Genomic DNA, 53,801 nt, shown 5'->3' on the forward strand with positions numbered 1-53,801 from the left:
TGTCCAGGCTGGACAGTCGCGGTCGAGGGCGAAAGGCTGACCGAGAAGTCGTTGCCCGCCGGCGGGTTGCCGGTGCAGGTGGCCTCACCGGAGACCGCGCCGACCGAAACCGCGTCCCACGCCGCCTTGGTGGCGTTGAACTCGGTGCAGCTGCCCGGGAACAGGTCGACCGCCGCCTGCAGGGTGGCCTTGCGGGCCGCCTTGTGGTTCCAGGACGAGGTCTTGTGCAGCAGGCCGTTGTAGAAGATCTTGCCGGCCTTCTGAATGCCGATGCCGGTGAGGCTGCTGTTGTTGCAGGTCGGGCTCGTCGGCTGGCCGTCCGTCGGCGAGGTGCCTTCGGAGAGCAGGTAGAACCAGTGGTTCTGCGGGCCCGCGGCGGCGTGCACCTCGGTGTTCGGGATCGACGACGAGTAGCAGTTCGGGTCGCCGACCCGGCTCGGGTCGTACATGTAGCGGATCGGGCCGTTGCCGACCAGGTTCACGCCCTCGCCGACGGTGAAGTCCGGGGTGTCGACCGGGTTGTTCGCGTAGAACTCGGTCAGCGCGCCGAAAATGTCGCCGGTGGACTCGTTGAGCCCGCCGTTCTCGTTGCCCGAACCCGCGCCGCCCGGCGTGTTCTGGAAGATGCCGTGGCCGAACTCGTGGCCGGCCACGTCCATCGTCGTCGCCTGGCGCTGGTTGTCCTGCGAGTGCCCGAAGTGGGTGGACGAACCGTCCCAGTAGGCGTTGACGTCGTTCAGGCCGACCGACGCCGGGAAACCGTTGCCGTTGCCGTCGATTCCGCTGCGGCCCAGCCAGTCCTTGAGCATGTTCCACTCGGTCTGCACCGTGTAGAGCACGTCGACGCAGCCGGTTTCGAGGTCCGTGCCGGACCCGTTGCCCCAGCTGTTGGTCGACTTGGTGAACACCGAGCCGCCCTCGCGGCCGCAGCTGATGCCGGGGCGGGTCGTGTCGCGCATGGAGTACGAGCTGCCGGAGCCGCTCGTGTCGATGCTGACCTTGCCGGCGTAGTAGCTGTTTCCGGTGCCCGCGACCATCGGCGCGGCGGCGTTCGAGCCGGTCTTCGCCGGGCTCTCGGCCTTAACGTCGTCGCGCTGGTCGAGGACCTTGCCGGTGGCGGCGTCGACGAAGACGTGCAGGTTGCTCGGGGCCTTCGCGGTGCGGCCCTTGACGACGACCTCGTAGGCCAGCTTCGGCTGTGCGCCGCCGAGAACGACCAGATCAGGCTTGCTCACCGTGCTCACGGTCGGCAGCTGACCGCGGGCGACCGAAGCCGCGCGCGCCGCGTCGACAGTGGGCGTGGTGCCCACGGTGATCGCCGCGCCGTCCGCGGAGTCGGTGCCGCGCACGCGACCCGCTCCGTCGGCGACGATCACCGCATCCCCGCCGACGACCCGCAGGCCGTCGTAGGTGCGCTCGTAGGAGTTGTAATACAGCCCGGCGTCGCCCAGGGTGGTGCTGACGCGGTGCAGGCTTTCGGACGAGCTCTTGCGGAGCCCGACCGCGCCTGCGGCGGCGGCCCGGTCGGCGGCCGCGATCGCGGTCGCCTGCGGGTCAGCGGTGGGGTGGGCGGGGGCCGCGGATGCCGGGATCACCGGCAGCGCGAGCAGGGAAAGGGCGAGACCGGCGACACTTGCGATGCCGGTAGCGAGCCCTCTTCTGGACGTCATCGACAGTCCTTTCGGGGTACACGATGGGGAAAAGCGCAACGCGTTGAGCTGGGCTGATCAGGCCGCGGACACCGTGAGTAAAAAAGCGCTCACGGGGGCGGTCAATGCGCTGAACGGACCAGCGGGACCCCTCGGGCGATCAGGACGATTCCCCTCAGGTGGCCTCGTAGCAGGGAAAACGCCGATTCGGGACGGGCCGGGCGACTTTCGTCGGTAGTTGCCGACAACCGGCCGTTGGTAGGAGGACCGGAACCCGCTGGTGGTCCGCTTTCCGGCGTTCAGCCGCGGGCAACCGACCCGTCACGCTCCGGTGCCTACGCGGGCGCCCGCCGCGCCCGATCGGCCCGTAGGCTTGGCTGGTGAGCGAACAGTCTGAATTTCCCGACGGCCAGTACCCCGAACGTCCGGTGGAGCGGCACAAGGGCCCGGTGGTGCTCCGGCGCGATCGGCGCGATCAGGGCAGCACCACCGACCAGCGGCTGCTCGATTCGCGGGGGCCGAGCGACTGGGTGCACACCGACCCGTGGCGCGTGCTGCGCATCCAGGCCGAGTTCGTCGAGGGGTTCGGCGCGCTTGCCGAGGTTCCGCGCGCGGTGACCGTGTTCGGCTCGGCTCGCACCAAGCGCGACAACCCGGAGTACGAACTGGGCCGCAAGATCGGCGCCGCGCTCGCCGACGCCGGGTTCGCGGTGATGACCGGTGGCGGCCCGGGCGCGATGGAAGCGGTGAACCGCGGCGCGAACGAGGCGGGCGGGTTCTCCGTCGGGCTGGGCATCGAGCTGCCGTTCGAGCAGGGCCTGAACCCGTGGGTCGACCTCGGCGTGAACTTCCGCTATTTCTTCGCGCGCAAGACCATGTTCGTCAAGTACTCGCAGGCGTTCATCTGCCTTCCCGGCGGATTCGGCACGCTCGACGAACTGTTCGAGGCGCTCACGCTGGTCCAGACCAAAAAGGTGACGAAGTTCCCGGTGGTGCTGTTCGGCACCGAATACTGGGGCGGGCTGTACGACTGGATCGCGAAATCGGTGCTGGGCGGCGGGAAAATCGGCGAGAAAGACCTGAACCTGCTGCACCTGACCGACGACATCGACGACGCGGTGCGCGTCGTGCAGGATTCTTACCAGGCTTGGGAGGACACGCACTGATGCGGATCTGTGTGTTCTGCGGTTCGGCGCAGGGGTTCTCGCCGGAGTACGCCGAAGCGGCGGCCGGCGTCGGAAAGCTGCTGGCGCAGCGGGGAATCGGCCTCGTCTACGGCGGCGCGAGCGTCGGCACCATGGGCGTGGTGGCCAATGCCGCGCTCGCCGCGGGCGGCGAAGTGATCGGCGTGATCCCGGAAGTGCTGTCGAACGTGGAAATCGCGCACGGCGGTCTCACCGAATTGCACGTGGTCGCCGACATGCACCAGCGCAAGGCGAAAATGGCCGCGCTGTCGGACGCTTTCGTCGCGTTGCCCGGCGGCGTCGGCACCCTCGAGGAATTGTTCGAGGTGTGGACGTGGGCGCAGCTCGGCATTCACCGCAAGCCGATCGGACTGCTCGACGTGGCCGGGTATTACTCGCCGCTGGTGGCGTTCGCCGATCAGATGCTGGAGAAGGGATTCCTGCGGCCGGAGACCCGGGAGCTGATCAGCGTCGCCTCCGACGCGGAAAAGCTGATCGACATCCTGGGCCGCTCGATCGGATAACGCGTCACGACGCTTTTTCGTCCGGCCGTTTGTGATAGGTGTCGACGTATTCCTGTCCGGACAGCTCGAGAATGGCGTACATGATCTCGTCGGTCACCGAGCGGCGGATCGCCGAGGACGAGTCCTGGCCCTCGTACCGCGAGAAGTCCAGCGGTTCGCCGAACCGGACCCGGATCTTGGCGGGCCGCGGGATTTTCGCGCCGTTCGGCTGAATGCCCTCGGTGCCGTACAGCGCGACAGGAACCACCTTCGCTCCGGTGGACAGCGCGAGCGCGGCGACGCCGGTGTGCCCGCGGTGCAGCCGTCCGTCGAGCGAGCGGGTGCCCTCCGGGTAGATCGCGAAGACGCCGCCGTCGGTGAGCACCTTGCGGCCCGCTTCGAGCGCGGCGAGCCCGGCCTGGGCGTTGCCGCGTTCGACCGGGATGTACCCGAGCGCGTCGAGCGATTTCGCGATGAACCGGCCCTTGATGCCCTTGCCGGTGAAGTACTCGGCCTTGCCGAGGAACCGGACCTGCCGCGGGGTGGTGAACGTGATCACACCGGTGTCCAGCGCCGCCCGGTGGTTGGAGGCGAGCAGGACCGGGCCGTCCTCGGGAATGTTCTCCACGCCCTCGACCCGGGGTCGGTAAAGCGCTCGGACCAGCGGTCCGAGCACGAAACGGACGAGCAGCGACAGCAAGGGTTCTCCCTCCGGAGGATCGGGCACCGGTTCCAGCATGGCACGATCGCCTCCATGAGCTGGTTTCACCGTCGCACCTGGCAGGAGCCCGGGTGGAGCGCCGCGGACATCCTCGCCGCCAAACGCGGCCGGACGGTGTCGGTCGTGCTGCCGGCGCTGGACGAGGAGGAGACGGTCGCCGCGGTGGTCGCGTCGGTGCGCCCGCTGCTCGGCGGGGTCGTCGACGAGCTGGTGGTCGTCGACTCCGGTTCCACGGACGCTACCGTCGAGGTCGCCGCGGCCGCCGGGGCTCGCGTGGTGCGCCGCGAGGACGTCTTGCCGGAGCTGACGCCGCGCCCCGGCAAGGGCGAGGTGCTGTGGCGCTCGCTCGCCGCGACGAACGGCGACGTGGTGGTGTTCCTCGACTCCGACCTGGTCGACCCGGACCCGGCGTTCGTGCCGTCGCTGCTCGGCCCGCTGCTCACCGAGGACGGCGTGCATCTGGTCAAGGGCTTCTACCGCCGCCCGCTGCGCCTGGAGAGCACCGGCGGCGGACGTGTCACGGAACTGCTGGCGCGACCGGTGCTGTCCGCGCTGCGTCCGGCGCTGGGCGAACTGGTGCAGCCGCTGGGCGGCGAGTACGCGGGCACGCGCGAGTTCCTGGAGTCGGTGCCGTTCGCCGGCGGGTACGGCGTGGAGATCGGCCTGCTGCTGGACGCCGAGGAGCGCTACGGTCTCGACGGCTTGGCGCAGGTCAACCTCGGCGTGCGCAAACACCGCAACCGGTCGCTGCTGCAGCTCGGGGTGATGGCCCGGCAGATCCTCGGCACGGCTTTGGCCCGCTGCGGGATGCCGAGCGCGGAGGCGGCGCGGTTCACGCAGTTCGTGCAGGTGTCCGGGGAGTGGGTGCCGGACGTGACGGAGGTGCCGGTGGTGGACCGGCCGCCGATGCGGGAGGTGCTGGCGGCCCGGCAGCCGTGACGTCTGTCCACATCGGACAGAGTGCGGGCTCTTCATCGAGATGTCATCGACGCGCGCTACGTTCCGGGGCCGATCCGTTTCGACTCGCGGGGGCGATGGACGTGTTCAAAGACCACCTGGATATCGGCACCTTGACCCGGCTGAAACGGCGTAATCTGCTCGCTCGGCAGCCGGATCGGAAGACCGTGCGGGTCTTCGCCGACGACGGCAGCCGGGACGGGTTCCCGGTCGGCTGGGCCGAACTGGCTCCGCATCCTTTCACGGGGCGCCCCGCGTGGCAGACGGTCTACCGCAGCGTGCCCGGCGACGACGACAGCTACTGGCGCGGGGGACTGGCCCGCCGGGCCGGCTACAAGCCGCTGGACCACGGGGGAAACGACGTGCTCCGACTGTCGATCGACGAGATCCTCTCGCTTGCCCGGTGGGGAGACGTGCTGGCGGCCCGCGAAGTCCGCGCCGGCCGGACCGGGACTTACACCGCCACGATGGACCCGGTGCAGGCCGAGTGGCTGGCCGGGCTCGACGCGCCGAAGGGGATCACTCATCTCGGCGGCGGACGGGTCCGGCTCACCAATGTCGTGATCGCGCTTTTCCGGGGTTCGCCGGAATCGCAGCCGCATGTCGACGCGAGGGACCAATTCCGCCTCGATCCGATGGACCCGCCGATTCAGCTCACCCGCCAACGGTGAGCGTGGCGGGCTGAGCTGCTGGCCGGCCGTCTTCCAGGGTGAGGACCTGGTCGAACCCGATTACGTGCTCCGGCCGGTGCGTCACCAGCACGACGGTTCCCTTCGCCTGCGCGAGAACCCGCGACAGGACTTCGTCGCCGTGCGCGGGGTCGAGGCCTTCCACCGGTTCGTCGAGGACCAGGACCGGCGGGGCGGCGAGTACGGCGCGGGCGAGGATCAGCCGCTGGCGTTGACCGCCGGAGAGCGCGTCGCCGTCTTGGCCGGTGTCTCGGTCCAGCGGGAGGTCGAAGCCCGCGGTTTCGCAGGCGGCGCGCAGGTCGTCGTCGGTGGCTTCCGGGTTGGCGAGCAGCAGGTTTTCGCGGACGGTCGTGGCGAAGACGTGCGCGTCGGAAAGGGCTCCGGAAATGACCGCGGGGTGTGGTCCGGCCACGGGTCGGCCGTCGACGGCGATCGTGCCGGACGTAGGGGAGACGAAACCGAGCAGGATGTGCAGCAGGGTCGTTTTGCCTGCTCCGGACGGGCCGAGGATGCCCAACCGGGTGCCGGGCGGCAGGTCGAGATCGATGCCTTCGAGCGCGGCGCGGCGGCCGAGATGGTGCACGCCGACGTTGGTCAGCCGGAGATGCCCTGGGCCCGGGGTGGGTTCCGGGGCAGGTGCTGGGGCGGCGAGGACGGCGCGTACTCGGCTCAGCGACGCCCGGATTTCGGGGATTCGTTCGGCGGCGGTGAGCAGCGGCAGGACCAACTCGAACAGTGCCATCGTGGTCAGGGTGAGGGCAGCGGTGACCGGAATGCTTGCTGGGCTGAGCAATGCGACTGCGGCGGTGGTCGCGAATTGCACGGCTGTTCCGGCGGTGGTGACCAGGGCTAGGCGGCGGCCGGTGCGGCGGGTATCCGCGGCTAGTTCCTGGATCACCTTGGTGGCGCGGTCCTTCTCGCGTTGCTCCCAGCCGTAGGCGATCAGTTCGTCGCGGCCGAGGACGAGTTCTACGGTGCGCTCGGCGAGTTCTTGCCGCCTCTCGGGTGTTTTTCCTCTGGGAAACATCAGGAGTCCTGTCGCGAGCAGTCCGATGAGGACAATCCCGGCGAGCGGAAGGCTTACCAGTCCGGCGAAAACAACCACTGCGAGACCGACGGTTCCCGCGACGACGGCCGGTAGCGCGAGCCGGAGGACGGCGTCCTGCACAGCGTCCACATCGGACACCAGGCGCGTGACCAGATCCGCGCCGGAGTGTTCGGCGACGCGGCGGGGGAGGAGCGCCTGGTAAACCCGCGTCCGCAGGCCGCCGAGGTAGCGGAGGACAACGTCATGTCCGGCAAGGCGTTCGGCGTACCGGAGTCCGCCGCGGGCCAGTGCGAAAACCCGCACGGCGACGATCGCGAGCGTGAGCGCGGCGAGCGGAGGTTGTTCGGCGGCGCGCATGAGCAGCCACGCCGCGGTGCCGGTCAATCCGAGCCCGGCGAGTTCGGCTCCGACGGCGAGCAGCGTCGCGCGGACGAGTTTCATACTGTCACCCCATGGTTGAGCTCGACTGTCCGCGACGCGAGCGCGGCCAGCGCCGGTCGGTGCGCGACCAGGACCGCGGTGCGTCCGGGCAACAGTTCCCGCGCGCCTGCCAGCACGGTTGCTTCGGTGCGCGCGTCGAGGCGGGCGGTGGGTTCGTCCAGCAGGACCAGTCCGGCGTCAGTGCGGGACAAGGTACGGGCCAGGCCGACGCGTTGGCGTTGCCCAGCGGACAGTCCGGCGCCCAGTTCGCCGATCTGTGTCGCGTAGCCGTCGGGGAGATCGGTCACGATGTCGTCGACCCGACGTCCGCCGGTGTTTTCCTTGAGAGTGCCGCGAAACAGGGTCGGACGTTGCGGCAGCCACGCGGTGTCGCGCAGCCAGGAGGAATGGTCGATGGCGCGCAGGTCGACGCCGTCGATCAAGATCCGGCCGGACGTCGGCTCGACGAAACCCAGCAGTACCGCGAGCAGGGTGGACTTGCCGGAGCCGCTCGGTCCGACTAGCGCGAGATGTTCGCCGGGGTGGATCTTGAGGTCTACTTCGGACAGTGCGCAGGTCTCGCCGTAATGCACGGAGACGCGATCGAACACCACTTCCGGCGGGCCGAGACGGCGTGCTTGGGTGCCGGATCGGCGGACAGCGGTTGGTACGTCGAGGATTTCCTTCAGGGCGGTGAGTCCTTCGGTGGCGGCGTGGAACTTCGCTCCGGCGGCACGCAGTGGCAGGTACGCCTCGGGAGCGAGGACGAGGATCAGCATCGCGGTGTGCGCGGTCATCGAACCGGACAGCAGCCGGAATCCGATCGGTACTGCGACGAGGGCGATCGACAAGGTGGCGACGAGTTCGAGAACCAGTGCGGAAAGAAAGGCGACTTTCAGTGTCCGGATAGTGGCGTCGGCGTGTGCGTCGGCCATCTCGCGCACGATGCGGGTCTGGGCTTGCGCGCGGCCGAACAGCTTGAGTGTCGGCAAACCTCGGACGACGTCGAGGAAATGTCCGCCCAGCCTGGTCAGGAGTGTCCATTGAGTACGTGCTCTGGTGTGCGCTCCGATTAGCGCGCCGAAGACCGGGATCAACGGAACAGTGGCAGTCACGAGCAATGCGGAGGTCAGATCAGCGGTGAAAAGCCTTGCCAGTACAGCGATCGGAACCAGCACCGACAGGATCATCGCGGGCAGGTAGCCGGTGAGGTAGGTTGCGGTGGCATCGACGCCTTTGGTGATTCGCGTGGCGGTCGCGCCGGGATCGCCGGTGGCGTCGAGTAATCGGCGACGCAGACCTGCTTGCGCCGAAGCTGTGAAACGGCTGGTGAGCAGGCCTTGCCCGACGGCGAGAAGGATTCGCGCTCCGACGGCGACGACCAGTACGACCGAAACGCAGCCGCCAGTGAGCAGGGTCGCCAGCCCGTCCGCCTGGACGAGCACGGTGACAGCGGTGACGATCCCCGGTACGGCGAGCGCCGCGAGGTAACCGCGGAGACCAGGCAGAGCAGGCATGGCGAGACTCCTTCAGAAGTGCAGCAACGATTTCTCGTCGACCGGACGCCGATGTGCCCGCCAGGTCAGCCACTGCACGGTGATCAATACGAGAAGCGCGGGCGCGGCGAACCAGCCGATCACCGCGGCCATGTCCGGTGTGGTGGCGGCCTGATCGACGGTCAGCTGGTAGCCCCTCGCGGAGGACAGGACGACCGGGAAGCGCAGCACGCCGACCAGCAACGCCGGGCAGGCGCTCAGAAGCATCACGGCGGGAAGTGCCAACCGTGGGCGGTTGAGTCCACAAAGGACTACGGCGTAAGCCGCGAAGGCGATGGCGACCACCGCCAGCGCGGCCCAGGAACCGTCGGAAACCGAGAAAGCGCCCCAGACCGTCGCTAGCACCAGGAAAACCCCAACCGGGGCCAGGAACGACCGAGTCAACCGCCGAACCCGGCCGGCGATCTCCGCCGGACCGCGCACCGCGAGGAAAACCAGCCCCTGCAAGCAGAACAGCGCGACAAACCCGAGCCCCCACAACACCGCGTACGGATTGAACAGCGCCAGAACGTCGTCAACCGGACGGCCTTGCGCGTCGAGCGGAAGCCCGCGCACGAGATTGCCGAGGAACAATCCCCACGAGATCGCCGTGACCAGCGCACCCGCGGTAATGGCGAACGTCCACCCGCGCCGGTTTCCCTCCGGATGCCGGCTCCGCAGCTGGACCGCCGCGGTGAACGTGACCAGTCCCAGCAGCAACACCACGACCAATACGTAAGCCCCGGCGAACACCCGCCCTTCCAGATGCGGGAACGCGCCGAACAACACCCCGACCGCCGCGATCAGCCACACCTCGTTGGCCAGGAAGAACGGACCGACCGCGCCGAGCACCCGCCGCTGTCCGGACTCGTCACGCGAGCGGGTCAGCGCGGGCAGCAGCATCCCGACGCCGTAGTCGTAGCCAGCCAGCGCGAAGTAGCCGCCCAGCAGCAAACCGAGCACACCCCACCAGATCGTCACCACGGGTCACACTCCACTCAGGACGGGAAGTTCGGTTTCCACCGCCGCGACAGCCGGGCCGCGTTTGGCGATCCGGGCGAGCAGCACCCAGTCGGCGATGGCCAGCACCACGAACAACAGCGTGAAAGCGATGAAGGAGAACAGGATCTGCCCGCCGCTGACCCCGGCGACGGCGTCCGCGGTGCGCAGCTTGCCCCACACGAGCCACGGCTGACGGCCGATCTCGCGGACCAGCCAGCCCAGGATCGCGGCGACGAACGGCAGCGCGATCGCGGGAACCATCAGATAGTGCAGGAGCCGCGCGCGGAAGAGCAGACCGCGGAACAACAGCAGGGTGCCGATCAGCGAGCAGGCCAGTGCGGCGAACCCGATCATGATCATGAGGCCGAGCGGCAGGCCGACGGCGGCTTCGCGGAGCTTCCCCTGCTGGTAGCCGGCCAGCTCGCCGAACTGCTCGAAGCCCTGGTTGATCGTAAGCACGCTGCCGATCAGCGACGTCACGACGCCGATGCGCAGCGACCGGCGGAAGAAGTCGATCTCGCTGGTGCGCTTGAGAAAGTGGTACGCGCTGACCCCGGTCACGAAGAACCCGCCGGTCAGCAGCGCGGCCCCGATGACGTGCGGCAGCGACGCGACCAATGCCGGATTGGTGAACAGCGCGCCGAAGTCGTCCAGGCGCAGCACGCCGTTCTCCATCCGCGAACCCACCGGGTTCTGCAGGAAGGAGTTGGCGACCATGATGAACAGCGCCGAGGCGTACGCGGTCAGCGCGACCAGCCACAGCACCGCGAGATGCAGCCACTTGTTCATCCGGCCGCGGCCGAAGATCCACAATCCGAGGAACGTCGATTCCAGGAAGAACGCCACCAGCGTCTCGATCGCGAGCGGCGCGCCGAAAACGTCCCCGGCGAACGCGGACAGTCCGGTCCAGGTCATCCCGAACTGGAATTCCATCACGATTCCGGTGACGATTCCGAGCGCGTAGTTGACCACGTACAGGCGGCCCCAGAACGCGGTCATCCGGTGCGACTGGTCGTCGCCGCGGAGGGTCGCGCGGGTCTGCATGATCGCCACCATGGTCACCAAACCCAAGGTGAGCAGCACAAACAGGAAGTGAAGCGAGGTGGTAGTCGCGAACTGGAGTCTCGCGATCGGCAGTGGGTCCATGCCGACGGATCCTATAGGTAGCGTGGCTACATGTAGCGGCAAAACCCATGAGATCGGGGTGATCTCAGGGTTTTTCCCGGACGAGTGCGCGGGCGGCGGAGATTAGCCTGCCAGGGTCAAGATGAGTAGACTGCCGACCTATGAAAGCGGATACGCTGCGCGGACACCTCGACGCGTTGCTGCTCGCCGTCCTCGACGGCCGCAAGCTGCACGGCTACGCGATCATCGAGGCGCTGTCGCTGCGCAGCGACGGGGCGCTCGACCTGCCCACCGGCACGGTGTACCCGGCGTTGCGCCGGCTCGAGCGCGCCGGCTGGCTGGCGAGTGAGTGGGACGTGGTGTCCGGCCGCAAACGGCGCACCTACCGGCTCACTCGCGCCGGGCAGCAGGCGCTGGCCGCGGAACGGTCGCAGTGGCGGGAGTTCACCACGGTGATCGGCGGGGTGCTGGAACCATGACCACGACAAGCCGGGCCACGACCAGCCCGATCGACGGCTACCTGGCGGAACTGGACCGAATGCTGGTCGGCCGCCGCGGCACGAAGGCGGACCTGCTCGCCGAAGCCCGCGACGGTCTGCGGGACGCGGCCGAGGCGTACCGCGAAGGCGGCTGGAGCGAGACGGAAGCGCAACGCCGCGCGGTAGCGGATTTCGGCCACGTCCGAGAGATCGCGGGTGACTACCAAGCGGAACTGAGCATGCACAACGGCGTACGAACGCTGTGGCTGCTCGTCCTCGGCGTGCCCGCGATGCAGGCGTCGTGGGAACTGGCACGCATCTTCACCTACGGTTCCTGGTCGCGGCTGACCACGCCGAACCCCGGCTGGTACCCGTACGTCACGCAGCTCACCCACGCCGCGCTCTACGCCGTGCCCGTGCTCGGCCTTCTCGCCCTGCTGAGCACGCGGTTGCTGAGCCGCCGGTTCGACGGCGTGCGCACGGCCAGGGTCTGCCGGGTGCTGGGCGCGATCGCGGTGGGCCTCAATCTGTTCTCGATCCTGCTGCTGATCGGAGCGACCGGAGTGGTCGACGCGGCGAGGCTGTTCCTCAGCGGCCCGTGCGGGCTTTTGATGGTCGCCTGGGTGGTCCTGTCCTTCCGACTTGTCGTGCTAGCGCGACGTTCCTGGGGACGGTGTGCCACGATCGTCGCGTGACGACCGCGCTGATCTACCTCGTAGTCATGCTGCTGGTGGCCGCCGTGGTGTTCCTCCTGGCCGCTGTGGTGTTCGGCCGGGGCGAGGAACTGGCGCCGCTGCCGCCGGGCAGCTCGCCCACCCGCCTGCCCGCCGAGGACATCACCGGCGAGGACGTCCGCCAGGTGCGCTTCCAGCTCGTGTTCCGCGGCTACAAGATGTCCGAAGTGGACTGGGTGCTGCGCAGGACCGGGGTAGAATTGGACGAACTGCGCGAACGGGTCGCCCGGCTGGAAGCCGCACAGCAACCGCGCGAGGCGGCGCACCGGAGGCCGACGGGTGAGTGACCTGGTGCTGTCGGTCGACGTCGCGGCACCGGCTGGCACGACCTGGCTCGCGCTCACCGACTGGGCCCGCCAAGGCGAGTGGATGCTCGGCACGCAGGTGCGGGTCATCGAAGGCAACGGCCGCAGTGTCGGCTCGAAGCTGTCGGCCTTCACCGGCTTCGGCGGCATCGGCTTCACCGACACCATGGAGATCACCACCTGGGAACCGCCGCTGCGCTGCACAGTGCGCCACCTGGGCAGCCTCGTGCAGGGAACCGGAGTCTTCCAAGTGCTGGCCAAGGGCGCCGGCCACTGCACCTTCGTGTGGGCCGAACACCTCAAGCTGCCGTTCGGCCTGCTAGGCCGCGCAGGCTGGCCCCTGGCACGCCCAGCGTTCGCGCTCGGGGTGCGGCATTCGCTGCGCCAGTTCGCGAGGTTCGCGGAGAACTATTCAATGGGGGAACAATGACGGACCTGTTGGGCGAGGATGGAATCGCCCGCTGCAGCTGGGGCAACTCAGCTCCCGACTACGCGGCGTACCACGACGAAGAGTGGGGCGTCCCGCTGCACGGCGAGGCTGAACTGTACGAACGCCTGTGCCTAGAGTCGTTCCAGTCCGGACTGTCCTGGATCACCATCCTGCGCAAACGCGAGAACTTCCGAAAAGCCTTCCGTGGCTTCGCCCCGGAGAAGGTCGCGCGCTTCAGCGAGAAGGACGTCGAACGCTTGATGCAAGACGCCGGCATCGTCCGCAACCGCGCGAAAATCGAAGCGGCAGTAAAGAACGCCCGCGCCGTGGCAGACCTGGACATCCCGCTGGACAAACTTCTGTGGTCCTTCGCCCCCGCGAAACACCGCCGCCCCCGCACCATGGCCGACGTCCCAGCGATCACCGACGAATCAAAGGCAATGGCGAAAGACCTGAAGAAACGCGGCTTCGCCTTCCTAGGCCCCACCACCTGCTACGCCCTCATGCAAGCCACCGGCATGGTCGACGACCACGTAAGGGGTTGCTTCCGCGCAGCCTGAAGTCCGTGAGGGGACCCCTGAAGGAATCAGATTCCCTCAGGGTTCCCTTCACAGCTTTTCAGTCACCCACCAACGCGACTCGCGTACGCAACTCGCCATGCACCCCCACATCCCAACCGCAGCCCGCGCACCCAAACCCACCAGCGCACCCAGACCTGGCCCTGCACCCCGATACGAAGCCTCCCTGCGGTCTGAGGGTGGTTGTCAAGGCATCTTTCCCGCCTTGACAACCACCCTCAGACCGTCAGCACACTCGGGCTTCGGGGTGCCCCACCGCCACCTTCTTTCAGCGGCTTCGCCGCTCATCTTTCAGCGGCTTCACCGCTCATCTTTCAGCGGCTTCACCGCTCACCCCGCCGCCACTCACTTCCCCTGAAACTCCGGCTTCCTCTTCCCCACAAACGCCTCCACCGCCTCCGCGTGATCCGCAGTGCCCCCCAACTCCGTCTGCGCCGCATCCTCAGCAGCCAGCGCCTCCTCCAGCGAAGACTCCGCCGCCACCCCCAGCACGCTCTTGATCTTCGCGTAAGCCACCGTCGGCCCACCCGCCAGCTTCGCGGCCACCTTCTGCGCCCGAGCGGCAAGCTCCTCGTCCGGCACGACCTCCCCGACGAGCCCGATCCGCAACGCCTCCGCCGAATCCACCGTCCGAGCCATCAACATCAACTCCGCCGCCCGGCCGTACCCGATCAACCGCTGCAACGTCCACGACGCCCCCGAGTCCGGCCCGAGCCCGACATTCGCGAACGCCATCAAGAACGAAGACGACTCGGCCGCGATCCGCAGGTCGCTCGCATACGCGAAGGCCGCGCCGGCACCGGCCGCGGTGCCGTTCACCGCCGCGATGACCGGCTTCGCCATCCCGGTGATCAGCTTGACGATCGGGTTGTAGTGGTCGCTGACCGTGTGCAGCGGGGCCGGGTCGTTCGCCTGCAGCAGGCCGACGTGCTCCTTGAGGTCCTGTCCGGCGCAGAACGCCTTGCCGGTCCCGGTGAGCACGACGGCGCGGACGTCCGGGTCCTCGGCGGCCGCGCGCAGCTCGGCGATCAGGCGCTCCTTGAGCTCGACGGTCAGCGAGTTGTACGCCTCCGGCCGGTTCAGGGTCAGGGTGCGCACGCCGTCGGCGTCGGCGGTCAACAGGACGTCGGATGTGGTCACGAAATGCTCCTCGGAAGCGGCGGTTCGGGTTCTCGGGACTGAGTCTCGCACCCTCGGCGGGCGGCATACCAGCACCGATGCGGCGGCAAATGATCGGTCCGCGTTCGCGCCCGGGCGCTGATGAGGGACAATGGGGGACGAGACCCGGCTGGCATGGGAGTGCGCGACCCGGGCGCGCCGGTTGAGACGGAGGGAGCACGCTATGGCGGCCATGAAGCCCCGGACCGGAGATGGTCCCCTCGAAGTGACCAAGGAGGGGCGGGGCCTCGTCATGCGGGTGCCACTGGAGGGTGGCGGCCGGCTGGTCGTCGAGCTCTCCGCGGAGGAAGCGAAGGACCTCGGCGCTGCGCTGCAGGAGGTCACTGGCTGACCTGCGCTCTCCCCGCTCTGTCCACTGTGCACCCCGGTCTCCTCTTGGAGGCCGGGGTCGGTTCGTCTGCGCCCTAAGGTTGCTCGCTGTGCGTAACTCGCTACCACCCGTTCCCACGAAGCTGCCCGAAATCGAGGTCGTCGCCGCGACGCGCCGCGGAGTCCCGCGAGCACTGCTGGTCGCGTCGGCCGAGGCGGAGGAAGGCGCAGCGTACGGGTCGAGCGGACGCACCGCCGAAGTACGCGAAGTGTCCGAAGACGGCGACGGTCCGCGTTGGGTCGCCGGTATCGGTGACGGCGCGCCGAAGGACTTTCGACGGACCGGTGCCGCGTTGGCGCGCGCCATGCGCGAAGCAGCCGAGAACCGTCCCATCCGGACAGTCCAGGTCGTACTGCCCGAAGACGCGACAGCGGAGCACGCCGCCGAATTCGCGGTTGGACTGTCGCTGGGCGGCTACCGGTTTGTGGTCACCACGACAGAGCCGAAGCCTCCCGTGCCCGCCGTACGCCTCGTTGTCGCGTATGAGCGCGCCGTGCCCGCGTACACGGACGCAGTCGCGCGCGTACGCATTCTCGCGGCGGCTGCTGCCTTTACGCGCGATCTCGCGAACACGCCGTCCAATGTGAAGAACCCGGCGTGGCTGGCGAACACCGCGGCGAAGGTGCTGGGCGGCACCGTCGACGTGACCGTGCGAGACGAGAAGTGGCTCGCCGACAAGGGGTTCGGCGGAGTTCTGGCGGTCGGTGGCGGTTCGGCTTCGCCGCCGCGCTTGATCGAAATGACCTACCGCCCGCGCGGCGCGACGAAGCACCTGCTGTTCGTCGGCAAGGGAATCACCTTCGACACCGGCGGCATCTCGCTGAAACCGGCCGACGGCATGCACCTGATGCGCACCGACATGGCGGGCGGCGCGGCCGTCATCGCCGCGATGCGCGCGATCGCCGAACTGAAGCTGCCGGTACGCGTCACCGCGCTGGTGCCCGCCGCGGAAAACCACGTCTCCGGCGGCTCGTACCGGCCGGGCGACATCGTGCGGCACTACGGCGGCCAGACCACCGAGGTCGGCAACACCGACGCCGAAGGCCGGATGGTGATGGCCGACGCGCTCGCGTACGGGATCGACCAGTTCAAACCGGACCTGATCGTCGACGCGGCCACGCTGACCGGCGCGATGAAGGTGTCGCTCGGCGTGCGCACCGGCGGCGTCTTCGCGACCGACGACGACCTCGCCGCGCGAGTGATCGAGGCTGGTGCCCGCGCTGGCGAGGCGTGGTGGCGGATGCCGCTGGTCGAGGACTACGCGACCGGCATCGAAGGCGAACTGGGCGACGTCCGGCAGGCCCCCGGCGGTCCCGGCGGGATCATGGCGGCGCTGTTCCTGCGCGAGTTCACGGCGGGGCTGCCGTGGGCGCACCTGGACATCGCGGGCCCGGCGCGCGCGGACAAGCCGTACGACGACGTGGTTCCGGGCGCGTCGGGGTTCGCGGCTCGGACGTTGGTGGAGTTCGCGGCTTCGTACGAGGGCTAACCGGTTTCTGCCGCGGCGGGTTCGCCGCGGCAGCCCGGCTAGTTCTTCCCCGCCAGCTCTTCCTCCCGGCGGGTAAGCACGATCGGCTCCCCGTCCGTGATCGCCACCGTGTGCTCGGAATGCGCGGTACGCGAGCCGTCGGCCGAGCGAATGGTCCAGCCGTCCGGGTCGTAGACGATCTTGTCCGTCGTGCGCGCCAGCCACGGTTCCAGCGCGAGTGTCAGGCCTGGCCGGAGTTTCATGCCCCGGCCCGCCTTGCCGCGGTTGGACACGTGCGGGTCGCCGTGCATGGTGCGGCCGATGCCGTGCCCGCCGAACTCGGTGTTGACCGGGTAGCCGTAACCGGTCGCGACCTCCTCGATCGCGGCCGAGATGTCGCCGAGCCGGTTGCCCGCGCGCGACGCCTTGATCGCGGCTTCGAGCGCTTCCTCGGTGGCCCGGATGATCCGCTGGTCCTCCTCGGCGGGCGTGCCGACGATGACCGTGCGCGCGGAGTCCGCCGCCCAGCCGTCGATGGTGACCGCGATGTCCGCGGTGAGCACGTCGCCGTCGCGGAGGGTGTAGTCGTGCGGCAGGCCGTGCAGGACGGCGTCGTTGACCGACAGGCAGATGACGTTGCGGAACGGGCCTTCGCCGAACGACGGCGCGTAATCCCAGTAGCACGAGACGGCCCCGCGCCGCTTGATCATGCCGCGCACGTGGTGCTCCAGGTCCATCAGGTTCACGCCGACGTCGGCGAGCTTGCCGACCTCGGTCAGCACCTCGGCGATGAACCGCCCGGTCACGTGCATGCGGTCGATCTCCGCAGGCGTCTTCAGCTCGATCACGACTACCTCGCGTCCTCAAGTTCCGGTATTTCTATACCGGAAACGGTAGCACGGTACCGGGATACAAATACCACCCTGGCCGCTAGTCCGTCCTGCCGAGCACGTGATCCCGGAACGCTTGAACGGCGGGCGAAAGCGGCTCCCCGGCCCGCCAGGCGAGCCCGATCGTCCGGTGGACCGGCGGATGCAGCGGCACCTCCGCGACACCTGCCGGCGAGCCGGGTTCGAAGCGCGGCAGGAGCGCGACGCCAAGGCCTGCGCCGACGAGTCCGCGGACAGTGTCGGATTCCTGGCCCTCGAACGCCACCTTCGGCGTGAAACCGGCGGCGGCGCAGAGGTCGTCGGTGATCCTTCGCAGGCCGTAGCCGGGCTCCAGAAGCACGAACGGCTCGTCGGCCAGTTCCGTCACGCGCACGCTTCGTCGTCCGGCCAGCCGGTGTCCGGCGGGAACCGACAGGTGGATCGGCTGCCGGTCGAGGACGACCGTCTCCAGCCGTTCGTCCTCGACGACCGGGGCGAGCAGGGCGAGATCGAGTTCGCCGGACACGAGCCGGTCGACCATGTCCTGCAACGAACCCTGCACGAGGGAGAACCGGGCGGTCGGGGCCTGTTCGCGATACGCGCGCAGCAATCCCGGCACCAGCGACCGGCCGAGCAGGTGCAGAAATCCGAGCACGACCCGGCCGCTCGCCGGTTCGATCTCCTCGCGGGCGAGGCGGACCCCGGCGTCGACCACCGGCAGCGCGCGTTCGGCCGCGTCAGCCAGCAGTTCGGCGGCGCGGGTGAGGCGGACGCCCCGGCCGTCGGGCACGGTCAGCGGCGCGCCGAGGGCGTGTCCCAGCGCGGCCAGCCGCCTGCTGACTGTGGGTTGCGGCACTCCGAGTAGCTCGGCCGTGCGGGTGACGTTTCCGGTGCTCCGCAGCGTGGCCAGCAGAGACAGGTGCGGGACGAGCTGCGCGGTGAGGCTCTCATTCGGCACGGTATGAATGATGGCAGATCAACGTATTAGACGTATTGATTAGCCAAGCTTACTTTCAAGGTCATGCGCTCCTCCGCCCGCCGGGTCAAGGTCGCGGTCGCCGCCGCGGGCTTCACGTCGTTCGCCCTGCTCTACGCCCCGCAAGCGGTCCTGCCGCAGCTCGCCGGGCAGTATCATCTCGATCCCGGCGGCGCGGCGCTCGCGGTGAGCGTGGCGACCGGTGCGCTGGCGATCTCCGTGCTGCCCATCGCCGCGTTGTCCGAGGTGGTCGGCCGGCGGCCGGTGATCATCGCGTCCGTCGTGATCTCCTCGGTGCTCGGGCTCCTGCTGCCGCTGATGCCGGACTACTCGCTGCTGCTGGTGCTGCGCGCGGTGCAGGGCGTCGCGATCGCCGGATTCCCCGGCGTGGCCACGGCTTACCTCGTGGAACGGCTCGGGAAGACCGGCGTCGCGGCCGCGGTCGGGGCGATGATCGCGGGCAACACCATCGGCGGCATGACCGGACGGCTGGCCACGGGATTCACCGCCGGTCCGTTCGGCTGGCGCGGCGCGCTGTACGTGGTGGCCGGGATTTCGCTGGTCTGCGCGGTCGTGACGGTGGTGATGCTGCCGCCTTCGCCGGTCAAGACGGGGGATCGGCAAGGCCTTCGCGACATCGGCGCCGGCCTGCTTACCGCGGTGCGGCGGCCGGTGCTGCTCGCGCAGTACGCCGTCGCGCTGCTGGCCATGGGGGCGTTCGTCGCGCTGTACAACGCGGCCGGGTTCCGGCTGACCGGCGCGCCGCTGAACCTGTCGCCGGCGATCGCGTCGCTGGTGTTCGTGTCGTACGCGCTCGGCTCAGTCTCGTCGGCCACGGCCAACCGGCTGTCCGCGCGGATCGGCCGTCGGCAGGCGCTGGTCGGGGTGCTGGCGCTGACCGCGGTCGGCGCGCTGCTGACGATCCCGGACTCGCTGCCGTTGATCGTCGTCGGCTTCCTCGTGCTGACGACGGCGTTCTTCGCCGCGCACTCGATCGCGAACAGCTGGGCCGCGGCCGAGGCCCCGGAGAACGCGCGCGGCCAGGTCGGCGGGCTGTACATGCTCATGTACTACCTGGGCAGCAGCGTCGGCGGCGGGGTCGGCAGCGTCGTCTACGGGCGGGCCGGGTGGAACTGGCTGATCGTGGCCGTCGTGGTGTGGCTGGGGCTCGCCGTGGCGGCAGTGCAGGTGGGCACGCGGGTCCGGAGCGAGAAGAGGGTGCTGGTGAGCAGCTAATCGCTCACGAGCAGGCCGTTGCCACCAGCAGCCCGCCACCGACCGGCAGCAGCGCCGGGATCAGCCGGTCGTCCTCGCGGACCGCGCGCGCGACCTCGCGCAGCGCCATCGTCTCCGGGTCGCGCCGGGACGGGTCGGTGAGCCGCCCGCCCGCCAGGACCTGGTGGAACACGATCACCCCGCCGCGGCGCAGCAGCGCGACTCCCTGCTCGTAGTAGCCGGGGTACTCGATCCGCGCGGCGTCGACGAACACCAGGTCGTAGCCGCCGGGGGTGAGCCGCGGCAGCACGTCGAGCGCGCGGCCGACGATGAGCCGCGTCCGGCCCGGCGGGTATCCCGCGTCGAGGAAGGTCTTGCGCGCCGCCCGCTGGTACTCCGGTTCGACGTCGATCGAGGTCAGCACGCCGTCGGCAGCCATCCCGCGCAGCAGGTAGAGCCCGCTCACGCCGGATCCGGTGCCGACCTCCACGACCGCCCGCGCGGCGACCGTCGCGGCGAGAAAACGCAGCGTCGTGCCTGCTCCGGGGGCCAGCGGGGCGCAACCGAGGTCGACCGCGCGCAGCCGTGCCGCGGTCAGCACGTCGTCGTCGGGCAGGTACCCGTCGACCTGCTCGGCGCCGACCGCCCCGGTCTCGGCCGCCGCCTCTGTCCCCGAACTCACGCGCGAAGGTTAGCGCTGGTTGTCGATAAATCAGCGAAGGCTCCCTGGTAAGCGCCTTCCGGTCCGGGGGAAAGCCCCCGAAAACCCTGGAAAGGCCCTCGCCGGCCAACTTCTCAGGCTGCTCTCAGATCGGTCTCATGAGTTCCATAAGGAAGCTCGGCAGACTGAGTCTCAACCACACGGGAACACCGTGTGCCCGGCCCGCGTTGGCAGAGGTGAAGAGGAGTTGACCCAGATGGAGGTGCCTGCTCCCCTGATGCAGAACGCCGAACTGCCGGAAGCCGCTCCGGTGACCGTGGACGCAGCCGAGGCGGCCTGGACGCCGCCCTCGTGGGACGAGGTCGTGCGCGAACACGCCGACCGCGTCTACCGGCTCGCCTACCGCCTCACCGGCAACACGCACGACGCCGAGGACCTGACCCAGGAGACGTTCATCCGCGTCTTCCGGTCGCTGGCGTCGTACAAGCCCGGCACCTTCGAGGGCTGGCTGCACCGGATCACCACGAACCTGTTCCTCGACATGGCGCGCCGCCGCTCGCGCGTGCGCATGGAGGGACTGCCCGAGGACACCGACCGGATCGTCGGCGACGACCCGAGCCCGGAGCAGCACTACAGCGACACCCACCTCGACCCTGATCTGCAGGAGGCGCTCGACGAGCTGCCGCCGGAGTTCCGGGCCGCGGTCGTGCTGTGCGACGTGGAAGGACTGTCGTACGAGGAGATCGGCGCGACGCTGGGCGTCAAGCTCGGCACCGTGCGCAGCCGTATCCACCGCGGCCGCTCGGCGCTGCGCGCGTCGCTCGAGCGCCGTCGCGCGACCCGAGAGGAATCTGCGAAGGTGTCCGTATGACCGGCTGGCGTTTCGCCGAATCCCACCTCATGCCCGACGCGGTAGTCGCACTGGTCGACGGCGAGCTGACGCCGATCGCCCACGACCGGGCGCTCGCGCACGTCGCGCGCTGCCCGGACTGCGCGGCCGAGGTGACCTCGCAGCGGCAGGCCGTCGCCGCGGTGAAGGACGCGGGCGCGCCGTCGATGTCGGCTGGCTTCCTGGCCAGCCTCCGGTCGATTCCGGAACACACTGATCTGCCCGGTTCGCCGGACAACCTCGCGGTCACCGCCGATGGCCAACTGGTGGCCATCCAGCGGCCGGACCGCGTGGCCGGGTTGCGCGACGCCGGGGTGCTCGGAGGTGCCGCGCCGTTGGGAACAACCGCGCCGCTCGGGCAGTCGGCGAACGTGCTCGGCGGCGGAAGGTTCGGCTTCAGCCGGAAACGGGCGGCGCAAGGGGCCGGGGTCGTGGTGTCCGGGCTCGTGCTGAGCGCGCTCGCGCTCGTCGGGACCTCGGCGGATAGCGGGGAAGGGTCCGGCGGGACTGGGCCGGTGCGGGTGCCTAATGCGAATTTGCTGCCTGCGCAGATGAACGTGCCTAAGGCTGGTGGCGGGGCGGAGTCGGTGTCTCCGGAGCCGGAGGTCGAGCCTGAGGTGATTCGGGCGGGGGCTGCTGTCGCGGCTCGGTAGGTCGGAGGGTTCGGCTCGTCGCCTGGCGGCGACATTGCGCCCTGGTGGGTTGGGGGCACCCCGAAGCTGATTGTGACGACGGACGGCGGGTGCTTGTCAAGGCGGGAAAGATGCCTTGACAAGCACCCGCCGTCCGCGTTTTTGGCTTCGTATCGGGGTGCAGGGCCGGGTGTGGCTGCGCTGGTGGGTTGAGTGCGCGGGCTGCGGTTGGGGACGTGGGGACGCGGTGATTGTGGGTGCCTTGGTGGGTTGGGTGCGCGGGTCGCCTTGGGTGGGTGGGGCGCGTGGTTTGGCTGAGTTGGCGGGTGAGGTGTGCGGGGGCAGGCAACAGGCATTTCACTGCGGTCTGGGCAGACTCTCCCTAGGCTTGGGTATCGTCGACTCCCAGCCTTACTGAACCGCTTCCCGGGGAATGATGACCGACCAGCCGAACGCTAATTCTGACCAGTCTGGTGCCGTGGGGACGGACCGGTTGGGTCCTCGGCCGCTTGAGCGGCCTGCGGTGGATCAGCAGCAGGCGGCTGTCTTCGGGCGTCCGCACGGGGTTGAGGGGGCGTTCGACAAGCTTTACACCCCGCCGCCGAACGGGAATGGGCAGCAGAAGCTCAGTCTCGCGCCGCCGACGCCCGAGTCTCTCGCGGAGGCGTTCAGCAGGCCTGCGGGGGCCGAGGGTGTGCGGTTGCAGCGGCCGCTCGAGGCGTCCGGGGAGAACGGCGCCGCGGAAGATCCGTTGTGGACTGATGCCAGCGATCCTTGGCGGGATCCGGCGGCTGGGGCTGTGCTGGCTGGGCCCGCGGTCGTTCCGGAGGACGACGAAGGCGAGAAGCCGAAGCTGCCCAGCGGTGCGCAGTTGAGCTTGCCTGAGGTGTTGTTCGGGCGGCGGGTGCAGCCGAAGGCGTTGGCGTTGCTCGGCGTCGTCGCGTTGGTGATCGGCGCGGTGGGCGGGCTGGTCGGCTGGTGGGTCGCGGACACCGGGTCCTCGCTGACCGGCAGTGCCACGATTTCCGAGGCGGACGCGGCCAAGGAGCGGCCTCCGGGGTCGCTCGCGGACATCGCGCGGCGGGTGGCGCCGGCGGTGGTTTCGCTTGAGGTGGTCAAGCCCGGGGCGGACAGCGGCGAGCAGGGTTCCGGCGTGGTGATCGACCCGCAGGGGTACATCCTCACGAACGAGCACGTGGTCGCGACCGCGGTCGGCGACGCGGCTACGAAGATCACCGCGGTGTTCAACGACGGGACTCGCACCGAGGCCAAGGTCGTGGGCGCGGATCAGAAAACCGACCTCGCCGTGGTGAAGGTCAACGTGTCGAACCCGGTCGTGATGCAGGTCGGCAAATCGTCCGCGCTGCAGGTCGGGGACGCGGTGATCGCGGTCGGGTCGCCGCTGGCGCTGCAGAACTCGATCACCTCGGGCATCGTCAGCGCGCTCGACCGGCCGGTCACCGCGGGCGGCGACAACGGGGCGGCTCCGGTCACCTACTCGGCCATCCAGACCGACGCCGCGATCAACCACGGCAACTCGGGCGGGGCGCTCGTCGACTCGACCGGTGCGCTGGTCGGGATCAACTCCGCGATCCGCTCGTCCAGCTCCGACGGCGGCAGCATCGGCATCGGGTTCGCCATTCCCAGCGACTACGCCATCAAAATCGCCAAGGCGCTGATCAAGGACGGCAAGGTCAAGCACGCCGACATCGGCATCAACGCGGCCTCGACGGTCGCCGGTTCGTCGACGATGGGCGCGCAGGTGCGCAACGTCGCGCCGGGCGGTCCGGCCGCGGGCGCGGGGATCAAGGAAGGCGACGTGATCACCAAGATCGGCGACCACGTCGTGCGCGACTCCGCCGAGCTGACCGTCGCGGTGCGCAGCCACGACCCCGGCCAGGTGGTTCCGGTGCAGCTGGCCCGCGACGGCGCGCTGCTGGTGGTGGACGTCACGCTCGGGTCTGACTGACACCCGTTCTTAAGCTGCCGTGCGACGTTCGGGCCTGCCGGGGCGCGAAACGGCCCGGGTAGTCTTGGGCGGGGCAGCACCGAGCGGAGGTTTCACGGGTGTTCGACAGTGTCGGCTGGGGCGAGATCCTCGTGCTCATCATCGCGGGGCTTTTCATCCTCGGACCCGAACGGCTGCCGGAAGCGGCGGCCTGGATGGCGAAGAGCGTCCGCAAGGCCCGCGACTTCGCGACCGGCGCGCGCGAGCAGCTGCGCGAGGAGATGGGCCCGGAGTTCGACCAGCTGCGCAAACCCCTCGAAGACCTCCGCGGCCTGCGCAATCTCGACCCGAAGCGGGTGGTCACGCAGCATTTGTTCGACGGGGATTCGGATCCGCTGGGGTTGAACGGCTTCAAGAACGAGCTGAACGGGTCGAACGGATCCAACGGCTCGAACGGCGCGCCGACGATCAAGCCGCAGACCGCGCTGCCGCAGCCGGAGCCGTTGAAGCCTGGCGAGCGTCCGCCGGTGGACCCGGACGCCACCTGACCGTTCGGGCGCGGCAATCCCGGTGGGAACCGCGATCCTCGTTCACGACCAGTTGTGCGAACCGCTCGAAGGTTTGCGTGGCCTGCGTAATCTCGGTCCCGCGCGGGATTTGTTCGACGGGGATTCGGATCCGCTTCGATCAAGCCGCAGACCGCGCTGCCGCAGCCGGAGCCGTTGAAGCCCGGCGAGCGTCCGCCGGTGGACCCGGACGCCACCTGACCACGGCCGAGCGGCCAAGCCGACGCGCGACGCGCTGATCAGGCTCGGTAGCCTCAGGGCATCAGCTCAACCGACCCTGGAGGTTCCCGATATGTCACGCCGTGCGGCTGCGCTGGCCGGAACGATCGCTGCGGCCGCCTTCGCCGTCGCCGGGTGCAGTGCCGACGACGAGCCCAGCACCAAGGCTCCCGCCACCTACACCTCGGTCCCCGCCCCGGCGATGCCGTCCTCGTCGGCTCCGGCGAGCAGCGAGGCGAGCGCTCCCGGGAACGGCGGCGCCACCGGTGAGCAGCCGAACGTCAAGCGCGGCGCGCAGACCGGCGAGGCAGGCGTTGACGTGCTGGTCACCGTCGCCTACCAGGGCGGGAAGGTCACGCCGCCGGCTGGGGCCGTGGACGTCAAGGTCGGCAACAAGGTGAAGATCAAGGTGACGTCCGACCAGTCGCAGAACATCGATGTCGAGGGCCTGCCCGACAAGTCGGCTGATGTGTCCGCGAAGAAGCCCGAGGACATCGACTGGACGGTGACGAAGCCGGGCGACACCAAGGTGACGCTCCGCGAGTCCGGTGCCCTTCTGGTGACCGTGCACGCCTCCTAAGCGCACAAAAAGAGGCGCGCACCCGCGAAAGGTGCGCGCCTCTTTTGCTGTCCAGGGGTCCAGGGTCAGCGACCGGCGGGGCTGACGTTGAGCATCATCCCGGCCAAACCGCGCGCCCGGACCGACAGCTGCTTCGCCGCGTCCTTCAGCACCAGCGACGCCGGTGCCTCCGGGTCGGACAGGACGATCGGCGTGCCCTCGTCGCCCTGTTCGCGCAGGCGCGGGTCCAGCGGGACCTGGCCCAGCAGCGGCACCGTCGAGCCCACCGACTTCGACAGCGAATCCGCGACCGTCTGGCCGCCGCCCGCGCCGAAGACCTCGATGCGTTCGCCGGTCGGGGTTTCCAGCCACGACATGTTCTCGATCACGCCCGCGACGCGCTGCCGCGTCTGCATCGCGATCGCGCCCGCGCGCTCGGCCACCTCGGCGGCGGCCTGCTGCGGCGTGGTCACCACGAGGATTTCCGCGTTCGGGATCAGCTGCGCCACCGAAATCGCGATGTCGCCGGTGCCCGGCGGCAGGTCCAGCAGCAGGATGTCCAGGTCGCCCCAGAACACGTCGGCCAGGAACTGCTGCAGCGCGCGGTGCAGCATCGGGCCGCGCCACACCACCGGGGCGTTGCCCGGCGTGAACATGCCGATCGAGATCACCTTCACGCCGTGTGCCTGCGGCGGCATGATCATCGTGTCGACCTTGGTCGGCTTCTCGCGCGCGCCCAGCATGCGCGGCACCGAGTGGCCGTAGATGTCCGCGTCCACCACGCCGACCGACAGCCCGCGCTCGGCCATCGCCACGGCCAGGTTCACCGTCACCGACGACTTGCCGACGCCGCCCTTGCCTGACGCCACGCAGTAGACCCGCGTCATCGAACCCGGCTGCGCGAACGGGATCACCGGCTCCGCCGCGTCGCCGCGCAGCGATTTGCGCAGCTCAGTGCGCTGCTCGTCGCTCATCACGTCGAGCTCGACCCGCACGTCGGCGACGCCGGGGAGCTTCGAGACGGCCTTCTTCGTGTCCGCGGTCAGCGTCGCCTTCAGCGGACAGCCCGCGACCGTGAGGTAAATCCCGACGTCGACCACCCCGTCGTCGCCGACCGCCACGTCCTTGACCATGCCGAGGTCGGTGATCGGTTTCTTGATTTCCGGGTCGTACACGTCCTTCAGCGCGGTGCGGACGTCGTCGACGCTGGGGAGCTGCTGTGTACCAGTCACGCTTCCATCGTACGTACTGCCCAGTTCAGCTTTGCTTGGCCTTGCGCGGCTTGGGGTCCACGTCGAGATCGTCGCGCAGCCGGTCGAGTTCGCTGCGCAGGTAGTCGCGGGTCGCGACCTCGCCGACGGCCAGCCGCAGCGCCGCCAGTTCGCGGGCGAGGTACTCGGTGTCCGCCTTGGTCTGCGCGGCGCGCGTGCGGTCCTCCTCCAGCGACACCCGGTCCCGGTCGTCCTGGCGGTTCTGCGCGAGCAGGATCAGCGGCGCGGCGTACGCGGCCTGCGTCGAGAACGCCAGGTTGAGCAGGATGAACGGGTACGGGTCCCACCGCAGCGACACCGCGACCAGGTTCAGCACGATCCAGACGACCACGATGAGCGTCTGCCAGAACAGGTACTTCCCGGTGCCGAGGAACCGCGCGATCCGCTCGGTGAACCGGCCGAAGGTGTCCGGGTCGATGTTCAGCCGCAGACGGGCCTGGCCGCGCGGCTGGTCGAGCCTGCGGCCGGTCCTGAGTTCAGCCACGGTCGGCCTCCTGGAGATCAGCGCCGTCGGCGACGTCGTGCAGTCCGGTTTCGCGCCAGTCGTCGGGCAGCAGATGGTCGAGCACGTCGTCGACGGTGACGGCGCCGAGCAGATGGTCCTCGGCGTCGACGACCGGGCCGCACGCCAGGTTGTACGCCGCGAAATACCGGGTGACCTCGGACAGCGTCGCCTCCGGGCGCAGCGCGGTGAGGTCGGTGTCCACCGCGCTCGCGACGAGTTCGGCGGGCGGTTCGCGCAGCAGCCGCTGGAAATGCACGACGCCGACGAACCGGCCGGTCGGCGTTTCGGTCGGCGGACGGCACACGAACACCATGCTGGCGAGCGCGGCGGGGAGTTCGGCGTTGCGGATGTGCGCCAGCGCCTCGGCGATCGTCGCGTCCGGCGTCAGCACCACCGGCTCCGGCGTCATCAGACCGCCCGCGGTGTCCGACGAATACGCCAGCAACCGTTTGACCGGCGCGGATTCCTCCGGCTCCATCAGTTCCAGCAGCCGGCTCTGCTCTGCCGGGGCGAGTTCGGCGAGCAGGTCGGCGGCGTCGTCCGGGTTCATCGCCTCGAGGATGTCCGCGGCGCGTTCCTCGGCGAGGTAGGCCAGCAGTTCCTTCTGGTCGTCCTCGGGAAGCTCCTCGATGACGTCCGCGAGCCGTTCGTCGTCCATCGCGTCGGCGACCTCGTGGCGGCGCTTGATCGGCAGGTCGCGCAGCGTCGCGGCGACGTCGACCGCGCGCATCGTGTCGAACAGCATCAGCAGCTGGCCCGCGCCTTGCGGCTGTCCGGTCAGGTCGGTGAGCCCGAGCCCGGAGACCTCGCTCCACGGCAGCACCTGCATCGCGGCGCGCCGGCGGCCCAGCGTGAGCCGGGTCGAGCGCTCGCGGACGGCGAGCTTCGCCAGCACCCAGTCCCGCGTGCGGGTCGGCTCCATCGCCGCGTCGACCACGGTCACCCGGGTTTCCGTGCCGGTGAGCGTCGCGTGCGCGTCGAGAAGCTGCCCGCACACCAGGACCTCGTTGGGCCGCTGGTGGAAATGCCGCATGTTGACCGAACCAGTGGCGAGCGTCACGGCGTTCGGTTCGATCGAGGTGACCCGCAGCATGGGGACGAACACCCGCCGCCGGGTCGCCAGCTCCACGACCATGCCGAGGATCCGCGGCGGCTGCTGGTCCAGCCGCAGGCCGGCGACGACGTCGCGGACCTTGCCGATCGATTCCCCGTCGGGCCCGAATACCGGCAGACCCGCGAGCTGTGCTGCGTAAACCCGGTTTGTGCCTGCCATGGCGCCGACACTATCGGCTGCCGTCCGTGCGCGCTCGTGCCGTGGCTCGGCGAATTCTCAGCCAAGCAGCGCCCATCGGGTCAGCGCGGGCAGCGTTTCGGCGGAGGGGCCGTCGTCGTCCTCGTCCAAACCGCCGAAATCGACAAGATCCTGGGCATGCCACAACCGGTTCTGCACTGACCGGACGAGCGTCCACGCCTTGGCGCGGTCGCGGTCCAGACCGCTCGCGGCGAGCTTAGAGTCCAGTGTGGATTCGCTGAACCGGTTCCACAGCAACGAAAGCGCGCCGTATTCGAGGTCTCCGGCGAGCGGCTTCGGGTCGATCACCAGCCACGGTTCGCGGGTGCCGGACAGGACGTTTTCGTAGTGCAGGTCCTCGTTCACCAGCGCGTTGCCCGCTTCCGGACCGAGATCGCGGCACACCTCCAGCGCGGCGTCCAGTTCCCGGCGGGGGAGCGGTTCGTCCAATTCCCGCCACGATTTGGGCAGTTCCTCCAGCAGTTCCTCCGCGACGGCGGACAGCGTGCGGGTGAGTTCGGCAGGCGCGGGCACGGCGAGCCGGCGGGCGAGTTCGCTCATGATCTCGACGGCGGGCAGCAGCGGTTCCCCGTCGAGCGTCCGGCTGTCGTCGAGCCGCTCCAGCAGCATCGCGCCGTCCTCGGGCGCGGACTCGTGCAGCAGCACCGATCCTCGACCGGCCCATGTGGACAGTGCGAGCGGTTCGTCGCGCGATTCTTCTTCCACCCAGCCGAGTTTGAGCACCACGCGGGAACCGTCCGCGCGCCGGGCGGGCTGGACGACGCCGACGTAGCCGTGCCGCGCGGTGTCCTCGAACTCCAGCTCCCACTTCCGGGCGTACCGCCGCGCGAGCGACGGCAGCGACGCGAGCCACGGGACGGCTTCCGGGCCGAGCACCTTGGGGGCGCGTTCAGCGAAGGCGGGCGGGATTTCCCAAACGGTCACAACGCCCATTCTGGTCGGCCGCGCAAACCGTTTCCGGGGGTGCCCGGCGCGCGTACAGTGAACGGAAAGGGGTTTGGCGAACCCGGGAGCTGCCATGATCGTCGAGATTGTCAGCGCAGTGGTCGTCGCGGGCGGGGTGTGGCTCGCCTCCGCGGTGCGCGTGGTGAAACAGTACGAACGCGGGCTGGTGTTCCGTTTCGGCCGGGTGCGCGCGCAGGTCCGCGATCCGGGCCTCGCGCTGCTGTTGCCGGTGGCCGATCGCATGCAGAAGGTGAACATGCAGGTCGTGACGCTGCCGGTGCCCGCGCAGGACGGCATCACCCGCGACAACGTCACGGTCCGGGTGGACGCGGTCGTGTACTTCAAGGTGGTCGACCCGGTGCTGGCCACGGTCCACGTGCAGGACTACCGGTCGGCGATCGGCCAGGTCGCGCAGACGTCGCTGCGGTCCATCATCGGCAAGAGCGACCTCGACGACCTGCTGTCGAACCGCGAACGGCTCAACGAGGGCCTCGAGCTGATGATCGACAGCCCGGCGCTGGACTGGGGCATCCACATCGACCGGGTGGAGATCAAGGACGTCGCGCTGCCGGAGTCGATGAAGCGCTCGATGTCGCGCCAGGCCGAGGCCGAACGCGAACGCCGCGCCAGGGTGATCTCCGCGGACGGCGAACTGCAGGCGTCCCACAAGCTCGCCCAGGCCGCCGCGACGATGGCGGACACCCCGGCGGCGCTGCAGCTGCGGCTGCTGGAGACGGTCGTGCAGGTGTCGGCGGAGAAGAACTCGACGCTGGTGCTGCCGTTCCCGGTGGAGCTGCTGCGGTTCCTGGACGCGCGGACCGACCCTCCGGCGAAACCGGCCGCAGCCAAGCCGCCGGAGCCGCGATCGCCGTCGACTTCAGAAGAGACCAGCAACGGGCAGGCCGCTCCGCCCGAGGTCGAGGCGAGCGACCTGCCGGATCAGCGGTCGAGGTAGCCGTTGAGGCCGAGGACCAGCAGCGTCACGAAGAAACCGACCCACAGCGCGACCGCCACGTAGCCGAGCACGACGGCCGACAGCGCCATGGTGCGTCCGCCTGCTTCGTCACGGCCGGCCTTGGACAGCGCGACGTGCCCCATCGCGAGGCCGGGGACCGCGAGGACGCACGTCACCAGACCGAGCAGCGAGCACACCAGCGCGCCGACCGCGAGCCCGGTGTCGGAGTTGTTCGCGTACGGCTGGTAGGGCGCACCGTAGGGCGGCGGAGCCGGAAAGGCGTGGTACGCGGGCGGCGGCGCGAACGGATCCGGTTGCGGCGCAACGGGATACGGCGCCGCGGCGGGAGCCGGTTGGTCGCCGGGAGCTGGTTGGTCGCCGGGCAACTGCGCGACCGGGCCGGGGTCGGGTGCGGTCCAGCCCGGCGGGGGAACCAGCGGGTCAGCCTCCGAAGTGGACGGGACGGCGTCCGCCGTGGCCTCGTACGGAGCGGGCTCGGCGGTGGCCGGCGGCTCGTACGGAGCGGGGTCCGCGGTCGGCGGCGGCTCGTAGGCCGCCGGTTCGCGGTCGGACGGAGTGGTCATCGGGGCTCCCTCGAGGTGCCGGGTTCGAAGGACGACGCTACCGGGAATCGCGGCGGCATCAGCCGAAAACTCCGGACTGGACCAGCGCGTGCACGACCAGCGGGAGGACGATGCTCCAGACGATCAGCGCGGCGTAGCCGATCACGAACCCGGCGACCGCCAGCGCGCCGCCGGTGCCGCGGCCGCGCCGGGCCCGGTAGAACGCGATGTGCCCCATCACGATCCCCGCGATGGCCAGCGGCCCGCACACCACGAATCCGGCGATCGAGCACACCAGCGAGCCGAGCGCGAGCCCCGCGCCCGGCTGCGGGCCTCGCGGGGGATAGGGCTGGTGCTCGTACGACGGGTGCTCGTAGCCGTCGCGCCCAGCAGGCTCGTCGCTGCCCTCGCTCATCGGGATCCTTCTCGCGGTTTCGGGTGGATCAGCACCTTATCCGCACCTTAACGGGGGAAACCGGGGCCTGGCGTGAGCACCCTCATAGCCGCTCGGGCGCGAACCAGTCATACTCCCCGGTAACCCCAGCGCCGGGAGCCGGCGTCGCCCGCAGTGAGGAGCTGAGCTCATGGCCCGTCTCGCCCGGACCGCCGGCCTGACCGATGTGCAGCAGGAGATTCTGTCCACGGTGCGGTCGTTCGTGGACAAGGAGATCATCCCGCACGCGCAGGCGCTGGAGCACGCCGACGAGTACCCGGCGGAGATCGTCGAGGGCATGAAGGAGATGGGCCTGTTCGGGCTCACCATCCCCGAGGAGTACGGCGGCCTCGGCGAATCGCTGCTCACCTACGCACTGGTGGTCGAGGAGATCGCGCGCGGCTGGATGAGCGTGTCCGGCGTGATCAACACGCACTTCATCGTGGCGCACATGATCAAGCAACACGGGACGCCGGAGCAGAAGCAGCATTTCCTGCCCCGGATGGCGACCGGCGAGGTCCGCGGCTCGTTCTCGATGTCGGAACCGGATCTTGGCTCGGACGTGGCGGCGATCAAGACCCGCGCTAAGCGCGAGGGCGACGATTACGTGATCGACGGCGCGAAGATGTGGCTGACCAACGGCGGTTCGTCGAACCTGATCGCGCTGCTGGTGAAGACCGACGAGGGCGCGGAGAAGGCGCACCAGAACCTCACGACGTTCCTGGTCGAGAAGCCGTCCGGGTTCGGCGAGGTGCTTCCGGGGCTGACGATTCCGGGCAAGATCGACAAAATGGGCTACAAGGGTGTCGACACCACGGAAGCGGTGTTCGACGGCTTCAAGATCGGCGCGGACAAGGTGCTGGGAGAGGCTCCGGGCAAGGGCTTCTCGTACATGATGGACGGTGTCGAGGTCGGCCGCGTGAACGTCGCGGCGCGCGCGTGCGGGATCGCGATCCGGTCGTTCGAGCTGGCGATCGCTTATGCCCAGCAGCGCACCACCTTCGGCAAGCCGATCGCGCAGCACCAGGCGATCGCGTTCAAGCTCGCGGAGATGGCGACCAAGGTCGAGGCCGCGCACTTGATGATGGTCAACGCCGCCCGGTTGAAGGATTCCGGCGCCCGCAACGACGTCGAGGCCGGGATGGCGAAGCTGATCGCCAGCGAGTACTGCGCCGAGGTGACCCAGGAAGCGTTCCGGATCCACGGCGGTTACGGCTACTCCAAGGAATACGAGATCGAGCGTCTCATGCGCGAGGCCCCGTTCCTGCTCATCGGCGAAGGCACCAGCGAAATCCAGAAAACCATCATCAGCCGCGGCCTGCTGCGGGATTACAAAGCCTGACCCGCGTTTCGCCGGAGTTCGCGCGCTCCGCCGGTTCTTGACAAGATAGAGCCCTCGGACCGGACGAGTGCGCAGGTGATGATGGTGAGCAGTCCCTTTGGTGGCGGTCAGAGCCCGGCCGGGCTGCCGCGGCTCCCGACCCCGCCCACCGGCTGGCCGATCGGGTCGTACTCGACCTACGGCGAGGCGCAGCAGGCGGTCGATTTCCTGGCGGAAAGCGAGTTCGCGGTCACCGACGTGACGATCGTCGGCGTCGACCTGATGCTGGTCGAACGCGTCATCGGACGGCTGTCGTGGGGCCGGGTGCTCGCCGCGGGCGCGATGTCGGGCGCGTGGTTCGGCCTGTTCGCGGGACTGTTGCTGGGGATGTTCGTCAACCAGGGCGGATTCACGCTGCAGCTGCTGACCGGGCTGGTGCTCGGTGTGCTGTCCGGGCTGGCGTTCTCGGCGATCGGATACCGCACGTCGCGCGGGCGCAGGGATTTCTCGTCGGCCAGCCAGCTCGTCGCCGGCCGGTACGACGTGCTGTGCCAGCCGCGCAGCGCGGAGCAGGGCCGCGAGCTGCTCGCGAAGCTGGCGTTGCGGCCGCCGCCCGCCACGGCGTAAAGACCGGCGGGACTTTTTCACCCGTCCTTCCGATGGTTCGCGCGCACCTGGCTGAATCGTTACCGACCCTGCTTGCGGCGGGTGATCGCCGGGCATAGGTTGTCCGACACCGGTTGGCCGGTCGTGTCCTCCAGCGCGGCCTGCCGGCAACTGGCACGTCGGGGTGCTGGCTCGGGTCCGCCTCGTCGCGGCGTGCTGTCTGGGGGCGGCACCGGACGGTGCCGTGTGCACACGCGAGGAGGCTTGGATGGGGAAGAAACGGCCCAGCGGAAAGAAACGAGGACCTACCCGCGCGGCGGCACTGCTCGCCGCGGGCTTGATGACCAGCGGCCTGGCGGCAGGCTGCGGAACGGCTTCCGGGACGACGATCAACGTCTACTACTCCCCGGAGGACCATTTCCAGACGGTCGTCGACAACTGCAACAAGGCCGCCGCCGGGCGGTACCGGATCGTCTACAACAAGCTGCAGCGCGGTTCGGACGACCAGCGGATCCAGATGGCGCGCCGGCTCGCCGCGGGCGACACGTCCATGGACGTGCTCGGCCTCGACGTCACCTGGGTCTCCGAGTTCGCCGAGGCGGGCTGGGTCGACGAGTGGACCGGGCAGAACAAGACAGCCGCGTCCGAGGGCGTGCTGAAGGGTCCGCTGGAAACCGCGACGTACCAAGGAAAGCTCTACGCCGCGCCGAAGAACACCAACGTGCAGCTGCTCTGGTACGACGACCGCCTCACTCCGACCCCGCCGAAGACGTGGGACGAGATGATGCAGATGTCGCAGCGGCTCAAGAGCGAGCACAAACCGTATTCCGTCGTGTTCACCGGCGCGCAGTACGAGGGCCTGGTCGTCATCTACAACACGCTGGTCGAATCGCTCGGCGGGCACATCCTGTCCGACGACGGGAAATCCGTGGTGATGGACGAGGGCGCGGTGCAGGCGCTGGAGCTGCTGAAGAAGGTCACGTCGTCGGGGATCACCGATCCGTCGCTGACGAACCAGAAGGAGGACGACGTCCGGCGGACGTTCCAGGGCGGCGGCGCCGCGTTCGAGCTGAACTGGCCGTTCGTTTACGCCTCCTACGCCGAGGAAAAGCCGCAGGACCTGTCGCACTTCAAGTGGGCGGTGTATCCGCAGGCGAAGGAGGGCATTCCGTCGAAGAGCACGATCGGCGGGTTCGACCTCGCGGTAAGCGCCTACTCGCAGCACAAGCCGGAGTCGTATGAAGCGGCGTTGTGCTTGCGCAGCAAGGAAAACCAGAAGGTGTCCGCGATCAACGACGGGGTGCCGCCGACGATCGAGTCGGTGTACCACGACGACGTGCCGGTTGACCCGGCGAAACCGGTGTCGGCGGACAACCCGAACATGGCCCAGAAATACCCGATGCGCGACGCCATTCTGTCGGCGCTGAAAACCGCCGCGGTCCGGCCGCTCACGCCGGTGTACCAGAACCTGTCCACGGTGATGTCGAAAATCATCTCCCCGCCGTCGGCGATCGATCCGCAGGCGACCGCGCAGAAACTGCGGGAACAGCTCGATGACGCGCTCCAGTCGAAGGGAGTGATCCCGTGACCGTCCAGGATCCCGCCGTGACCGCTCAGGAAGCGGCGCACCGCAAGGGAAAGCCCGCGCTTTCCGAGGGCAAGAAGGCGGAACGGCGGCTCGGGCTCTGGCTGTGCGCGCCCGCGTTCCTCGTGATGATCGCGGTGACCGCATACCCGATCATCTATTCGATCTGGCTTTCGCTGCAGCGCTACGACCTGCGGTTCCCGTCTCAGCACGAGTTCATCGGCTTCTCCAATTACGCGGCGGTGCTCACGAATTCCTACTGGTGGACCGCGTTCGGCACCACGATGTTCCTCACCGTCGTGTCGGTGGCGATCGAATTCGTGCTCGGCATGGGCCTCGCGCTGATCATGCACCGCACGCTCGTCGGCCGCGGACTGGTGCGCACCGTCGCGCTGATCCCGTACGGCATCGTGACCGTGGTGGCCGCGTTCTCGTGGTATTTCGCGTGGACGCCCAAAACCGGGTACCTGGCGAACATGCTGGGCGAGGGGGTCGCGCCGCTGACTGACCAGTGGCCGTCGCTGTTCATCATCATTCTCGCCGAGGTGTGGAAGACGACGCCGTTCATGGCGCTGCTGCTGATGGCCGGGCTGGCGCTGGTGCCCGACGACCTGCTGAAGGCCGCGGCGATGGACGGCGCGACCGCGTGGCAGCGGTTCACCAAGGTGATGCTGCCGGTGATGAAACCGGCGATTCTCGTCGCGCTGCTGTTCCGCACTCTCGACGCGTTCCGCATTTTCGACAATATTTACGTGCTCACCGGCGGCGCGCAGGACACCGGATCGGTGTCCATGCAGACCTACGACAACCTGGTCAAGGGGCTCAACCTCGGGATCGGCTCCACCATGGCGGTGCTGATCTTCATCACGGTGGCGATCATCGCGTTCCTCTTCATCAAGGTGTTCGGCACCGCCGCGCCCGGCACGGACGACGGGGGGAAGCGCTGATGGCTATCGGAGGTGCGGCCACGACCGGCCGCAAGGTCGGCTGGGGCCTGCTGGACATCCTGGTGCTGGTGTTCGCGATCGTCCCGGTGCTGTGGGTGCTTTCGCTGTCGTTCAAGACGAAAGCGACGCTCACCGACGGCAATTTCATCCCGGTGGAATGGACGCTCAAGAATTACGCGGACATCTTTCAGACCACGGAGTTCCTGCGCGCGCTGGTGAACTCGATCGGCATCGCGGTGATCTCCACGGTCATCGCGGTGGTGCTGGGCACGATGGCGGCGTACGCGATCGCCCGGCTGGATTTCCCCGGGAAGCAGCTGCTGGTGGGGCTTTCCTTGCTGATCGCGATGTTCCCGCAGGTCTCGCTGGTCACCCCGCTGTTCAACATCGAACGCGGGCTCGGCCTTTTCGACACCTGGCCGGGGCTGATCCTGCCCTACATCACGTTCGCGCTGCCGCTGTCGATCTACACGCTGTCCGCGTTCTTCCGGGAAATCCCGTGGGAGCTGGAAAAGGCGGCGAAAATGGACGGCGCGACGCCGGCCCAGGCATTCCGGAAGGTGATCGCGCCGCTGGCCGCGCCGGGCGTGTTCACCACGGCGATCCTGGTGTTCATCCTCTGCTGGAACGACTTCCTGTTCGCCATCTCGCTGACGTCCACCGAGTCGTCGCGCACGGTGCCCGCCGCGTTGTCGTTCTTCACCGGGTCCTCGCAGTTCGAGGACCCGACCGGCCAGGTGTGCGCGGCCGCGGTCGTGATCACGGTGCCGATCATCCTGTTCGTGTTGTTTTTCCAGCGTCGCATCGTGGCGGGGCTGACGTCCGGTGCGGTGAAGGGCTGACCCATGGCTGAGATCGTTCTCGACAAGGTTTCCAAGCGCTATCCCGACGGCGCGCTCGCGGTGTCCGAAGTGGACATCACGATCGCCGACGGCGAGTTCATCATCCTGGTCGGCCCGTCCGGCTGCGGGAAATCGACCACGCTCAACATGGTCGCCGGGCTGGAGGACATCTCCTCGGGCGAACTGCGCATCGACGGCAAGCGGGTCAACGAGAAGGCCCCGAAGGACCGGGACATCGCGATGGTGTTCCAGTCCTACGCGCTGTACCCGCACATGAGCGTGCGGGAGAACATGGCGTTCCCGCTGCGGCTGGCCAAAGTGGACGACAAGATCGTCCAGTCCAAAGTGGAGGAAGCGGCGACGATCCTCGACCTGACCCAGCATCTGGACCGCAAACCGGCCAACCTGTCCGGCGGGCAGCGGCAGCGGGTGGCGATGGGCCGGGCGATCGTGCGCAACCCCAAGGCGTTCCTGATGGACGAGCCACTGTCCAACCTGGACGCCAAACTGCGCGGCCAGATGCGGACCTCGGTGTCGAAAATCCAGAAGCAGCTGGGCACGACCACGCTGTACGTGACGCACGACCAGACCGAGGCGATGACCCTCGGCGACCGCGTCGTGGTGCTGCGGGCCGGGTACGTGCAGCAGATCGGTTCGCCGCAGTTCCTTTACGACAACCCGGCGAACCTGTTCGTGGCCGGGTTCATCGGCTCGCCGTCGATGAACTTCGTCCCGGCTACGCTCGAAAACGGGCAGCTGCGCAGTTCGCTGGGCGCCACCCCGCTCACCGACCGGATCCGCCGGATGGCCGAGGCGGCGAACGCCCCGCGCGAGGTGATCATGGGCATCCGCCCGGAGCACTTCGAGGACGCCGCCCTGGCCGAGCAGGGCCGGGAGGGCGCGACCTTCACCGCGCACGTGGACGTGCTGGAGTCGATGGGTTCGGAGAAGTTCGCGCACTTCACCGTGGACGGTGAAGCCGCGACCTCGGCCGAACTGGCGGAACTGGCCGCGGACAGCGGTTCGGCCGACGTCCCCGGCGCGGAATCGCTGATCGTGGCCCGGCTGTCGGCCGAATCGGCCGCGGCGGAGAACCAGGACCTGCAAATCTGGTTCGACGCGGACAAGGTGAAGCTCTTCGACCCGTCCGACGGCCGAAACCTCACCTACTCCGACTGAGCCAGTGGTTCGTGAAGGGCTCCTTGAATCCCTCAAGGAGCCCTTCACGGACGTTCAGGGGATCCGCGAGAAGACCGTCGCAGCAGCGGTACGCGCGGCCGGACAAGCCGCGTCCCCGCCCGCGCCGCTGGTGTCGACCACGCTCACCGTCGCCTGCTCCGCGCGTCCCGGGGTGGCCGGGGAGGGCTGCACTGTCCGGACGCGGCAAAACGCCCCGTCGGCGGCCACCCGGGCCATCCGGTTGCCGAGCGTTTCCGACGGCCCCGCCGGAGCCTGCCGCACCACCGCGAACTCCAGGCTCACCTTGTCGAGAATGCAGGAATGCCCGGCGAGCCCAGCCGTCGCGTCGCCGCCCTGCGCCCCGGAGCCGCTGAGAATCGCGCAGGAATCCACCCGCCCCCAGGACCGGTCCGGCAACTGCGGATGCCGCACCCGATTGCCGGTCACCGCGTCGAGCACCCCGCCGACGACGTCGTCCGCCGCGGTGCACCGCTCCTCGGCACTGCCGCGGTCGTCCTTGTCCGTGATCGAAACGGCCAGCCGAACGCCGTCGGCAAACGTGATCGCCCGCCCGCACGTCCGGTCGGGCACGAATCCGGCCTGCTGCACGGAAACGCCGTCCGGCACCTTGCCCGGGTAGTCGTAGGCCTTGATGGTGGGATCGCGATCGGCCGCGAGCGGCCCGACGGTGACCGTCCTCGGCCGCCCGGCCTGGACGAAGTCCGCCTGGCAAGCGGTGAACGAGGAATCGGGCGTGTCGGCAGTGGTGTTCTTGAGCCGCTTCGGGTCGAGGAGGCTGCAGTAGTCGAGCGTGGCGAAGTCCCCGAGCGCCGCGATCGCGGTGAGAGGCACCGGCGTGGACTGCGCCTGCTCGGTCGTCGGGGCAGACTCCGCGGAACATCCGACAGCCGCGGCGAGAAGCACCGAACAGCCGACCGCGAGGACTCCGAGTGGGTTACGCACGGGGTGCAGTATCACCGTGCGTGGCGAAAAATCCAGCCCCCGCCGGGAAATCCCACACTTCGCTGAGTCATCACCGCTGGTGGGGGAGGTGTCGGTGGGCAAATGGGGGAGCGCGGCTCGCGGGACCGGCCAGGCGGTTTGGCGGGCGGGCTGTCGGCGGGAACGAGCGTCGGACGACCGGGTAGGTATCGGCCAGGCTGCGGGTGAAATCTGCGCTAGGCGAGCGTGGCCGGGGCGGGTTGTTCGGCGCACAGCGCGGGGATCGCGGTCGAGCAGGCCGCGTTTCACTCACCCGAAGCCGATGGCAAGCTTCTGCGGTGCCCGAGCAAACCAGCCACGTCAAGGTCGTGTTCGAACTTCCTTCCGACGGCGAGGATTGGCCGCCGTTCAGCCGCGAAGGATTGTGGGCGGTTCCGCTGGACCGACCGGATCACGTGCGACTGGACAACATCCCGTGGTTTGCCCGCAACGCGGCCGAGGGCGACGTTTTCCGGGTCGAGAGGGACGAGGAAGGGGTGCTGCGGCCGGTCGAACGGGTGGAGTGGTCAGGCAACTGCACCATCCGGATGATCGTCTGGTCGGACGGCCCTTTCGCGGGCGATCTGAGCCGCGTGCTCGACCGCTTCGCCCCGTTCGGCTTCGAGGGCGAAGGATTCGAGCAGTTCAAGATGGTCGGGTTCACCGTCCCGCCGGAAGCGGATCTCGCCGAGGCCAAGCGCGTGCTCAAAGCAGGCCAGGCAGACGGTTCATGGGCCTACGAGGAAGGCTGCGTCAGCCGGGAGTGGGAGGCAGCCGGGTAACGGGACCAGCCCGTCGACCTGCGAGTTCCCGCCTCAACCCCGATTCCTCCCCAATACCGGACCCCATCCCCTTAGGGGTCCGGATCGTCCCGCGGAGCGATGTATCCCCGCGCCGGTCGTGGTGACATGGAGGTACGAACCCAAACGGGAGGGGAACACGATGACCGCACCTGTCACCCACCGGCTGAGCCGGCCGCGGGAGGGGCGCATGATCGGCGGGGTCTGCGCCGGGCTCGCCCGTCGCTTCGGGACCACGCCGGGCAAGATCCGGGTGCTCGCGCTGGTCTCCTGCCTGCTGCCGGGGCCGCAGTTCGTCGGGTACCTGATCCTCTGGGCCATCATCCCCAGCGACTGACCCGCCGGGCGAGTCGCCGGGACGGCTCGCCCGCCGCAGAACCACCGCGAACCATCTGGACGGTTCACCCGCCGCGAAGCTGCCGCGAACTGCCTGGACGGCTCGCCCGCCGCAGAGCCACCGCGAACCGCCCGGACGGCTCGCCCGCCGGAAACCACCGCGAACCATTGAGATCGATCGGCCCTCTTCCGCCACCAAACGGGAGGGGGCCAGTCTCATTTCCGCTCGGCGGAAAACCGCTCCCAGGCCGATTGCCGCGTCACGCCGAGCGCCTCGCCGATCCGCGCCCACGCCACCCCGCGCGTTCGCAGCAAATCCACCTGCTCCTGGATCCGCGCGTCCGTCTGCGCGCTGACCTTCGCCATGCGCGGGATGCTCTCCAGGATCTCCTCGTCCGATTTCCGCTCCCACAGCGTCACCTCGGGCGTCCCCGGCTCGTGTTCCCCGGCCAGGATCTGTCCGCACAGTCCGACGCAGCCGTCGCAGATGTAGACGCCCGCACCAGCGATCAGTTTGGCCACCTCATCGGCCGGTTTCAGGCAGAACGAGCAGTACGAAGTCATCACTACCTCCCAGTGTCAGGACTAGCCTGACACGTCAGGAGAGTCCTGACAAGTCACTGCTGGGAGCGCAGTGTCTCGATGACCTCCTCGTCCCAGCGGTGCGTCCGGATCAGCCGGTACCGCTCGCACGCGACCCACAGATACGCCTCCGCCTCGGTGCGGTCGCCGATCAGGTCGGCTTGCCGCAGCATCGCCACCACCGGCGTGAATTCCTCGTCGAACCAGCGCTGCGCGACGGTCGCGCGGTCGGTGAAGCGGCCTTCGTCTTGCATGAGCCGGAAACCCCACGCTTCGACGTGTTCGCCGAGTTGCGCGTAGTTCCACGGATCCGTCATCAGCACCGAGGCGCGGGCATGGCCGGACAGCGGGACTCGTTCCAGGAACAGCCGCCGGTAGTCCTTCACGATCAGGTCGCCGCGATACCGGATGCCGCTCGGGTTCAGTTTGGTGCGCACGGCCGTCACCGAAGCTTCTATTGTGGACAGTCCCTGCGCCAGCGCGACCGAAACCCGGTGGTGGCCATCGATAATGAAGTGCAGTTCGCCGATCCGGTACACCTCGATCGGCGGGATCGCCTCGCCCCGGCGGGCGGCCAGCGCGAGTCGTTCCCAGCGTTGCCGGACCCGGGCGGACGTCGGGCGGAAGCGGCGGTCGAAATCGCGGCTCCGGTCGACGGTGCCGACGATCGAGTCCAAAGTGATCACTCGCGTCCCGATCCGCGCCTCGCTGACGTAACCGAGCGCCTGCACCACTTCGTGGAACGGCAGCATGATGTTGACGTCGTCGGGTTCCCGGCGCAGCCACGTGGAAAGCCGCGACAGCACCTGCCTGCGGCGGGCTCGCAGGAAGTCGTTTTCGGCGTCGGCACGCGGGAAACCGGTCGGTCGGGTCATCGCGGGAACTCCATCACCTGATAGCCCACCACATTGCGGATCCGGGTGCGGCCTGCCACGCGGTCGGGCACCGGTTCGCCGTGCGGGTGGATGTGTCCGTGCAGCAGCCAGTGCGGCTGCAGGGTTTCGATCGTGCGGTGCAGACAGGAGAAACCTTGGTGCGGCGGATCTTCGCGGTCGCCTAGGTGCCGCGGCGGCGAATGCGTCAGCAGAATGTCGATTCCGTTGCCGTCCCGCCATTTCCGCCACCGGACACGCCGCTCCAGCCGCCGGGCCCGGCGCGCCTGCTGGCGTTGCGTCCATTGATTCGGGCCGTCGCGGTAGCGGATCGAACCGCCGAGCCCGGCGATGCGCAGCCCGGCGACGTCGACGACCCGGCCGTCGGCGTTGATTCCGCCGGTGGGGCCGGGCCATTCGGTCGGGAAACCGTCCTTCATGGACAGTCCGCCGTAGCGGGTGAAGCCGCTCAAGTCCGGATCGTGATTGCCCGGAACGAACACGCACGGCACGTCGAGCATGCCGGCTAGGAACTCGAGATAAGCGAACGGCAGATCGCCGGCGGCGACGACGAGGTCGACCCGCAGCGAGCGGACCGCCGGGGTCCACAGCCGCTCGTCGGCCTCGTCGGCCACCACCAGCGCTTTCGGCATGCGCCAAGGTTACGGCGCACGCGGCGTCACTTCATGCCGTGCGCGAACCCGGGGTTGAGCGCGATCATCGCGACGATGCCGACGATCCAGATGAGGCAGAGGGCGAGGGCCCAGAACTTGAGGTTGGACAGCAACCGGGACATGACGAGACAAACCTCCTGCTACCGGGGGAAGAAAAGGGGACCGCGAGGGCGGCTACAACCAGCCGTTCTTCCGGAATATTCGGTACAGCAGCAGACAGATCGCGAGAATGATCGTGACCACGATCGGATAGCCGAACTGCCAGTGCAGTTCGGGCATGTAGTCGAAGTTCATGCCGTAGATGCCCGCGACCATCGTGGGCACCGTGATGATCGCCGCCCACGCGGTGATCTTGCGCATGTCGGTGTTCTGCTGCAGCGAGATCTTGGCGACTGTCGCGTCGACCAGGGTGCTGAGCAGTTCGTCGAACGCCGCCACGCGTTCGGACACCGTCGCGAGGTGGTCGGCGACGTCGCGGAAATACGAGCGGACCTCGTCCGGCACCAGCCGCGTGTAGCCCTCGGCGAGCCGCGACACCGGCGTGGCGAGCGGGACCACCGCGCGCCGCAGTTCGAGCACTTCCCGCTTCATCAGGTAGATCTGCTCGGCGCTCACCGACGAACGCGGCGCGAACACCTGCGCCTCGATCTCGTCGATGTCCGCCTCGATCCGGCTGGTGACCTCCAGGTAGTGGTCGACCACGTGGTCGGCGATCGCGTGCACGACCGCCGCCGCGCCGAGGGCGAGCCGCTCCGGGTCGTCGTCGAGGTCGCGGCGCAGCCGGGCGAGCCCGGAGTGGTTGCCGTGCCGGACGGTGATCACGAAATCGCGGCCGAGGAACACCATCAGCTCGCCGGTTTCCACGATCTCGTTCGCCGTGGTCGGCGACTGGTGCTCGACGTAGCGGACTGTCTTGAGCACCAGGAACAGCGTGTCGTCGTAGCGCTCCAGCTTCGGCCGCTGATGCGCCTCCAGCGCGTCCTCGACGGCCAGTTCGTGCAGGCCGAAGGTGTCCGCGATGCCCTGGATCTGGTCGGAATCGGGCTCGTGCAAGCCGATCCAGACGAACCCCGCGTGCCGCTTGCGCACCTCGCGGATCGCTTCGGCGTGCGTCCAGCGCCCGGGCAGCCGCTTGCCGTCGACATACACCGCGCAATCGACGACATAGGCCGACAGCGGCACCGGGATCGGCCGGTCGAGATTGGCCTTGGCCCGGTTGTTGCCGCGGCCGCGAAGGCCGCCTAGCGAGGGAATGGCAGGCATGGGTTCTCCTGGGCAGGCGTCGTGAAGCACGAAGACGACGGCCAGGCGGACTGCGGGGGTCCGTCCGGCGGCACCGTGAGTTCCCGGACGCGGGCCTACCAGGAGCGGGAAAGGCCAGCCGGCGGGGCGGGAACGCACGTACTACTAGGGAGCGGACTATCACCACTGCTCATGGGCGGTTCCTCACCTCCTTTCGGCCGGGGCACGCCAGGGCGTGCGACGTGGCAGGGGTCGCGTTGACGCGCGATCACCGATGGTCGAGGGTACTCCTCACCACGGATACGTGTCGCACCTGGTTCGGCAGGTGTTACCCGGACAGGAGGCGCAAGCGTGCAATTCGGACGGTATTACGAGGAGTTCGAGGTCGGCGCGGTCTACAAGCACTGGCCCGGCAAGACCGTCACCGAATACGACGACCATCTGTTCTGCCTGATCACGATGAACCACCACCCGCTGCACCTGGACGCGCACTACGCGGGCGAGACGACCGATTTCGGCAAGAACGTCGTGGTCGGCAACTACATCTACTCGCTGCTGCTCGGCATGTCGGTGCCCGACGTGTCCGGGAAGGCCATCGCGAACCTCGAGGTCGAATCGCTCAAGCACGTGAAGCCGACGTTCCACGGCGACACGATCTACGGCGAGACCGAGGTGCTCGACAAGACCCCGTCGAAGTCCAAGGACGACCGGGGAGTGGTGTACGTCGAGACGCGAGGGTACAAACAGGACGGCACCATCGTGTGCATTTTCCGGCGCAAAGTGATGGTGCCGAAACGGTCCTACGGCGACACCCGCGGCGGGGAGCAGCCCGGCCGCCCGACGCCGCACGAGTGATCGATCCGCCGAAGGGGAGCACGGGTGGCCATCGCCCTGGAAGAGATCAAGCGCCGGTTGCGCAGATTCGCCGAGGTGGAGGCGCGCGGCGTTTCGCCGCTGTACGACCACCTCGCCACGCACGCGGCCGAGGATGACGACGTCGCCGCGCTGCTGATGGACGCTCGCGGCGGCGAAGCGCTCGGCACTTTGCTGTTCGCCGCCGCGCACCGGCTGGTGCAAGCGGATCCGATTCATCCGCTGTCGCGGTATTACCCGTCTGTCGGCGGTTTCGACGGCGTCGACAGCGAGACGTGGCCGTTGTTCCGCTCGTTCCTGCTGGAACGCGTGGATCAAGCCCGCGAGATCATCTCGACCCGCTACACGCAGACGAACGAGGTGCGCCGCGCCGCGCTGCTTTACCCGGCTGTCGCGGCGGCGGCGAAGGAAGCGGGCGGCAAGATCGCGCTGCTCGAAGTCGGCTGCAGCGCGGGATTGCTGCTGGGGCTCGACCGGTTCGGTTATCGCTATCAGTGCGACGGCGGCGAGCAGCTCACGGCTGGTCCGGCGAAGTCGGCGGTCGGGCTGCACTGCGCGATCGACGTCGCGGACGGCGCGAAGTTGCCCAAGCTGCCCAAGAAGGTGGCTGTCGCGGCCCGAGCGGGCCTGGACCGGGCACCGGTGGACCTCGCGGACGAGGACGAGCTGGCATGGCTGGAGGCGTGCGTCTGGGCTGACCAGGTCGACCGGATCCGGTTGCTGCGGACGGCTGCCGCGGAACAGCGGAAGCACGCGCCGGAGCTGATCGCCGGCGACGCTGTGGATGACCTGGCGTCGGCGGCCGCGCGGTTGCCGGCGGAACTGCCGCTGGTGGTGCTGACGAGTCACGCGCTGGCGTATCTCGGGGACCGGCGGGCGGACTTCGTGGCCGAGCTGGCGCGGCTGTCCTCGGCCCGGCCGGTGTGGTGGGTGAGCCAGGAGTTCTACCGGGCTGGGCTGGAGACCGTATTGCCTGGGCGGGAGGACCTGTCTTCGGATTCAGAAGAGCCCGCGATGGCGGTGCTCGGGCTGACGACCTGGCTGGACGGGAAACCCGAGGCCCGCGCGCTGGCCAGGACGGCACCGCACGGCCAGCGGATGACCTGGCTGCCCTGAGCTGTCTCGTGCGTGGCTGGGCTGGTTAGAACCGGCTCAGCCACGCACGACGATCCTTTGCACCCTGCGTAACCTGTGTCACATTCGCCCCATCAGTCACACTGCCCCGCGACGGCCGCGCCGCCGGAACCGATGCGCGTCCGGCGATATCGAATAAGCGTTCCGCGCATTTTCCGTGCTCATCGCGGATGCTTGAACGATGGGGAAACTTTCCGACAACTCCGCAATCCGTTCCGAATCGCGGACGCGGCCCGGGGCAATGCGTAAATAACCGCTCTGAGTTACGCGGCCGGCACCTGATTCCAGTCACGCAGGGTTATCAGGAGCTGGTCCACCAGGTGGCCCGCTTCGTCTAAATTGACCAGTTCGGCCGAGTTGACCCACCGTGCGTCGGAGGCGTCGTCGCCCGCGGTGAGGATTCCGCCGGTCCACGTGCATTCGTAGTCGTGGATGTCGTAGACGCCGCGGACGACCGACCCGGCCAATGTGTGCGGTCTCACGTCCAGGCCGGTCTCTTCGCGGAGCTCCCGGACCACCGCTTCATGGTCCGTTTCGCCCGGTTCCACTCGCCCGCCGGGCAGCGACCACTGGCCTTTCCCGGGTTCGTTCGCACGCCGGATGAGCAGGAGTCTGCCCTGGTCGTCGAACACAATGCCGCCTACGCAGCGTTCGAGAGGGTCCATGCCGCGAACGTAGCCGACCCCGGCCGCACCCCCTAGCGTCCGGGAACCTGTACACGGAGAGTAGCCGTACGGTACACTTCGAGCGCCTGGCTGACCCATGCGCGGGACTTTCCTCCCGCGTGAGTGGTCAGTGCGGTACAACGTAGAAAGTCAGTTTTCCGGGTGTCATGGAAGAGACGGGATTGATCGCTGTGAACGCGAAGAAGCTTGCGGGACTCGTGGGTATCGCGTTGGTGCTGTTCTTCGTGATCGCCCAGCCGGGCCATGCTGCTGGTCTTGTCAGCAACATCGTGGAGTTCCTCCGCAGCTCGGCCGAATCGGTGATCACGTTCGTCAGCAACGTCTTCCACTGAGGACAGGGGATACCCTCGACCCATGTTCGCGCCACGCGACCCTGACGAGTACCTCCTCGACACCGAGCGGCGGGTCATCCGGATCCGCCGCCACTGGGCGGTGCTCCTCTGGGACACGTTCGAGGCGGCCGCGCTGCTGATCGTGTGCGTGCTGGTGTCGTATCTGCTGCCGCCCTCGATGTGGGTGGTGCAGAACATCCTCTGGTACGTCGCGCTGGCGGTGGTGCTGCGATTCGCCTACGTGATCATCGAATGGTGGGTCGAGCGCCTGGTCGTCACCGACAAACGGTTCGTGATGACCACCGGCGTCTTCACCACCAAGGTGCTGATGATGCCGATCAGCAAGGTCACCGACCTCACCTATCAGCGTTCGGCCTGGGGCCGGATGCTGGGCTACGGCACGATGGTCGTCGAATCGGCCGGCCAGATCCAGGCGCTGAACCGGATCGACTACCTGCCCCGGCCCGAGGAGTTCTACGACACGATCTCCGAGCTCGTGTTCGGCGACAAGCAGAAGCAGGCCGAACGGTTCTCCATGATCAAGGCACAGCGCGCGGCGCGGGGCAAGAAGCCGGTCGGCTGACCCCGGGCGCGTCGGCACTGGTCCCGGCGCCGAGGTGACGCAGCGCATCGTCGAGAATGGGTCCGATGCGCATCGACCTGCACGCCCACTCCACGGCCTCCGACGGTACCGACAGCCCCGCTGAGCTCGTCGGCGCTGCCGCGCGTGCCGGTCTCGACGTCGTCGCGATCACCGACCACGACACCACCGCGGGCTGGGCGCCGGCCGCTGCGGCCCTGCCCGCCGGGATGACTCTCGTGCCGGGCGCGGAGCTGTCGACGGTGTCCATCGATCCGGATACCGGCTACGAGATCAGCGTGCACCTGCTCGCGTACCTCTTCGACCCGACCGCGCCCGCGATCGTCGCGGAACAGACGCGGCTGCGCGTCGAACGGCGCACCCGGTTGCGGCGGATGGCCGAGCGGATGGCCGCCGACGGCCTCCCGGTCGACGCCGACGAAATCCTGAGCCTGCTGCCCGAGGACTCGCCCGCGGGACGGCCGCACCTCGCACAGGCTCTCGTCCGCGCCGGGCTGGTCAGTTCCGTGGACGAGGCGTTCGGCGACTACCTGCACAGCCGCCGCGGCTACTACGTCGCGCGCCGCGACACTCCGGTCGAGGAAGCGATTGACATGGTCACCGCGGCCGGCGGGGTTACCGTGATCGCGCACCCCTTCGCCTTCAGCCGCGGCGCGACGATCAGCGAGGACACTCTGCGCGAGCTGACGGCCCGCGGGCTGACCGGCGTCGAGGTCAACCATCCCAACCACGATCCGGCGACCCGGGCGCGCACCCGCGAGCTGGCCGACGAACTGGGCCTGATCCGCACCGGGTCCAGCGACTACCACGGCACGAACAAGACCATCGGGCTCGGCCAGGAAACGACCGAGCCGGACCAGCTGGAGGAATTGGTGGGGCGGGCGACCGGCTTCCAAGTGGTGAAGGGCTGAGATGGCCGTCTCGGATTTCTTCGACGCGAAGCTCTTCATGAGCGCGACGATCACCCTCGTCGTGATCATGGACCCGCCCGGCACGGTGCCGGTGTTCCTGAGCCTGGTCGGCCGCAAACCGATGGCCACGCGCGTGAAAGCGGCCCGGCAGGCGGTGCTGGTGTCGCTGCTGGTCATCTCGCTGTTCGCGGTGGCCGGGCAGGCGATCCTGGCGTATCTGGGCATCGGCATTCCCGCGCTTCAGGGCGCGGGCGGGCTGCTTCTGCTGCTGATCGCGTTGCAGCTGCTCATGGGCAACGCGGGCAGCAACGAGCCCGAGGCGGCGGAGGACGTCAACGTCGCCCTCGTTCCCCTTGGCACGCCCCTGCTGGCCGGTCCTGGCGCGATCGCGGCGACCATCGTGTTCGTCCGCCAGGCTGACGGGCATCTGGGCGCCTACATCGCGCTGGCGCTGGCGATTGTGACCGTGCATTTCGTGCTGTACACCTGCATGCGGTTCTCCGGCGTGGTCATCCGGCTGATCAAGGAAAGCGGCATCACGCTCCTGGCGAAGATCGCCGGCCTGCTGCTCGCCGCGATCGCGGTCGAGCTGGTCGCGAATTCGGTGCAGGGCTTCATCGCCGGCGGCTAGCCCCCGGGCCCATGCCGGAAAGTGTCGGTGGGGGTGCGTAGCGTGGGCGTCGATGGAAGGGGGCGGCGTGAAAGAACAGATGGGGTTCGACTTCGGCGTCGAGCAACCGCAGCGGCTCACCAAGGTGTCGCCGGCGCGGCTGAGCACCTTTGACGATTGCCCGCGCCGGTACCGGCTGGCTTACCTCGACCGGCCGACGCCGCAGCGCACCGGGCCGTGGGCGCACAGCACGCTGGGCGCGGTGGTGCACAACGCGTTGCGGGCGCTTTTCGACCTGCCGGTCGCGAAACGGACGCCGCAGCGCGGGATCGCGCTGGTGTCCGAACACTGGAAGGACGTCGGTTTCGCCGACGACGACCAGGCCGCGCGCTACCGAGCGCGAGCGAAGGGCTGGGTCGCGGAGTACGTGGAGGACAACGACGTCACCGACGACCCGGTGGGATTGGAACGCTGGGTCTCCGCCCCGGTCAGCACAACCGGCGGACGCCCGACGATGATCATCGAAGGACGAGCCGACCGCATCGACCAGCGCGGCGGCGAACTGGTGATCGTGGACTACAAAACCGGTCGCCGAGCACCGGACGAACACGAGGCGCGGGCGTCGCAAGCGTTGGCGATGTACGCCGTAGCCGCGACGCGCACTTTGCGCATGCCGTGCACGAAGGTCGAGTTGCACCATTTGCCGTCCGGCACGATCGCCGCGGCGGAACACACCCCGGAAACCCTGAAGCGGCACCTGGAACGCGCCGAGGAGACCGCCGGGGATTTGCGGTTGGCAGCAGATACCCTTGACGCAGGCGGCGACGGAGACACGTTGTTCCCCGCCCGCCCCGACCGCCGCTGCGCATGGTGCGACTTCCGCCCGAGCTGCGTGGCGGGACAGCAGACCGCTCCTGCCGCGCAACCGTGGGATTTGCTTGCGCCGTAGGGGATTTCCCCGAGACGTGGATGGGACCCGAGGATCGTGGCGTCACCGGAGATTGAGAAAGCGGCCCGTGGCGAGGCGGCTGACGCGCGGGGGCGCGGGGCCGTCAGGGGGCGCGGTGCTGCGGCTGCTGCGGGCGCTCGCCGCGTAACCGGGAAGGATTCTGCTGCTGTGGCGACGGATCTTGCTGCGGGCCAGGGTGGGGTTCGCGACGGTCGTCGTGCTGAGGAGGCCAGCGCTCATGCGGTACGCATGGCCGGAAACGGTCGTGCGGACGGCGACGGTGCGGGCGTGCGCGACGCCGCGACGTTGAACGGCGGCGATGCCGATGCGCGCGGTGGTGCGACATTGGCCAGTGGTGCCACTGCGGACGGCGGCCGTGCGGTCGAGGACTGCGCTGGGGCTGATGCTGCGGAGCGGGCGGTAGTGGCGTCGCGGGATTTGGCGCGGGACGACAACGTGGCAGAGAAGCGCGCGGCACGGACGTCGCGAGGTTCGGCGCGGAATGACAACGCAGCGGAGAGTTACGCTGCCGAGGTTATCCATGACTCGACCGCGGTCGATGGTCTCGCGCGCGGTGCGGACGCAGTTATGCATGGCTCCGCATCGGTCAACGGTGCGGAGGTGAGTGGCGCGGCTGCGATCACCCACGAAACAGCTGAGCAAGCCAGCGTGACCGGCGGCGGGGAAGCGACACCCGAGCGCCGCGAATCGTCCGCGAGGCGGAAGCCCCGGGGACGATGGTGGCGAGGGTTCACCGGGTCAGTCGCCGCCGGGATGGCGGTCTTGGCCGTCGGGGTGCTGGTAGTCGGCGTGCTATGCCTCGTGAACGGAGCGTCCGGACCGGGCGTGCTCAAGCTGATCGGGCATCCGGTGGCCGCGGTGATTGTGCTTGCGTTGCAACGAATCGCCGACCGTCGGGTCGGGAAAGCGGCGGCGTTGGCGGGGGTTGGCGTGGTGGCCGTCGCGGGGGCGACGTTCTGCGTGTTGTGGTGGTTCTGAGTCAGCGCAGGGCGGCGACGTTCGGGCCGCGTTGTTCCAGCAGCACCGGGCCCAGCGCGGTGAGACGGATCGGACCCGCGTAGACGCCGCGGTCGACGCCGACTGTGCGTAGCGTTGCGCCGTTCGTTTCGTCCAGTACGGCCAGTCCGCCGCGGATCGGGACTACCAGTTGGGTCGCGAAAGTGATTCCTGGGCCGAGCGTGCCGTCCAGGGTCCAGCGCGGCGACAGGTCGTCTCGGGACAGAGCGACGGTTTTCGAGCCGGTGTACCAGTAAATCCCGGCTGCGGTGCGGGTCGTCGCTTCGGTGCCGCCGACCGGGTCGTTCGCTACGTCCGAGGCGGGGAGATCCATGGGGTAGGCGGCTTTTTGCGAACCGTCCGCGCCGTAGACGACGTACAGCTTCTGATCCGGCAGCAGGACACCGGTGAGGTCGCCCGACATCGCGATCACCCGGGCCCGCTTGCCGGCCAGCAGGGCGGTGTAGGTGACCTTCGGTTCGTCCTCGTGCTCGGCGGTCGCCTTGTAGACGGTCAGGCGATCCGTGCGGTCGCCGGGGCAGCGTTCGATGACGCCGATTTTGTCGGCGGCCATTGCTACAGTCCCGTAAGTGCAGTTGGGGCGCGGTTGCTTGTTCGCGTTTTGCAGGAACGGGACTTTGCCGTACTCCATGCTCTTCACGAGATCGTCGCGCCACGTGTCGAGGAGATGTTTGCCGGTGGTCGTGACGTGGCTGCCGTCGCTGACCAGGCGGGTGCCCAGCTCGGCGTCGCCGTTGCGCTGGGCGGTGATGCGGCCGGTGGCGGGGTCGAGCTGAGTGACCTCGCTGCAGCCCATTGTCTTGTGGTACACGGCGTTCACCCGGCCCCAGGCAGCGTCCACAGTGCACAGTTGCAGGTTTTCGCGGGTGTAGTGCCAGCGGATCTGCCCGGTGAGCGGATCGCGGCCGGCGACCTCGCTGCCGTCCGCGGTGGTGACGGTGTCGGACTGTCCGACCGGGACTGGCGTCGCCGAGCTTGGGGCCTGCCACAGCTGCGTCATCGACCCCGGGACCGCGGTCGGCGGCGAGGGGAGGGCGTGCGGCGGGTCGGCCAGGGCGCGGCTGGTGTGCAGGTTGTCGCTGGTGCCGGCGACGATCGCGGCGACCACTGCGACCACGACGACGATCGCCCCCGCGATCACCCGGTCCCGGCCTCGGTTCCACGGCGAGCGGCGGGCTTTCCCCGGCGGCGCAACGGAATCCGCGGAGGGGCGGCGGGGGAGGAGGTTTTCGGAACCGTAGGGCTCGGCGGGGGTGCTGGTGACCCCGGCGTCGGCGACGCGCGCGATGGGGCCGGTTTGTTCCTCGGGGGTGACCGGCGGGATTGGGGTGTTGGGGCTCGCGTGCCGGGGAGCCGATGGGGACTGTTCGGAAGAAGCCTTTTCGGCGGCTGGCATGCCGGGGGCTGCGGGCTGCGGGTTGGGCACCGCTGATGCGGCGGAGGTGTTTCCGGCAGCGCCGCTCGGAGCGGGGGCGGTGGAGTCGGCAGAGGGCCGGTCTGGGTCGGCGGAAGTCTTTTCGGTGGCAGGCGCGTCGGGGGCCTCGGCCTGTGAGCCGGGAACGGCCGGGCCAGCGGAAGTGCCCCCGGCAGAGCCGTCGGGAGCTGACGCGGTGGAGCCCGAGGCGGCCTCGGCTAGCTCGGAGGAAGTCGCGTCAGTGTGGCTGCCGGAGGTTGCCGACGCCGGGTTCGCAGCCGGGGGAATCGGTGCGGCGGAAGCCTTCTCGGCCTGCCTGCCGGAAGTCGGCAGACCGGTGTCCGAGGAGGACGGGATCGCACCCTGGCTCGCAGGCGCGGTCGTCTCGCTGGGAGTCGGCAGGTCGGCATCCGGGATACCCCTGCCCGGAGCAGCCGTCCCGTCCGACGAAACCGGCCCATCCCCAGCAGTCGACCCATCCGGCCCCGAAGCAACACCCTCGCCCGAGACGTGCGCCCCGGCCGGAAGGTCCGGCCGGGGGCGTTCGTCGGGATTCGCGGGAGTGCCCGCTACGTTCGATCCAGGTTCGGGGGGCGTTTCGCCGTTCCCGTGGTCGTTCACGTAACTGACTCCCCGGTGTGTCGCTCAGTCTGCCGACGCAGGTGTATCAGATGCGGACGGACGGCGGCGACGGCGGCGGCGTGCCGGGCGGTCTCCGGTTTCGCCGGAGTCGGACGTCGTCGCGGGGGTGGCGTTGCCGGTGGTCGTCGCCGGGCCGGTCGCGTCCGCTCCGGAGCGGGTGCGGCGGCGCGGGGTCCGGGGGCGGTCTTCCTGCTGGTCCGAACCAGACGACGCCGGAGCGGCGGCGTCCGCGGCTTCAATAGCCGCAGCCGAGCGGGCTCCGCCGCGGGTCCGCTTGCGCGGGGCGCGGTTGCGCTTGCGCGGGGCTTCCTCCTCCGCGGCCGGAGCGGAAGGTCCGGAAGAACCACGACGGCCTCGGCGCTTGCCGCCCAGGTCTTCTTCCTTCTCGGCGGACAGGCCGGCCCGCGTGCGCTTCGACAGCGGCAGGCGGCCCTTCGTGCCCTCCGGGATGCCCAGGTCGCTGTACAGGTGCGGCGACGACGAGTACGTCTCCATCGGCTCCGCCAGGTCGAGGTTCAGTGTGTCCGAGATCAGCTTCCAGCGCGGTTCCTCGTCCCAGTCGACGAGAGTGACCGCGACACCCGTGCGGCCCGCGCGGCCCGTCCGGCCGATGCGGTGCACGTAGGTCTTCTCGTCCTCGGGGCACTGGTAGTTGATGACGTGCGTGACGTCGTCGATGTCGATGCCCCGAGCCGCGACGTCCGTCGCCACCAGGACGTCGACCTTGCCCGAGCGGAACGCGCGCAGCGCCTGCTCGCGCGCGCCCTGGCCGAGGTCGCCGTGCACGGCGGCGGCCGCGAAGCCGCGTTCCACCATGTCGTCGGCGATCTTCTGAGCAGTGCGCTTGGTGCGGCTGAAGATCATCGTGAGCCCGCGGCCCTCGGCCTGCAGCGCCCGTGCGATCAGCTCCGTCTTGTCCATCGAGTGCGCCCGGTAGACGAACTGCGCGGTGCGCTCGTGGATCGCTCCGGCGTCGTTCTCCTCGGCCCGGATGTGCGTGGGCTGGTTCAGGAACGTCCGCGCGAGCGTGATGATCGGGCCCGGCATCGTGGCGGAGAACAGCATGGTCTGCCGCTCGTCCGGCACCATCCGGAGGATCCGCTCGATGTCCGGCAGGAAGCCGAGGTCGAGCATCTCGTCGGCCTCGTCGAGGACGAGGCCGCGGATCTTGCCGAGCACCAGGTGCTGCTGCTCGGCGAGGTCCAGCAGCCGTCCGGGCGTGCCGATGACGACGTCGACGCCCTTGCGCAACGCCTCGATCTGCGGCTCGTACGGCCGCCCGCCGTAGATCGCCAGCGTGCGGATGCCGAGGTGCTTGCCTGCGCCCTTCAGGTCGTTCGCGACCTGGATGCACAGCTCGCGCGTGGGCACCACGACCAGCACCTGCGGGGTGCCGTCGCCGGGCACCTCGACGCGGTGCAGCAGCGGCACGCCGAAGCCGAGCGTCTTGCCCATGCCGGTGCGGGCCTGGCCGATGAGGTCGTCGCCGGCCATGGCCAGCGGCAGGGTGAGCGCCTGGATGGCGAACGTGTGCTCGATGCCCGCTTCGACGAGCGCTTTGACAATTTCCGGTTTCACACCGAACGACTCGAACGTCGGCGCCTCTTCGGTCACCGGGGCACCGGCCTGAAGCGGGTGCGACGTGTCCAGCGCGGCCGGTCCGTTTTCGCTGTGCTCGAGGGCGACAGCGGCGGTGGCCTGCGCGGGTTCGGTCTGTTCGGTTGTGGACTGTTCTGCGGTCAGGGTGATC

The 53,801-nt window shown here is 68.9% G+C and carries 59 protein-coding genes (1 of these 59 running past the window's edge); 34 read left to right on the forward strand and 25 right to left on the reverse strand.

The window, feature by feature from the left end:
- A protein-coding gene (locus ACZ7OI_RS32525) for a M4 family metallopeptidase (RefSeq protein ID WP_470267904.1) crosses the window boundary here: on the reverse strand, nt 1-1,670 show its 5' portion. The gene continues 421 nt to the left of window position 1, outside the view; 1,670 of the gene's 2,091 nt are visible here — the first part of the coding sequence; its start codon is at nt 1,668-1,670; the stop codon falls past the left edge of the window.
- Between the two features lie 359 nt (nt 1,671-2,029).
- On the opposite strand from ACZ7OI_RS32525, the gene ACZ7OI_RS32530 reads away from it, so the two are divergent.
- Together ACZ7OI_RS32530 and ACZ7OI_RS32535 are read left to right on the forward strand one after the other, a co-directional pair.
- Complete coding sequence (locus tag ACZ7OI_RS32530; RefSeq protein ID WP_470232187.1) at nt 2,030-2,815, forward strand: LOG family protein; 786 nt, start codon at nt 2,030-2,032, stop codon at nt 2,813-2,815.
- Nucleotides 2,815-3,357 carry an LOG family protein gene (locus ACZ7OI_RS32535; protein ID WP_470267905.1) on the forward strand — a complete coding sequence of 181 codons (543 nt, stop codon included), beginning with the start codon at nt 2,815-2,817 and terminating at the stop codon, nt 3,355-3,357. Before ACZ7OI_RS32530 ends, ACZ7OI_RS32535 begins: the two co-directional genes overlap by 1 nt.
- 4 nt (nt 3,358-3,361) lie before the next feature.
- On the opposite strand, the gene ACZ7OI_RS32540 is transcribed toward ACZ7OI_RS32535, so the two are convergent.
- Nucleotides 3,362-4,036: a lysophospholipid acyltransferase family protein gene (locus ACZ7OI_RS32540; RefSeq protein WP_470268058.1), complete on the reverse strand. Its 675-nt coding sequence runs from the start codon at nt 4,034-4,036 to the stop codon at nt 3,362-3,364.
- Between the two features lie 54 nt (nt 4,037-4,090).
- Here ACZ7OI_RS32540 and ACZ7OI_RS32545 point away from each other — a divergent pair, with 54 nt between their 5' ends.
- Nucleotides 4,091-4,996, forward strand: a complete 906-nt coding sequence (locus ACZ7OI_RS32545) for a glucosyl-3-phosphoglycerate synthase (RefSeq protein ID WP_470267906.1) — start codon at nt 4,091-4,093, stop codon at nt 4,994-4,996.
- Between the two features lie 95 nt (nt 4,997-5,091).
- Complete coding sequence (locus ACZ7OI_RS32550; RefSeq protein WP_470267907.1) at nt 5,092-5,685, forward strand: hypothetical protein; 594 nt, start codon at nt 5,092-5,094, stop codon at nt 5,683-5,685.
- Here ACZ7OI_RS32550 and cydC read toward each other — a convergent pair.
- Genes cydC through ACZ7OI_RS32570 form a run of 4 tightly spaced genes read right to left on the reverse strand, consistent with a single transcriptional unit; the run spans nt 5,669 to nt 10,854 of the window.
- The gene (gene cydC / locus ACZ7OI_RS32555; protein WP_470267908.1) at nt 5,669-7,192 is read right to left on the reverse strand and encodes a thiol reductant ABC exporter subunit CydC; all 1,524 of its coding nucleotides are present in this window, start codon (nt 7,190-7,192) and stop codon (nt 5,669-5,671) included. The genes ACZ7OI_RS32550 and cydC overlap by 17 nt on opposite strands.
- Nucleotides 7,189-8,688 (reverse strand): thiol reductant ABC exporter subunit CydD, encoded by a 1,500-nt coding sequence (gene cydD, locus ACZ7OI_RS32560; RefSeq protein ID WP_470267909.1) that lies wholly within the window; start codon nt 8,686-8,688, stop codon nt 7,189-7,191. The genes cydC and cydD overlap by 4 nt, the downstream gene beginning before the upstream one ends.
- Before the next feature lie 12 nt (nt 8,689-8,700).
- The gene (locus tag ACZ7OI_RS32565; RefSeq protein WP_470267910.1) at nt 8,701-9,690 is read right to left on the reverse strand and encodes a cytochrome d ubiquinol oxidase subunit II; all 990 of its coding nucleotides are present in this window, start codon (nt 9,688-9,690) and stop codon (nt 8,701-8,703) included.
- A gap of 3 nt (nt 9,691-9,693) precedes the next feature.
- Complete coding sequence (locus tag ACZ7OI_RS32570; RefSeq protein WP_470267911.1) at nt 9,694-10,854, reverse strand: cytochrome ubiquinol oxidase subunit I; 1,161 nt, start codon at nt 10,852-10,854, stop codon at nt 9,694-9,696.
- A gap of 140 nt (nt 10,855-10,994) precedes the next feature.
- Between ACZ7OI_RS32570 and ACZ7OI_RS32575 the strand changes: the two genes are divergently transcribed.
- From ACZ7OI_RS32575 to ACZ7OI_RS32595, 5 genes are read left to right on the forward strand one after another with little or no spacing between them, the layout of a single operon-like run.
- A complete protein-coding gene (locus tag ACZ7OI_RS32575; protein ID WP_344288659.1) occupies nt 10,995-11,312 on the forward strand; it encodes a helix-turn-helix transcriptional regulator in 318 nt (105 codons plus the stop codon).
- Nucleotides 11,309-12,007, forward strand: coding sequence for a permease prefix domain 1-containing protein (locus ACZ7OI_RS32580; RefSeq protein ID WP_470267912.1), 699 nt, complete (start codon nt 11,309-11,311; stop codon nt 12,005-12,007). The genes ACZ7OI_RS32575 and ACZ7OI_RS32580 overlap by 4 nt, the downstream gene beginning before the upstream one ends.
- Nucleotides 12,004-12,333: a DivIVA domain-containing protein gene (locus ACZ7OI_RS32585; protein WP_037815935.1), complete on the forward strand. Its 330-nt coding sequence runs from the start codon at nt 12,004-12,006 to the stop codon at nt 12,331-12,333. The genes ACZ7OI_RS32580 and ACZ7OI_RS32585 overlap by 4 nt, the downstream gene beginning before the upstream one ends.
- On the forward strand, nt 12,326-12,781 hold the full coding sequence (locus ACZ7OI_RS32590; protein WP_470267913.1) for an SRPBCC family protein: 456 nt from the start codon (nt 12,326-12,328) through the stop codon (nt 12,779-12,781). The genes ACZ7OI_RS32585 and ACZ7OI_RS32590 overlap by 8 nt, the downstream gene beginning before the upstream one ends.
- On the forward strand, nt 12,778-13,341 hold the full coding sequence (locus tag ACZ7OI_RS32595; protein ID WP_470267914.1) for a DNA-3-methyladenine glycosylase I: 564 nt from the start codon (nt 12,778-12,780) through the stop codon (nt 13,339-13,341). The genes ACZ7OI_RS32590 and ACZ7OI_RS32595 overlap by 4 nt, the downstream gene beginning before the upstream one ends.
- Nucleotides 13,342-13,704: 363 nt before the next feature.
- Here ACZ7OI_RS32595 and ACZ7OI_RS32600 read toward each other — a convergent pair whose 3' ends face one another.
- Nucleotides 13,705-14,499, reverse strand: coding sequence for an enoyl-CoA hydratase-related protein (locus ACZ7OI_RS32600; protein ID WP_470267915.1), 795 nt, complete (start codon nt 14,497-14,499; stop codon nt 13,705-13,707).
- Between the two features lie 202 nt (nt 14,500-14,701).
- On the opposite strand from ACZ7OI_RS32600, the gene ACZ7OI_RS32605 reads away from it, so the two are divergent.
- On the forward strand, nt 14,702-14,869 hold the full coding sequence (locus tag ACZ7OI_RS32605) for a DUF3117 domain-containing protein (protein WP_005155393.1): 168 nt from the start codon (nt 14,702-14,704) through the stop codon (nt 14,867-14,869).
- A gap of 88 nt (nt 14,870-14,957) precedes the next feature.
- Nucleotides 14,958-16,397 (forward strand): leucyl aminopeptidase family protein, encoded by a 1,440-nt coding sequence (locus ACZ7OI_RS32610; protein WP_470267916.1) that lies wholly within the window; start codon nt 14,958-14,960, stop codon nt 16,395-16,397.
- A gap of 38 nt (nt 16,398-16,435) precedes the next feature.
- Here the strand turns inward: ACZ7OI_RS32610 and map are convergent, their stop codons facing one another.
- Together map and ACZ7OI_RS32620 are read right to left on the reverse strand one after the other, a co-directional pair.
- Nucleotides 16,436-17,224, reverse strand: a complete 789-nt coding sequence (gene map / locus ACZ7OI_RS32615) for a type I methionyl aminopeptidase (protein WP_470267917.1) — start codon at nt 17,222-17,224, stop codon at nt 16,436-16,438.
- Between the two features lie 82 nt (nt 17,225-17,306).
- Nucleotides 17,307-18,203, reverse strand: a complete 897-nt coding sequence (locus tag ACZ7OI_RS32620; protein ID WP_470267918.1) for a LysR family transcriptional regulator — start codon at nt 18,201-18,203, stop codon at nt 17,307-17,309.
- 63 nt (nt 18,204-18,266) lie between these two features.
- Here ACZ7OI_RS32620 and ACZ7OI_RS32625 point away from each other — a divergent pair, with 63 nt between their 5' ends.
- A complete protein-coding gene (locus ACZ7OI_RS32625; protein ID WP_470267919.1) occupies nt 18,267-19,457 on the forward strand; it encodes an MFS transporter in 1,191 nt (396 codons plus the stop codon).
- A 4-nt stretch (nt 19,458-19,461) separates the two neighbouring features.
- Here the strand turns inward: ACZ7OI_RS32625 and ACZ7OI_RS32630 are convergent, their stop codons facing one another.
- Nucleotides 19,462-20,118: an O-methyltransferase gene (locus tag ACZ7OI_RS32630; RefSeq protein WP_470267920.1), complete on the reverse strand. Its 657-nt coding sequence runs from the start codon at nt 20,116-20,118 to the stop codon at nt 19,462-19,464.
- Nucleotides 20,119-20,353: 235 nt separating this feature from the next.
- Between ACZ7OI_RS32630 and sigE the strand changes: the two genes are divergently transcribed.
- From sigE to ACZ7OI_RS32655, 5 genes are all read left to right on the forward strand, one after another.
- On the forward strand, nt 20,354-20,968 hold the full coding sequence (sigE, locus tag ACZ7OI_RS32635; RefSeq protein ID WP_037353366.1) for an RNA polymerase sigma factor SigE: 615 nt from the start codon (nt 20,354-20,356) through the stop codon (nt 20,966-20,968).
- Nucleotides 20,965-21,639: an anti-sigma factor family protein gene (locus tag ACZ7OI_RS32640; RefSeq protein WP_470267921.1), complete on the forward strand. Its 675-nt coding sequence runs from the start codon at nt 20,965-20,967 to the stop codon at nt 21,637-21,639. Before sigE ends, ACZ7OI_RS32640 begins: the two co-directional genes overlap by 4 nt.
- A 415-nt stretch (nt 21,640-22,054) precedes the next feature.
- The gene (locus tag ACZ7OI_RS32645) at nt 22,055-23,587 is read left to right on the forward strand and encodes a S1C family serine protease (RefSeq protein ID WP_470267922.1); all 1,533 of its coding nucleotides are present in this window, start codon (nt 22,055-22,057) and stop codon (nt 23,585-23,587) included.
- A 98-nt stretch (nt 23,588-23,685) separates the two neighbouring features.
- The gene (gene tatB, locus ACZ7OI_RS32650) at nt 23,686-24,114 is read left to right on the forward strand and encodes a Sec-independent protein translocase protein TatB (protein WP_470267923.1); all 429 of its coding nucleotides are present in this window, start codon (nt 23,686-23,688) and stop codon (nt 24,112-24,114) included.
- A 310-nt stretch (nt 24,115-24,424) separates the two neighbouring features.
- On the forward strand, nt 24,425-24,931 hold the full coding sequence (locus tag ACZ7OI_RS32655; protein ID WP_470267924.1) for a hypothetical protein: 507 nt from the start codon (nt 24,425-24,427) through the stop codon (nt 24,929-24,931).
- Nucleotides 24,932-24,996: 65 nt separating this feature from the next.
- Here ACZ7OI_RS32655 and ACZ7OI_RS32660 read toward each other — a convergent pair whose 3' ends face one another.
- From ACZ7OI_RS32660 to ACZ7OI_RS32675, 4 genes are read right to left on the reverse strand one after another with little or no spacing between them, the layout of a single operon-like run.
- Nucleotides 24,997-26,142: an Mrp/NBP35 family ATP-binding protein gene (locus ACZ7OI_RS32660; RefSeq protein WP_116204745.1), complete on the reverse strand. Its 1,146-nt coding sequence runs from the start codon at nt 26,140-26,142 to the stop codon at nt 24,997-24,999.
- Between the two features lie 25 nt (nt 26,143-26,167).
- Entirely contained in the window at nt 26,168-26,665 is a 498-nt protein-coding gene (locus ACZ7OI_RS32665; RefSeq protein ID WP_470267925.1) for a DUF1003 domain-containing protein, read from the reverse strand.
- Nucleotides 26,658-27,959, reverse strand: coding sequence for a magnesium transporter MgtE N-terminal domain-containing protein (locus ACZ7OI_RS32670; RefSeq protein WP_470267926.1), 1,302 nt, complete (start codon nt 27,957-27,959; stop codon nt 26,658-26,660). Before ACZ7OI_RS32670 ends, ACZ7OI_RS32665 begins: the two co-directional genes overlap by 8 nt.
- 57 nt (nt 27,960-28,016) lie before the next feature.
- Complete coding sequence (locus ACZ7OI_RS32675; protein ID WP_470267927.1) at nt 28,017-28,931, reverse strand: aminoglycoside phosphotransferase family protein; 915 nt, start codon at nt 28,929-28,931, stop codon at nt 28,017-28,019.
- 85 nt (nt 28,932-29,016) lie between these two features.
- Between ACZ7OI_RS32675 and ACZ7OI_RS32680 the strand changes: the two genes are divergently transcribed.
- Nucleotides 29,017-29,898: a slipin family protein gene (locus ACZ7OI_RS32680; RefSeq protein WP_470267928.1), complete on the forward strand. Its 882-nt coding sequence runs from the start codon at nt 29,017-29,019 to the stop codon at nt 29,896-29,898.
- Here the strand turns inward: ACZ7OI_RS32680 and ACZ7OI_RS32685 are convergent.
- Together ACZ7OI_RS32685 and ACZ7OI_RS32690 are read right to left on the reverse strand one after the other, a co-directional pair.
- The gene (locus tag ACZ7OI_RS32685; RefSeq protein ID WP_470267929.1) at nt 29,883-30,482 is read right to left on the reverse strand and encodes a DUF4190 domain-containing protein; all 600 of its coding nucleotides are present in this window, start codon (nt 30,480-30,482) and stop codon (nt 29,883-29,885) included. The genes ACZ7OI_RS32680 and ACZ7OI_RS32685 overlap by 16 nt on opposite strands.
- Before the next feature lie 58 nt (nt 30,483-30,540).
- Nucleotides 30,541-30,876, reverse strand: coding sequence for a DUF4190 domain-containing protein (locus tag ACZ7OI_RS32690; protein ID WP_470267930.1), 336 nt, complete (start codon nt 30,874-30,876; stop codon nt 30,541-30,543).
- A gap of 169 nt (nt 30,877-31,045) precedes the next feature.
- Between ACZ7OI_RS32690 and ACZ7OI_RS32695 the strand changes: the two genes are divergently transcribed.
- The 6 genes from ACZ7OI_RS32695 to ACZ7OI_RS32720 all read left to right on the forward strand — a co-directional run bounded on the left by ACZ7OI_RS32695 (nt 31,046) and on the right by ACZ7OI_RS32720 (nt 37,374).
- Nucleotides 31,046-32,236 carry an acyl-CoA dehydrogenase family protein gene (locus tag ACZ7OI_RS32695; protein WP_378405902.1) on the forward strand — a complete coding sequence of 397 codons (1,191 nt, stop codon included), beginning with the start codon at nt 31,046-31,048 and terminating at the stop codon, nt 32,234-32,236.
- Between the two features lie 78 nt (nt 32,237-32,314).
- Entirely contained in the window at nt 32,315-32,842 is a 528-nt protein-coding gene (locus tag ACZ7OI_RS32700) for a YflT domain-containing protein (RefSeq protein WP_037815899.1), read from the forward strand.
- A 247-nt stretch (nt 32,843-33,089) separates the two neighbouring features.
- Nucleotides 33,090-34,409, forward strand: a complete 1,320-nt coding sequence (locus ACZ7OI_RS32705) for an ABC transporter substrate-binding protein (protein ID WP_470267931.1) — start codon at nt 33,090-33,092, stop codon at nt 34,407-34,409.
- On the forward strand, nt 34,406-35,353 hold the full coding sequence (locus tag ACZ7OI_RS32710; RefSeq protein WP_470267932.1) for a carbohydrate ABC transporter permease: 948 nt from the start codon (nt 34,406-34,408) through the stop codon (nt 35,351-35,353). Before ACZ7OI_RS32705 ends, ACZ7OI_RS32710 begins: the two co-directional genes overlap by 4 nt.
- Nucleotides 35,353-36,195, forward strand: coding sequence for a carbohydrate ABC transporter permease (locus tag ACZ7OI_RS32715; RefSeq protein WP_370940262.1), 843 nt, complete (start codon nt 35,353-35,355; stop codon nt 36,193-36,195). The genes ACZ7OI_RS32710 and ACZ7OI_RS32715 overlap by 1 nt, the downstream gene beginning before the upstream one ends.
- Nucleotides 36,196-36,198: 3 nt before the next feature.
- A complete protein-coding gene (locus ACZ7OI_RS32720) occupies nt 36,199-37,374 on the forward strand; it encodes an ABC transporter ATP-binding protein (protein WP_470267933.1) in 1,176 nt (391 codons plus the stop codon).
- Between the two features lie 54 nt (nt 37,375-37,428).
- Here the strand turns inward: ACZ7OI_RS32720 and ACZ7OI_RS32725 are convergent, their stop codons facing one another.
- Nucleotides 37,429-38,337: a hypothetical protein gene (locus tag ACZ7OI_RS32725; RefSeq protein WP_470267934.1), complete on the reverse strand. Its 909-nt coding sequence runs from the start codon at nt 38,335-38,337 to the stop codon at nt 37,429-37,431.
- Between the two features lie 317 nt (nt 38,338-38,654).
- On the opposite strand from ACZ7OI_RS32725, the gene ACZ7OI_RS32730 reads away from it, so the two are divergent.
- Nucleotides 38,655-39,137, forward strand: coding sequence for a DUF4265 domain-containing protein (locus ACZ7OI_RS32730; protein WP_470267935.1), 483 nt, complete (start codon nt 38,655-38,657; stop codon nt 39,135-39,137).
- 160 nt (nt 39,138-39,297) lie between these two features.
- On the forward strand, nt 39,298-39,492 hold the full coding sequence (locus ACZ7OI_RS32735; protein WP_116202203.1) for a PspC domain-containing protein: 195 nt from the start codon (nt 39,298-39,300) through the stop codon (nt 39,490-39,492).
- 215 nt (nt 39,493-39,707) lie between these two features.
- Here ACZ7OI_RS32735 and ACZ7OI_RS32740 read toward each other — a convergent pair whose 3' ends face one another.
- The 4 genes from ACZ7OI_RS32740 to corA all read right to left on the reverse strand — a co-directional run bounded on the left by ACZ7OI_RS32740 (nt 39,708) and on the right by corA (nt 42,882).
- Nucleotides 39,708-40,055 (reverse strand): ClpX C4-type zinc finger protein, encoded by a 348-nt coding sequence (locus ACZ7OI_RS32740; protein ID WP_470267936.1) that lies wholly within the window; start codon nt 40,053-40,055, stop codon nt 39,708-39,710.
- 53 nt (nt 40,056-40,108) lie between these two features.
- Complete coding sequence (locus ACZ7OI_RS32745) at nt 40,109-40,948, reverse strand: chromosome partitioning protein ParB (RefSeq protein WP_470232213.1); 840 nt, start codon at nt 40,946-40,948, stop codon at nt 40,109-40,111.
- Complete coding sequence (locus ACZ7OI_RS32750) at nt 40,945-41,598, reverse strand: metallophosphoesterase family protein (protein WP_470267937.1); 654 nt, start codon at nt 41,596-41,598, stop codon at nt 40,945-40,947. Before ACZ7OI_RS32750 ends, ACZ7OI_RS32745 begins: the two co-directional genes overlap by 4 nt.
- Before the next feature lie 195 nt (nt 41,599-41,793).
- Nucleotides 41,794-42,882: a magnesium/cobalt transporter CorA gene (gene corA / locus ACZ7OI_RS32755; RefSeq protein WP_037815877.1), complete on the reverse strand. Its 1,089-nt coding sequence runs from the start codon at nt 42,880-42,882 to the stop codon at nt 41,794-41,796.
- A gap of 330 nt (nt 42,883-43,212) precedes the next feature.
- Between corA and ACZ7OI_RS32760 the strand changes: the two genes are divergently transcribed.
- Nucleotides 43,213-43,716 (forward strand): MaoC family dehydratase, encoded by a 504-nt coding sequence (locus ACZ7OI_RS32760; RefSeq protein ID WP_037815874.1) that lies wholly within the window; start codon nt 43,213-43,215, stop codon nt 43,714-43,716.
- A gap of 24 nt (nt 43,717-43,740) precedes the next feature.
- A complete protein-coding gene (locus ACZ7OI_RS32765) occupies nt 43,741-44,850 on the forward strand; it encodes a DUF2332 domain-containing protein (RefSeq protein WP_470267938.1) in 1,110 nt (369 codons plus the stop codon).
- Nucleotides 44,851-45,131: 281 nt separating this feature from the next.
- Here ACZ7OI_RS32765 and ACZ7OI_RS32770 read toward each other — a convergent pair whose 3' ends face one another.
- A complete protein-coding gene (locus tag ACZ7OI_RS32770) occupies nt 45,132-45,533 on the reverse strand; it encodes an NUDIX hydrolase (protein ID WP_470267939.1) in 402 nt (133 codons plus the stop codon).
- Nucleotides 45,534-45,715: 182 nt separating this feature from the next.
- On the opposite strand from ACZ7OI_RS32770, the gene ACZ7OI_RS32775 reads away from it, so the two are divergent.
- From ACZ7OI_RS32775 to ACZ7OI_RS32795, 5 genes are all read left to right on the forward strand, one after another.
- Nucleotides 45,716-45,886, forward strand: coding sequence for a hypothetical protein (locus ACZ7OI_RS32775; RefSeq protein ID WP_086024945.1), 171 nt, complete (start codon nt 45,716-45,718; stop codon nt 45,884-45,886).
- Nucleotides 45,887-45,908: 22 nt separating this feature from the next.
- The gene (locus ACZ7OI_RS32780) at nt 45,909-46,469 is read left to right on the forward strand and encodes a PH domain-containing protein (RefSeq protein WP_009072960.1); all 561 of its coding nucleotides are present in this window, start codon (nt 45,909-45,911) and stop codon (nt 46,467-46,469) included.
- A 65-nt stretch (nt 46,470-46,534) separates the two neighbouring features.
- Complete coding sequence (locus ACZ7OI_RS32785) at nt 46,535-47,398, forward strand: PHP domain-containing protein (protein WP_470267940.1); 864 nt, start codon at nt 46,535-46,537, stop codon at nt 47,396-47,398.
- A gap of 1 nt (nt 47,399) precedes the next feature.
- On the forward strand, nt 47,400-48,029 hold the full coding sequence (locus ACZ7OI_RS32790; RefSeq protein ID WP_344288575.1) for a MarC family protein: 630 nt from the start codon (nt 47,400-47,402) through the stop codon (nt 48,027-48,029).
- A gap of 79 nt (nt 48,030-48,108) precedes the next feature.
- Nucleotides 48,109-48,957 (forward strand): RecB family exonuclease, encoded by an 849-nt coding sequence (locus ACZ7OI_RS32795; protein WP_470268059.1) that lies wholly within the window; start codon nt 48,109-48,111, stop codon nt 48,955-48,957.
- Nucleotides 48,958-48,999: 42 nt separating this feature from the next.
- On the opposite strand, the gene ACZ7OI_RS32800 is transcribed toward ACZ7OI_RS32795, so the two are convergent.
- A complete protein-coding gene (locus ACZ7OI_RS32800) occupies nt 49,000-49,500 on the reverse strand; it encodes a hypothetical protein (protein WP_470267941.1) in 501 nt (166 codons plus the stop codon).
- A 78-nt stretch (nt 49,501-49,578) separates the two neighbouring features.
- Here ACZ7OI_RS32800 and ACZ7OI_RS32805 point away from each other — a divergent pair, with 78 nt between their 5' ends.
- Nucleotides 49,579-49,956, forward strand: coding sequence for a hypothetical protein (locus ACZ7OI_RS32805; protein WP_470267942.1), 378 nt, complete (start codon nt 49,579-49,581; stop codon nt 49,954-49,956).
- A gap of 1 nt (nt 49,957) precedes the next feature.
- Here ACZ7OI_RS32805 and ACZ7OI_RS32810 read toward each other — a convergent pair whose 3' ends face one another.
- Nucleotides 49,958-51,391, reverse strand: coding sequence for an Rv3212 family protein (locus ACZ7OI_RS32810; protein ID WP_470267943.1), 1,434 nt, complete (start codon nt 51,389-51,391; stop codon nt 49,958-49,960).
- Between the two features lie 663 nt (nt 51,392-52,054).
- Nucleotides 52,055-53,665: a DEAD/DEAH box helicase gene (locus tag ACZ7OI_RS32815; protein ID WP_470267944.1), complete on the reverse strand. Its 1,611-nt coding sequence runs from the start codon at nt 53,663-53,665 to the stop codon at nt 52,055-52,057.
- Nucleotides 53,666-53,801 lie beyond the last annotated feature (136 nt).

This window comes from Amycolatopsis sp. NPDC114503 (assembly GCF_055633655.1).

Coding starts and splice junctions, on each gene's coding strand:
- ACZ7OI_RS32535 (WP_470267905.1), top strand. CDS start 2,815: ATGCGGATCTGTGTGTTCTGCGGTTCGGCGCAGGGGTTCTCGCCGGAG.
- ACZ7OI_RS32545 (WP_470267906.1), top strand. CDS start 4,091: ATGAGCTGGTTTCACCGTCGCACCTGGCAGGAGCCCGGGTGGAGCGCC.
- ACZ7OI_RS32550 (WP_470267907.1), top strand. CDS start 5,092: ATGGACGTGTTCAAAGACCACCTGGATATCGGCACCTTGACCCGGCTG.
- cydC (WP_470267908.1), bottom strand. CDS start 7,192: ATGAAACTCGTCCGCGCGACGCTGCTCGCCGTCGGAGCCGAACTCGCC.
- cydD (WP_470267909.1), bottom strand. CDS start 8,688: ATGCCTGCTCTGCCTGGTCTCCGCGGTTACCTCGCGGCGCTCGCCGTA.
- ACZ7OI_RS32570 (WP_470267911.1), bottom strand. CDS start 10,854: ATGGACCCACTGCCGATCGCGAGACTCCAGTTCGCGACTACCACCTCG.
- ACZ7OI_RS32575 (WP_344288659.1), top strand. CDS start 10,995: ATGAAAGCGGATACGCTGCGCGGACACCTCGACGCGTTGCTGCTCGCC.
- ACZ7OI_RS32580 (WP_470267912.1), top strand. CDS start 11,309: ATGACCACGACAAGCCGGGCCACGACCAGCCCGATCGACGGCTACCTG.
- ACZ7OI_RS32595 (WP_470267914.1), top strand. CDS start 12,778: ATGACGGACCTGTTGGGCGAGGATGGAATCGCCCGCTGCAGCTGGGGC.
- ACZ7OI_RS32605 (WP_005155393.1), top strand. CDS start 14,702: ATGGCGGCCATGAAGCCCCGGACCGGAGATGGTCCCCTCGAAGTGACC.
- ACZ7OI_RS32625 (WP_470267919.1), top strand. CDS start 18,267: ATGCGCTCCTCCGCCCGCCGGGTCAAGGTCGCGGTCGCCGCCGCGGGC.
- sigE (WP_037353366.1), top strand. CDS start 20,354: ATGGAGGTGCCTGCTCCCCTGATGCAGAACGCCGAACTGCCGGAAGCC.
- ACZ7OI_RS32640 (WP_470267921.1), top strand. CDS start 20,965: ATGACCGGCTGGCGTTTCGCCGAATCCCACCTCATGCCCGACGCGGTA.
- ACZ7OI_RS32645 (WP_470267922.1), top strand. CDS start 22,055: ATGACCGACCAGCCGAACGCTAATTCTGACCAGTCTGGTGCCGTGGGG.
- ACZ7OI_RS32655 (WP_470267924.1), top strand. CDS start 24,425: ATGTCACGCCGTGCGGCTGCGCTGGCCGGAACGATCGCTGCGGCCGCC.
- ACZ7OI_RS32670 (WP_470267926.1), bottom strand. CDS start 27,959: ATGGCAGGCACAAACCGGGTTTACGCAGCACAGCTCGCGGGTCTGCCG.
- ACZ7OI_RS32675 (WP_470267927.1), bottom strand. CDS start 28,931: ATGGGCGTTGTGACCGTTTGGGAAATCCCGCCCGCCTTCGCTGAACGC.
- ACZ7OI_RS32680 (WP_470267928.1), top strand. CDS start 29,017: ATGATCGTCGAGATTGTCAGCGCAGTGGTCGTCGCGGGCGGGGTGTGG.
- ACZ7OI_RS32685 (WP_470267929.1), bottom strand. CDS start 30,482: ATGACCACTCCGTCCGACCGCGAACCGGCGGCCTACGAGCCGCCGCCG.
- ACZ7OI_RS32690 (WP_470267930.1), bottom strand. CDS start 30,876: ATGAGCGAGGGCAGCGACGAGCCTGCTGGGCGCGACGGCTACGAGCAC.
- ACZ7OI_RS32695 (WP_378405902.1), top strand. CDS start 31,046: ATGGCCCGTCTCGCCCGGACCGCCGGCCTGACCGATGTGCAGCAGGAG.
- ACZ7OI_RS32700 (WP_037815899.1), top strand. CDS start 32,315: ATGATGGTGAGCAGTCCCTTTGGTGGCGGTCAGAGCCCGGCCGGGCTG.
- ACZ7OI_RS32705 (WP_470267931.1), top strand. CDS start 33,090: ATGGGGAAGAAACGGCCCAGCGGAAAGAAACGAGGACCTACCCGCGCG.
- ACZ7OI_RS32715 (WP_370940262.1), top strand. CDS start 35,353: ATGGCTATCGGAGGTGCGGCCACGACCGGCCGCAAGGTCGGCTGGGGC.
- ACZ7OI_RS32720 (WP_470267933.1), top strand. CDS start 36,199: ATGGCTGAGATCGTTCTCGACAAGGTTTCCAAGCGCTATCCCGACGGC.
- ACZ7OI_RS32735 (WP_116202203.1), top strand. CDS start 39,298: ATGACCGCACCTGTCACCCACCGGCTGAGCCGGCCGCGGGAGGGGCGC.
- ACZ7OI_RS32740 (WP_470267936.1), bottom strand. CDS start 40,055: ATGACTTCGTACTGCTCGTTCTGCCTGAAACCGGCCGATGAGGTGGCC.
- ACZ7OI_RS32745 (WP_470232213.1), bottom strand. CDS start 40,948: ATGACCCGACCGACCGGTTTCCCGCGTGCCGACGCCGAAAACGACTTC.
- ACZ7OI_RS32750 (WP_470267937.1), bottom strand. CDS start 41,598: ATGCCGAAAGCGCTGGTGGTGGCCGACGAGGCCGACGAGCGGCTGTGG.
- corA (WP_037815877.1), bottom strand. CDS start 42,882: ATGCCTGCCATTCCCTCGCTAGGCGGCCTTCGCGGCCGCGGCAACAAC.
- ACZ7OI_RS32770 (WP_470267939.1), bottom strand. CDS start 45,533: ATGGACCCTCTCGAACGCTGCGTAGGCGGCATTGTGTTCGACGACCAG.
- ACZ7OI_RS32780 (WP_009072960.1), top strand. CDS start 45,909: ATGTTCGCGCCACGCGACCCTGACGAGTACCTCCTCGACACCGAGCGG.
- ACZ7OI_RS32785 (WP_470267940.1), top strand. CDS start 46,535: ATGCGCATCGACCTGCACGCCCACTCCACGGCCTCCGACGGTACCGAC.
- ACZ7OI_RS32790 (WP_344288575.1), top strand. CDS start 47,400: ATGGCCGTCTCGGATTTCTTCGACGCGAAGCTCTTCATGAGCGCGACG.
- ACZ7OI_RS32795 (WP_470268059.1), top strand. CDS start 48,109: ATGGGGTTCGACTTCGGCGTCGAGCAACCGCAGCGGCTCACCAAGGTG.
- ACZ7OI_RS32800 (WP_470267941.1), bottom strand. CDS start 49,500: ATGGATAACCTCGGCAGCGTAACTCTCCGCTGCGTTGTCATTCCGCGC.
- ACZ7OI_RS32810 (WP_470267943.1), bottom strand. CDS start 51,391: ATGCCAGCCGCCGAAAAGGCTTCTTCCGAACAGTCCCCATCGGCTCCC.